Here is a 49,331-nt window from a genome sequence, read left to right as displayed (position 1 = left end):
AGCCAGGATGGTCATCATGATTGCGGACGTAGCTCAGCTGGTAGAGCACCACCTTGCCAAGGTGGATGTCGCGAGTTCGAATCTCGTCGTCCGCTCTCCTTTATTAAGGACCCGGTAACGGGCGATTGGCGCAGCGGTAGCGCGCTTCCCTGACACGGAAGAGGTCACTGGTTCGATCCCAGTATCGCCCACCAAAACAAGGCAACTTGTTTGTTGATGGACACTTTGGCAGCAGCCAGGATGGTCATCATGATTGCGGACGTAGCTCAGCTGGTAGAGCACCACCTTGCCAAGGTGGATGTCGCGAGTTCGAATCTCGTCGTCCGCTCCATTCAAAAAAGCAGCTCTTCGGAGCTGCTTTTTTTGTGCCCACATTCGGTCCTGCCCTCAAATCATTATCTGAACTAATCGATACCCCTCAGAAGAATTCGCTTTATCTAATGTGATAAGGCTCGCATAATGTACTGCGAGCTCATTACCGTTCCACGCCACCGGCAGGAGTACCCCCATGAATCAACAGACGGCTTCCCAATCCGTCCTGCGGCGCAAGCCCATCGACGACATCGAAGAAGAAAGCAAGCACAGCGGCCTTTTCAAGAGCCTCGGCCTCTGGCAACTGACGGCCATCGGCGTCGGCGGCATCATCGGCGTCGGCATCTTCTCGCTCGCCGGCCTGGTTGCCCACGGCGACGCCAGCAACCCCGGCGTCGGGCCCGCTGTGCTCATCTCATTCCTGGTGGCGGGCCTTGCCTCCGGCGCCGCGGCCCTCTCCTACGCAGAATTCGCCGGAATGATTCCGCGCGCCGGCTCGGCGTACACCTATGGTTACGTTGCCTTGGGCGAGATCATCGGCTGGTTCATCGGCTGGGACCTCCTGCTTGAGTACATCGCGATCGTGGCCGTAGTGGCCATCGGTATCTCCGGCTACTTCGACGCCTTCCTTTCGGGCATAGGCATCCACATGCCCACGTGGATGACGTCCACGGCGGACGAGGGCAAGGGCGGCATTATCAACCTCCCGGCGATCCTGGTCTGCCTCCTGGTCACCTGGATCCTAAGCCGTGGAACCAAAGCGTTCGGCCGCTTCGAACTGGTGGCAGTAGCCATCAAGGTGGTGCTGATCCTGTTCATCATCGGATTGGGCATCTTCTACATCAACACGGAGAACTACAACCCGTTCATGCCCAGTGGTTTCGGCCCGGTCCTCGCCGGCGCAGCCACCGTCTTCTTCGCTGTTTTCGGCTACGACGCCATGAGCACCGCCGCTGAAGAAGCCAAGGACGGCAAGAAGCACATGCCCAAGGCAATCGTGTTGTCGCTGATCATTGCCATGCTGCTGTACGTCGCCGCAACGCTTGTTCTTACCGGGATGCAGAACTACAAGGACATCGATCCCACGGCAGGCTTCGCGTCTGCATTCACAGGCGTCGGCCTGCCCATCATCGCCACCATCATCTCGGTGTTTGCCGTGCTGTCCATCTTGACTGTGATGCTGACATTCCTCCTCGGCGTCACCCGCGTGTGGTTCTCCATGAGCCGCGACGGGCTGCTTCCCGGCTGGTTCGCCCGGACGGACCGTCATGGCACGCCGCAGCGCGTTACCTGGATTGCCGGCATTGCCTCCGCGTTCCTGGCAGGCGTCTTCCCGATTAAGGAAGTGGCGGACCTGACCAACATCGGAATCCTGGCAGCCTTCGTGGTTGTCTGCATTTCGGTCATCGTCTTCCGTTACACCAAGCCCAACGCGCCGCGTACGTTCCGACTGCCTTGGATGCCCGTGGTTCCTGCCTTCGGCGTCCTGGCGTCGGCATTCCTCATGGTCCAACTGCATTGGGAGACCTGGGTGCGGTTCGGGGTATGGCTGGTAGTCGGCTTGGTGATCTACTTCGCCTACGGCAAGAAGCACTCGCTCATGAACCCCGACAGCCCGCGGCACCTTGAAGAAAGTAAGCCCTTGGCATAGTCCCAACGGAGTTCTTGGCACGCCCAACATCCGGTGTTATGGTCAGTCCCGGAGGAGCGATCTGGCTCCGCGAAGGAAGGGAGGTGCCCGTGGGATTAATTGACGACCTGAAGGGCAAGGCTCAGGAGCTCATCCAGGGCAACGAAGAAGCCATCCAGGATGGCATCGAAAAGGCCGGAGACTTCGTCGACGAAAAGACAGGCGGCAAGTTCGCAGGTCAGGTTGACTCAGTCCAGAGTGCCGCTTCCGACTTCGTGGCCAAGGTTGATGGAGAAGCCGAACAGGCTCCCGCAACGGAGGAGACTCAGCCGCAGCAGTAACTGCCTGAGCCGCCGTACCAGATACGTCAAGGGGGCACCGGTCACGCCGAGAGGCGCCACCGGTGCCCTTGGCGTTTAACCGCGACTCTACGGCCACGAGCACGCGCCGTACCATCCGGTAACGTTGGGAAGCGTGCACGCCTCCCCCACCATCACCGATCCTCCCGTCATAGTCCGGGGAACCCTTGGGCCCCCTATCGCGGCGGGGATTGTCACCGCGCTTGTCGGATTCACCTCTTCCTTCGCCGTTGTCCTGGCCGGTTTGCGGGCTGTAGGCGCCAACCAGGCGCAGGCCTCGAGCGGTCTTCTGGCTTTGACCGTCACTTTTGGGCTCGGCATCCTGTGGTTGTCCTGGCGGTCCAGAATGCCCATCACCCTGGCGTGGTCAACGCCCGGCGCGGCACTGCTCGCGTCGGCGGGAATGGTCGACGGCGGTTGGCCGGCTGCCGTGGGCGCCTTCCTGATGGTGGGGGTGCTGATCGCCCTGACGGGGCTGGTTCCGATTCTCGGCAGGCTCATGGCGAAAATCCCTACAGCCCTGGCCCAGGCGATGTTGGCCGGCGTCCTGCTCCCCCTGTGTCTGGCACCGTTTCAGTCTTTGGGAACCGCACCTCTGCTGGTCGGTCCTGTGGCGCTCTGCTGGTTGATCATGATGAGGTTCGCGACGCGTTGGGCCGTTCCGGCCTCACTGCTCATAGCGTTGGCGGTGATCGGCATCCACATCGTGACCGATGGCGTGCATATTCCTGCCGAAGGCCTCTTGCCCCGGTTCGACTGGACTACGCCGTCGTTCAGTCTCGAAGCTGCGGTCGGACTTGCTCTTCCGCTTTTCATCGTCACCATGGCCTCGCAGAACATTCCCGGCGTCGCCGTCCTGAAGTCCTTCGGCTACACAACGCCTTGGCGGTCCTCGATGATTGTCACGGGCGCCGGAACCATTGCAGGCGCTCCGTTCGGCGGACACGCCATCAACCTCGCGGCGTTGAGCGCAGCGCTGGCCGCCGGCGAGGAAGCGGGTAAGGACCATGGCCGGCGCTGGATCGCCGCCTTCGTCTCAGGTTTCGCCTATCTGGTGCTGGCGGCCGTCTCCGCAGCACTCGTGACGTTGGTTGCAGCGGCCCCTTCGGGACTCCTTGAAGCAGTTGCAGGCCTCGCGCTTCTGGGAACCCTGGCGTCGTCCATCTCGTCCGCACTGGCCGTAGCCCAAGAGCGCATTCCGGCATGCATCACTTTCCTGCTCGCCGCCTCCGGCCTGAGCTTCGCCGGCATCGGCGCCGCCTTCTGGGCGTTGGCCGGTGGCATCCTGGTCCGCTGGATCCTGAAGGTCCGCGAACCCGTGACTTAAGCCCGGCAATGCTACAAACAGGGATATGGGAAAGGCCGGCTGAGCACTGCTCAACCGGCCTTTTGGCTAACCGCGATCAGGCAGGTTCGTGGTTTTGGCCTTCACGAGCCAAGGCCGTCAGCCTGGAAACGGCCCTGAAGTATTTCTTGGTGTAGCCGCCGTGCATCATTTCATCGGTGAAGAGCTTGTCGAAAGCCACTCCACTGGCCAGGATCGGCACGTCCTTGTCGTAGAGCCTGTCTGCCAGGACCACAAAGCGGAGCGCCACAGCCTGCTCGGTGATGGTCTCGACGTCGCGCCAGACCACAGCGTCAATGCCGGAAATGAGCTGGCGGTAGCGGCTTGGGTGGACTCCGGCCAGGTGGTCAACCAGCTGCCGGAAGTCGTCCACGGCAACGGTCTGGCCGTCGAACTCGGCGTGCATGCGATGTTTCAGGTCTTCGGTCTTCAGCGGCGCCGGGGCAGCCGGCAATCCACGGTGCCGGAAGTCCTCGCCGTCGATCCTGACCACGTCAAACTGGTCTGCGAGGACCTGGATCTCCCGCTGGAAGTCGACAGCCGCAAAGCGGCCCTCGCCCAGGGAACCGGGGAGGGTGTTGGAGGTCGCCGCGAGCTTCACGCCGGCGTCGGCCAACTCGCGCATCAAACGGGACATCAGCACGGTGTCGCCGGGATCGTCGAGTTCGAATTCGTCGATGCACACCAGCTTGTAGCTGCTCAGCGCTTCCACAGTTTTACGGAACGAGAGCGCGCCCACCAGGTTGGTGTACTCAACGAACGTGCCAAACGCCTTGGGACCCGGGGACCTGTGCCACAGGGAGGCCAGGAGGTGGGTCTTGCCAACGCCAAAACCACCATCAAGGTAGATGCCGGCCCTTGTAGCTGGGGCCTTTTTGGAAAACAGCTTCTTGAACAGTCCTCCGCCGTCCTCGGAGCCCACACCGTCGGCAAAGGCGGAAAGCAGCTTGACTGCATTGGCCTGGCTGGGTTGCGAAGGATCGGGGCGGTAGCTATCGAACGACACCTCTCCAAATCGCGGAGACGGGTAGAAACCCTTGAGGAGTTCCTCCACGGAGACTGCCGGTGTGCGGGCAGCCAATTGTTCGATCTGTACCACGGTGGTCCGTTCCTTCGGTATTAGGTCCCCAGCAAGAATACCGGCATCGGACCCACCAAGAACCGCCACGTGACCAAGGCCATGTTTCATCATGTGACCGGAGGGGAAGCATTCATCCCGGCCCGTGGTTAGTGTTGGAGCACGCCGGGCTGGCATCTGCATCAGCTTCCATGGCCTGGCCCCGTCCGTTGTCAGTGAAAGGCCATCATCATGTCCTACCCCGTTGAACAGAACGACAAGTTCGCCTCGTATGCGAACCCCGAACGCCTCGTGTCCACAGAATGGCTCGCAGCAGCCCTTGCAGACGGCGCCATTGGCGACGGCAAGCTGGTGGTTGTGGAGTCCGATGAAGACGTCCTCCTGTATGAAACCGGGCATATCCCCGGCGCCGTCAAGATCGACTGGCACACCGACCTCAATGACGAAGTAACCCGCGACTACGTCGACGGCGCCGCTTTCGCCGCCCTCGCCGCCGCAAAGGGCATTTCCCGTGACAGCACCGTGGTGATTTACGGCGACAAGTCCAACTGGTGGGCAGCGTACGCCCTGTGGGTCTTCACCCTCTTCGGCCACGAGGACGTCCGCCTGCTGGACGGTGGCCGTGACAAGTGGATTGCCGAAGGCCGCGAACTGACTACGGATGTGGCGCAGCCGGCCGCCGGCGAATACCCGGAGGTCGAACGCAACGACGCCCCCATCCGCGCGTTCAAGGACGACGTCCTGGCGCACCTGGGGAACCCCCTCATTGACGTCCGTTCGCCGGAGGAATACACCGGCCAGCGCACGCACATGCCCGCCTACCCCGAAGAGGGCGCACTGCGCGGCGGCCACATCCCCACCGCTGCCTCCATTCCGTGGGCCCGCGCAGCAGCCGAAGACGGAACCTACCGGTCCCGCGACGAGCTCGAGGCCCTCTACTTGGGCGAAGCCGGGCTGAAGGCCGGAGACGACGTCGTGGCGTACTGCCGCATCGGTGAGCGGTCCAGCCACACCTGGTTCGCGCTGAAGTACCTGCTGGGCTTCGAAACCGTCCGCAATTACGACGGTTCCTGGACCGAGTGGGGCAATGCTGTGCGCGTACCCATCGTCAAGGGCGCTGACCGCGGTTCTGTTCCGGCCTCCTTGGTTCGCAGCTAGGTCCAGGAGTGTTCGCGGCCCGTAGTGTTCCGGCACACAAGATGCATTCGGTGCCGTTGTGCGTAAGCTGGAAGTGATGAGTACGAACACTTTGCCCGCCGCGCTGGCGGAAATCGTCGATGACTTCCAGGCACTGACGGAGCCTGACCGCCTGCAACTGTTGCTTGAGTTCTCCCGGGGGCTCCCGGATCTTCCGGAGCGCCTCAAGGACCACCCCGAGCTGTTGGAGCAGGTTGTGGAGTGCCAGTCGCCGTTGTTCCTGACGATTGAATCCGAAAGGAACACTGAGGGCGCCCGCGCGTACCGGCTGTTCTTCAAGGCTCCCCAAGAGGCGCCCACCACGCGCGGCTTTGCCGGTGTGTTGCATGAAGGGCTCGACGGGCTTACCGCACAGGAAATCCTTGCCGTCCCGGATGACATGCCGGAACTGCTTGGGCTGACCAGGGCCATCACTCCCCTGCGCATGCGTGGCATGACCGCCATGCTGGGCCGCATCAAGCGGAAGGTGGCTGCAGCAAGCCGCCTGGAACACTGAGAGGTACCGATACACGGTATGGCCAAGAAAATGGCTTCACAGGGAACGCCGGCCACTGCAGCACTTGCTGCGGCCGGCGTTCCTTTTGTTCTGCACCCGTATGCCCATGATCCATCGGCAACGAGTTACGGCATGGAGGCCGCCGAGGTCCTCGGCATCGATCCTGCCCGCGTCTTCAAGACCCTCATGGTGGAGGTGGAGGGAAGGCTTGCGGTAGGGATTGTCCCTGTTGCCGGCACCTTGGATCTCAAATCAGTTGCTGCAGCGCTCGGCTCAAAGAAGGCAGCCATGGCTGACCCGAAGGTGGCCGAGCGCCGGACTGGCTATGTCTTGGGTGGCATCTCGCCTTTGGGTCAACGCCAGTCCTCCCCCACGGTCCTTGACGAGTCCGCCTTTGGCTTCGACACCATCCTGGTCTCCGGGGGCCGGCGAGGCCTGGACATCGAACTCGCTCCGGCGGACCTGGTGAGGCTCACCAAGGCGCTCACGGCTGCCATTGGAGTGACGAAAGGCTAAGCCTCAGCCGGACAGGCCTGGGGTGCCGACGTGTCCCGGGTTGTTCCGCGGTGCCAGCTGCTGCTGGAGCCAGGAATGTACCAAGCGCTCCCATTTTTCGGGATCCACGTTCCACTCTTTTGTATGCCGCGCACCATGGAACGGCTCAAACGTGACCATGTCCGGGTTTTTCCCGGCCAGGCTGGCCGATGGTTCGTAGGGGACATAGTCGTCATCAACGCTGTGAATCACCAGTGTGGGGGTCCGCAGCTCAACGGCCCTGGCTTCCCAGTCCATCGCCTTCAAGTCCACGGGTGCGGACAATCCGGTAAGCCTGCGGCCCAGCGGATGGCCAAGCATCAGCTGACCATACTTGCCCACGTTGTAGGGAATCCTGTTCATCTCCGCGTGGTGTGCCATGACATTGACCCAATTGATCACCGGAGCATCCAGCACCAAGGCGCGAATCAGGTGGCGGTGCTTGGACAGGTCCGCGGTTTGCAGGCTGATGGCACCTCCCATCGACCAGCCGAACAACACAACTTCCTGTGCGCCGTGCGCAATGGCATACTCCATGGCGGCGTCGACGTCGCGCCATTCAGTGGAGCCCAGCCCATAACGCCCATCCAGGGCCGACGGCGCCAGGCCATCGTTGCGGTACGAGATCAACAGGCTGTCCAGTCCGAGATCGCGCGCAGTCCGCACAGCCCTGAGTCCTTCGAGTCGGGTTGCTCCCCGCCCGTGGACCATGATCGCCCAGACGGGAGCCGGAGCTGCAGCATTGGCCCGGATCAGCCACGCAGGCGCCTGGCCGCCGTCGACGTCGATCTCCACGTCCTCCGCGGCGAGGCCAATGGCAGCAGGGTCCGGGTAGGTCGCTCCGCTCCACCAGCCGCGCCGGGCGTCGGCAATATTGCCGCTGTAGACTTCCTCGACTTCGCGCAGGACCGTTTGTTCAGCCGGGGAATAGGACACGATCCGGCCAATCCTGGCGTGGCCCTTGCCGCCTTCGAAGAACAGGCTGAAGACGCCGTCGATCGTGGTGTCCGGTGTTGCCGCCAGGATGACTTGAAGGCCGGCGTCGCCACGGATGACTGCCAGGACTTCCTGGTCTTGGTGCCGAGCGGCGGGAGTGATCACCCTGCGTGCGAAATAGACGGCGAGCGCAGAGGAGCCGGCACCAACAAGTCCTGCAAGGGTCGCGCCTGCCAGGATCCCGGCTATGGCCCACTTTGCCCCGAGGGATAGTTTGTTCTCTGCCGCGTCGCTCACTGTCCGGGTATTCGATGCCATGGATCCATTCTCTCTGCTCTCGGATCGATGACAGCGCACCCTTGGGCGCGCCGTGGACCGGCGGCGCAGATTTGGCGTGCAAAACCCTCCGGAGTCCGGTCCGCGGGTCTACGCTGTAGCCATGAGCGATCCCATCGTCATCCTGACCGAAGAGCCCCTGGGCCCCGATGACCGTGTCAACATTGCAAAGCTGCTCGACGGCGGCGACGCACCTGTAGTTGTCCTGGTCCCGGCAAATACCGAGCGACATCTCCTGATTGATTTCCTGGAGAACCTCTCGCTGCTGGATATCGCCAAGGCGTTCCGTGAACTGTTATCCCAGGCCCCCGATCCTGATGTCGAACGGGCAGAGGCTTCGGAGACGTTGGCTACGTCCTTGGCCGCCCTCGCCGGACTGGGCGGCGGGGTCACCGGAGAGATCGTCGACGGCGGTGCCGTGGCCGGCTTGGTGGCCAAGGTCAAGGCTCTCGATGCCGCCCAGGCCGTAGTGGTGACGCGTCCGCATGCCATCGCCGATACGTTCCATACTGACTGGGCGAACAAGGCTCAGGACCAGCTGGGCCTGCCGGTCCTCCATTTGTACGCGGGTTCGGGATTTATCGGTGACTCCTGAGCGTTGCATATGGCATGAACACTCCTGACAACGCCAGCAAGACAGACCACGCAACGGTGGAGAAAAGCGATGCCCAGTGGCGTGAGGAGCTGACGCCCGAGGAATTCCGTGTCCTCCGGCAGGCGGGTACCGAACGTGCGTACACCGGTGAATACTGGGACACCCACACTGAGGGTGTCTACCAGTGCCGGGCCTGCGGGAGCCAACTGTTCACGAGTCGGGAGAAATTCGATTCCCATTGCGGGTGGCCGTCGTTCTGGGCACCACTGGCCGAGGGCACCGTGCGTTACCTCCACGACAAGACATTGGGCATGGAACGGGTGGAAGTCCGCTGCGCGACTTGCGATTCCCATCTGGGTCATGTGTTCGACGGCGAAGGCTACGACACCCCAACGGATCAGCGTTTCTGCATCAACTCCATTTCGCTACGACTGGTTGAAGCGGACGGTAACGAATCAGCTTCCACCGAAGCCAAAGCCACGGACAGCTGAAGGGCTCCGGACGGACCGCTGGAGGGTGGTCCGTCCGGCTCAACCACTGATGTGGCTGGATCTTGAAACGGTGAAACCACGCCATGAACAAGAGTTGCTTATGCTCAACCCCTTTTTGGATTAGGGAAACTTTCCGCTTGCTACGCTCGCCTCAGTAGCAAATCAGTACTTCGGAAAGGGCCAATCACTATGACCACCATCGCCACCGCAGCACTCCCCGTCGTCACCGCCGATAACGAGGACTGGACTGCGCTGAAGGCAGCCGCAACGGCGCTCCAGGCCCACCAGCAGCAGGACGGCTCCATCGCAGACCCGTCCCTTCATGGCGAAGCCGCTTCACTCGTTTCCACCATCACGGATGCCGTCGCCAAGCTGGCCCGGCACTTCCCTCACGATGCCCGCTATCTGGAGTTGTTGGTGGAAGACTTTGGCCGCTGGGCCCAAGGCGGCTTCGGCGTTCCGGACTTCCTTGATTCCCTCCAGGCCTTCCAACCGCAGGAGCAGCGCATCGATGGGCTCCAGCATCTGGTGGTCTTCCCCATGTACACCCAGAACGGCAGCACCAACCGGTATGTTGAAGCCGTCCTGATTGAGGTCATCTGGCCGGAGTTCATCGGCGGGCTGGAATCCGGCGACTACTCCAACAAGCTGTTTGTCCCTATCCGCTTCATTGATTTCACGCCGGGATACGACACCAACTCCGCTGTCCTCTTCCCCGAAAGCGTCGCTGTCCGCCAAACGCCCACCTTCACGTGGGGGGCCATCTTCGCCGACCGGGAGGCGGCGCGCTTCCGTCGCGTCCTGAGGGCAGCGGCCGAGACAACTTCCCTCGAGCTGCCCGCAGACGCCGCAGAGCTGCTCGAAGACCAGGAACTCACGCAGCGCACTTTCGTCATGTGGGACCTGATCCACGACCGCACGCACATGCGCGGGGATCTGCCGTTCGATCCGTTCATGATCAAACAGCGCATGCCGTTCTTCCTGTACTCACTGGAGGAACTCCGGTGCGACCTCACAGCTTTCCGCGAGTCCGTGCAGATTGAGAAGGACGAGAAAGCCGATCCCGATGCTCGAAAGCACGCGAAGCTTGTGCAGTACGCCGTCATCTTCGACCGCATTTTCCGTTTCGCCATCACGGGCAGCCGCGTTCGCAACTACGACGGCTTGGGCGGCCAACTGCTGTTCGCTTGGATGCACCAGCACCACGTACTGCACTGGACGGACACCAAGCTCACCATTGACTGGGACAACGCCGCAGCTGTAGTGGTGGAGCTTGGAGCCAAGATCGAGGAACTCTACTGGCGCTCCATTGACCGCCCGAAGGTAGCCCACTGGCTGGCAGCCTACGAGCTCATTTCCGGCACCGTAACGCCCCACCCGGCCTCGGTTTGGGCGAAGGGTCCGGACGCACTTCCGCTGGACGGTGCGCCGCGTGGACTCACCGACCAGGTCCTCGATGACGAATTCCCGCTCTCGATGTTCTACGAAGCACTGGAGAAGAAGATGCGCACTGTTATCGAATCCACCACCGGCATCACGGGCGCAACGGTAGCCTGATGACCATGCCCACCACCCTTGTAACCGGCGGAAGCAGCGCTTCCGGAATAGCCGTGGCACGGGCTTTGGCCGCCGCGGGTCACGCCGTGTACACCGTCGGTTCGGACGATGTCCGGATCAAGGCGGCGGCGCTGGAAGCTGGTGGGGGCGTTACGCCGCTGGTGTGTGATCTGGCGAGCCTGGACTCTGTCCGCGAGCTCGCAGATACCCTCCGGGACCTGGGCGTGGCGCAGGTGGACGGTGTGATCCATTTGGTGGGCGGCTGGCGCAGTGCACAAGGCGTAGAGGACCAGTCCGACGAGGATTGGGATTCCCTGGAAGAGGGCGCCATCACTACCCTTCGCAACGTGTCCCGGGTTTTCTACGGCCAGCTGGAAGCCTCGCCCCAGGGCCGGCTTGCCATGGTGTCGTCGACGTCGGTCACCTCGCCCACTGCCGGCATAGCCAGCTATGTTGCCGCCAAAGCGGCAGCAGAAGCTTGGACGTTGGCGGTTGCCGACGGCTTCCGCAACGCGCAATCGGCAAACACGGAGAACCCCGTTGAGCAGCACAGCGCCGCGGTCATCTTCGTGGTGAAGTCCTTGGTGGACGAAACATTGCGTCGAGAACATCCAGAGCGGCGATTCCCCGGATACACGGATGTCGAAGAGCTGGCGGCAGCCGCCGTCGGACTCTTTGAAGAACCGGCCGCAAACCTGAACGGCCAGCGGCTCCTACTGGCCAAATAGACTTGAAAGCGTGAATGAACAAGTGACGAGCACAACAGAGGCAGTCCACAGCGCCACCGGCGCATCGGAAACCAGCCAATTGCACGATCCCTCGATCCGCGGGTTTGCCTCGGACAACTACTCCGGGGTTCACCCGGAGGTCCTGGCAGCGCTGGCTGCGGCCAATGGCGGCCACCAGGTCTCCTATGGCGAGGATGTCTACACAGAACGGCTCCAGGAGGTCTTGGAGCAGCAGTTCGGGCCGGGCATTGAGTCCTTCCCGGTGTTCAACGGCACCGGCGCCAACGTCTTGTCGCTGCAGTCCCTCCTGCCCCGCTGGGGCGCGGTGATCTGCGCGTCAACGGCCCACATCAATATGGACGAGAATGGCGCGCCCGAGCGCATCGGCGGTATCAAGCTCCTCCAGGTTCCCACCGACGACGGGAAGCTCACTCCGGAGCTGATTGACCGCGAGGCGTGGGGCTGGGGCGACGAGCACCGGGCGCAGCCTTTGGCAGTCTCCATCACCCAGACCACCGAGCTCGGCACGTGCTACACGCCGGAGGAAGTCCGCGCCATCGCCGACCACGCCCACTCCAAGGGCATGAAACTGCACATGGACGGCGCGCGGTTGGCCAACGCCGCTGCGTACCTGGGCGTTCCTCTGCGCGCGTTCACCCGCGACGCCGGCGTTGACATCTTGTCCTTCGGCGGCACCAAGAACGGCCTCCTGTTCGGCGAAGTTGTGGTGGCGCTGAACCCGGAAGCCGCACATGGGCTGAAGTTCCTGCGCAAGATGAACATGCAGCTTGCCTCCAAAATGCGCTTCATTTCGGCCCAGTTCATCGCCTTGCTGGAGGACGGACTGTGGCTGCGTTCGGCCGCCCACGCCAACGCCATGGCCGCGCGCCTTCGTTTGGCGGTCGAAGGGATCGACGGCGTCGAACCCACCCAGGACACCCAGTCCAACGGCGTCTTCGCTGTGCTCCCGGCCGGCGTCGCTGACAGGCTTCGCTCCTCGTTTGCGTTCTACGACTGGGACGCTGCACGTCGCGAAGTCCGGTGGATGTGTTCCTTCGATACCACTGAGGAAGACATCGATACCTTCGTTGCCGCCATCAAGCGGGAGCTGGCCACCGGATAACCCGGTGCCTTCCGGGGCGGCGTGCCTGCACAGAATCGCCGCCCCGGACGCATAATCTGCGATGGTGAACGACCTCGCCCAGGTTCCCTCCGATTTTCTTTACGCGTTGGGAACGCTACGAAAAGCTCAATGCCGCAGCGAACTGCGGCTGGACGAAATTCCTGCCCCGTCCCGCCTGGCCCCCTTCGCCGTCGCACTTGGAGCGGAAGTGTTCAGCCCCACGGCAGCAACCCGCCAAGTGCCTTTGCACGGACCTGCCGCCAAGGCTTTTACGCAAAACCATGCCAACAGCCCGTCGAGCGAGGAAGACGACGAACTGGCCACAGGCCGGTTCATCCTCCTCCATGATCCCAACGGCTCTGCAGTATGGGACGGCGAGTTTCGGATTGTCACCTACATCCGTGCCCAAATGGACGCCGAAATGGGCAACGACTCCATGTTGGGCTCTGTTGCTTGGACGTGGCTTGTTGACTCCCTTGAAAGCCACTCGGCGCAGTACCGGGCTGCAGGTGGAACAGCCACCCGGATCCTGTCCGAGAGCTACGGCACCCTGTCCGACCGCCCCGACACCATCGACATCGAACTGCGGGCTTCCTGGACTCCGGCCACCCCCAATGTGCAGGCCCATCTGGAGGCCTGGTCCGACATGGTGTGTACGTTTGCGGGGCTGCCGCCTCTGCCTCCGGGCGTCACCCCACTGCCCAACAGGAGGCTCAATTGACGGTCCCGAACCACGTGACCCAAGCCCGATACGTCCGGCCAAAAGCCCTTCCGGGCCGGAATCGGTAAGCTTAAGCCATCATGACCCCTGAAAACCTGGAAAAAACCACGGCCGGCGATCCGGTTGCTGATCCCACCACCCACATCAAGGTTGAAGGCTTCGACAGCCACATCCCTGAAGTCATCGATCTGGATTCCCCACGCGAAGGCGTGCCCCTGGTCATCGATACCCCGGCCGGACTTGAACGTTGCGCCGCCGCGATCGCTGCAGGCACCGGACCAGCCGGCGTGGACGCCGAGCGTGCATCCGGTTTCCGATACGGCCAACGTGCCTTCCTGGTGCAGATTCGTCGCGAAGGAGCCGGAACCTGGCTGATCGACCCCGAGCCATTCGACAGTCTGGAGATCCTCAACGACGCCCTGCGCGGGGTTGAGTGGATCCTCCATGCCGCCACCCAGGACCTGCCCTGCTTGTCCGAGTTGGGCATGTGGCCGGACAAACTCTTTGACACCGAGCTCGCCGCCCGCCTTGCAGGGCTTCCCCGCGTCGGGCTGGCCGCTGTCATAGAGCAGCTCCTTGGCTTCGGCCTTGCCAAGGAACACTCGGCGGCCGATTGGTCCACGCGCCCCCTTCCTGAGCCTTGGCTGCGCTACGCAGCTCTCGACGTCGAGGTCCTGGCCGAACTCCGCGAGGAACTCATCGAGCTCCTGGAGGCAGACGGCAAGCTCGACTTCGCCGAACAGGAGTTCGCCGGCATTCTTGCTTCCGGCATCGCGCCGCCGCGTGTGGATCCATGGCGCAAAACCTCGGGCCTCCACCAGATCCGTGACCGCCGCCAGCTGGCGGCCGTCCGCGAACTCTGGCTGGAACGCGACCAGCTCGCCCGCAAGCGTGACGTCGCTCCTGGCCGGCTGATCCCTGATTCCGCCCTCGTCGCCGCCGCAAAGGCCCTTCCTACCACCGTCCCGCAACTGCTTGCTACCAAGGGCTTCCATGGCAGGTCAGCCCAACGGGAGGCACCACGCTGGCTGCGCTGCATTACGGCGGCCCGGACACTCACGGACCTGCCGCCGTTGCACTTGCCCACCAATGCTCCCCCGCCGCCACGCGTCTGGGTTGACCGCGATCCCGAAGCCGCGGCGAGACTGGCTACAGCCAGGCCGGCCTTGCAAGCAAAGGCCGATGAACTCAAGCTGCCGGTCGAAAATCTGCTGACGCCGGACTTCCTGCGGCGGATAGTCTGGCGTCCGCCGGCTGATCCGTCCTTGGACACGATCTCGGCTGAGCTGCGCGCGCTCGGTGCCCGCGAATGGCAGATCTCCTTCGCGGCCCCGATCCTTACCGAAGCTTGCTTGAATCCGCAGCCACTGCCGCCCAAAGAGGCCAAGTCGAAGGATGCCCAGCAAGCCAGGGACTCCGGCTGATCCGCCGTATTTTCTTCAGGCCCGTCGCCCGAACTCCGGTTCGCGGTGGCGGGCCTTTTGCGTCCCGGCTGATGCCGGGACGCACGGCGCTCAACCTTGCACGCAAAGTTACTCGCGAGTAACATAGCATCAACGCCAGCCGGATAGCCCGCCACACGGGAACCGGCACCCATGTCTCAACGAGGAGTTACACATGAGTCCAACACGCAATAGCCAGAGGAACGTCCGCGACGTCGTGTTCGTAGACGGTGTGCGTACGCCCTTCGGTAAAGCAGGCGAAAAGGGCATCTACGCCGGCACCCGCGCCGACGACCTCGTGGTCAAGTGCATCCGGGAACTGATGCGGCGCAACCCATCACTGCCAGCGGAGCGGATTGACGAGGTCGCCATCGCCGCCACCACCCAAACCGGGGATCAGGGCCTCACCATCGGCCGAACCGCCGCACTTCTGGCCGGACTGCCCCGAACCGTTCCAGGTTTCGCGATCGACCGCATGTGTGCGGGCGCCATGACAGCAGTAACGACGACGGCGAGCGGTATTGGCTTTGGCGCCTACGATGTCGTCATCGCAGGCGGCGTCGAACATATGGGCAACCACCCCATGGGCGCCGGCGCCGATCCCAACCCGCGCTTCATGTCGGAACGGCTGGTCGATCCTGCGGCTTTGAACATGGGCAACACTGCAGAGAACCTCCACGACCGCTTCCCCGCCATCACCAAGGAGCGCACGGACACGTACGCCGCGGTATCCCAGGCCAAGCTCGCGGCTGCCTACGCCAACACCCAAATCCAGCCCGACCTCGTCCCCGTCGCCACCATGAAGCCGGAACAGGGCTGGACGCTTAACACAGTGGATGAACCGCCGCGCCCGGGCACCACTGTGGCCGACCTCGCCGAGCTTCGGACACCATTCCGTTCCCATGGTCGGGTGACAGCCGGAAACGCGGCCGGCCTGAACGATGGCGCCACAGCCGCCGTCCTGGCTTCTGCGGAGGCCGCTGAAGAACTCGGCCTGAGCGTCAAGATGCGCCTGGTGTCCTACGCCTTCGCCGGCGTCGAGCCTGAAGTCATGGGCATCGGCCCCGTCCCGGCCACGGAGAAGGCCTTGAAGAATGCCGGGCTGGGCATTGAGGACATCGGACTGTTCGAAATCAACGAGGCCTTCGCGGTGCAGGTCCTGAGCTTCCTGGACCATTTCGGCATTGCCGACGACGACCCCCGGGTCAACCGCTACGGTGGGGCCATCGCCGTCGGACACCCGCTGGCTTCCTCCGGCGTCCGGCTCATGAACCAGCTGGCGCGCCAATTCGAGGAAGACCCCTCCGTGCGGTACGGAATCACCACCATGTGCATTGGTTTGGGCATGGGGGCCACCGTCATCTGGGAGAACCCCCACCACGCCGATTACGAAGCCTCCGCCACAGCGGAGCAGACCACCGAAGGAGCCGCCGCATGAGCGCCGCCGATTTCCAGAAGCTTGCAGCCCTCTTCCCCGACGAAGTAGTGACGCACTCCTACGTGCAGGACATCGAGCTCCCCGGAGGCGCTGGGACCTTTGCCCTGATCACGCTGGACAACGGCCTCGACCACTCCAAACCGACAACGCTCGGCCCCAACACTCTCGTTGAGCTTGGCGGTGTCTTGGAGTCACTCAAGGACCGCGCCGCCAAGGGTGAGATCGTCGGCGTCGGCGTGACCGGCAAGCCGTACTTCCTGGTGGCCGGGGCCGACCTTTCCGCCGTGAAAACCCTGAAGGAACGCGAGCACGGTCTCTGGATGGCCCAGCTCGGCCACGCCGTGTATTCCACGCTGGCAAACCTCGGAGTCCCCAGCTTCGCGTTCATCAACGGCCTGGCCCTGGGCGGCGGACTCGAGATCGCACTGCAATCCACCTACCGGACGGTTTCCACCGGCGCCGGAGCGCTGGCCCTGCCTGAGGCGTTCATCGGCTTGGTACCTGGCTGGGGCGGCGTGTATATCCTCCCGCGCTTGATCGGTCCCGAGAACGCCGTGAAGGTGATGATCGAGAACCCGCTCAGCAACAACCGGACGCTGACCGGCCCGCAGGCATTCCAACTGGGCGTGGCGGATGAAATCTTCGAACCTGCCGATTTCCTGGAGCAGTCCCTGGCATGGGCTGCCAAGGTCATCGCCGGGGATATCGTGCCGTCAAGGAACAACAGCGTTGATCCGGCGGATCCCGAGGTCAGCGCGCGCTGGGCGGGCGCAGTGGCGGCCGGGCGCGCGTTCGTGGAGGCCAAGACGTCCAACGCATCGCCCGCTCCCGCAAAGGTCCTGGACATTATGGAAGCGAACAGGACCATCAGCCAGGCCGAGTCGGCAGAGCTCGAGTGCGAGACCCTGGCCGGACTCATGCAGACGGACGAGTTCCGCTCCACCGTGTACGCCTTCCTGGACCTTGTCCAGAAGCGCTCCAAGCGCCCTGCAGGTGCCCCGGACCGCAAGTTGGCCCGTCCGGTCACGAAGATCGGTGTGGTGGGCGCAGGGCTCATGGCCAGCCAACTCGCTTTGCTCTTTGCCCGGCAACTGAAAGTGCCCGTGGTCATGACGGACATCGATCAAGCCCGGGTGGACAAGGGCGTGGCGTACGTTCATGCGGAAGTCGACAAGATGCTCGAAAAGAAGCGCATCAAGGCCGACGCCGCCAACCGCACCAAGGCACTCGTCACCGGCTCAGTGTCGAAGGAAGCCTTCGCCGACGCCGACTTCGTGATTGAGGCGGTCTTCGAAGAACTGCACATCAAGAAACAGGTTTTCGCGGAGGTCGAGGCAATTGTCTCCCCGGACTGCATCCTTGCCACGAACACGTCGTCATTGTCAGTCACGGCCATGGCCGAAGACCTGCAGCACCCGGAACGGCTGGTGGGCTTCCACTTCTTCAACCCCGTGGCCGTCATGCCATTGCTGGAGATCGTGCGGGCCCCCAAGACCGACGACGCCGTCCTGGCCACTGCTTTCGAACTGGCCAAGGGTTTGAAGAAGACCGGCGTGCTGGTCAAGGATGCCGCTGCCTTCGTGGTGAACCGCATTCTCCTGCGGCTCATGGGCGAAGTCATTGCTGCATTCGACGAAGGCACGCCTGCCGAGGTCGCAGACAGCGCGCTCCGGCCCATGGGCTTGCCCATGAGCCCGTTCACCCTGAGCGCCATGGTGGGGCTGCCTGTAGCCCAACACGTCCAGGAGTCCCTGCACAACGCGTTTGGTGACCGATTCCCGGTGTCCCAGAACCTGCAGAAGCTGATCGACAACGGCGTGAAATCCCTCTGGGTGCCCGGACCCGACGGAAAGCCGGTCATCCCCGCCGAGACCTTGGCCATCATGTCCTTCGGGAACTCGCCCTCCACAGGGGAACAGGTCCTGCGCCGGACACAGGACGCCCTGGCCGAGGAAATTGGCTTGATGCTTGCTGAGGGCGTCGTCGCCGGGCCCGAGGACATCGACTTGTGCGTCATCCTGGGTGCCGGCTGGCCCATGTTCCTGGGCGGGATCACCCCTTACCTGGATCGCGTAGGCGCCTCCGAACGGGTCAACGGCAAGAGGTTCCTGGCTCCCGGTATCGCGTCCGCGCCTGCCTAGGCCCCCAGGCCCAAGGCTTACAGTGCCGGGCTGACACTGCCGGGCTGACACTGCCGGGCACCAGGGTCGGACAGCGGGTTCGTTGCAAAAGGGCCGTGGGGGGGGGGGGGGGGGCCCCCCCCCCCCCCCCCCCGGGGGGGGGGGGGGGGGGGGGTGGGTGGGGGGGGGGGGGGGGGGCCCCCCCCCCCCCCCCCACGGCCCTTTTTGGGCGCCTGGCGATAATCCGGGCGCTTAGAAGAGTGCCACCTTGGGTGCCCGCGGGAAGATGTCATCGAGTTCCTCGCGATCTTCCTGCGTTGGGACCCAGCACACTGCCTCGGCGTTCTCACGGATCTGCTCAGGACGTGTGGCTCCGGCAATGACGCTCGTGACGCCGGGCTGCGCAGCCAGCCACGAGAAAGCAAGTTGCAGCTCGGTGATCCCGCGTTCCTTGGCGAACTGGCTGAACCGGCCCAGCTGCTCCCAGTCGGCGTCGTGCACAAGGTGGGTGCGGGTGTGGCTGAGTCGCGATCCCTCGGGAGCCTTGCCCGAGGAGTACTTTCCGGTCAGCAGGCCATTGGCCAGCGGGAAGTAAGGAAGCACGCCAAGGGAGAAGGCGCCGGCGGCCGGAAGGACTTCGAGTTCTGCCCTGCGGTCCAGCAGATTGTAGTGGTTCTGCGTCGAGATGAAACGCGATCCGCCCAGCTGGCGGCCAACGTATTCGGCTTCGGCGATCTGCCAACCCGCGAAATTGGAGTGTCCGATGTAGCGGACCTTACCGCTTGTCACCAAGTCATCGAGCGCCGAAAGCGTTTCCTCAATGGGCGTCTGCGGGTCCGGAGTGTGGAACTGGTAGAGGTCGATCCAGTCCGTCCCCAACCGGCGCAGGGACGCTTCGACGGCCTGGACGATGTACCGGCGCGAACCACGTGCACCGAAGTCCTTGCCGTTGGCCCCGTGCATGTCCATGCCGAATTTGGTTCCAACAACAACATCGTCCCGGCGCCCTTGAAGGGCCTTGCCCAGCATCGTCTCGCTGAGTCCCGGTTCACGGCCGTAGACATCGGCGACGTCGAAGAACGTCACCCCGGCGTCAATTGCGGCATGGACCACCGCGTCCGTGCCTTCCTGGGATTCGGTGGGAGTGTTGGCGCGACCCAGGTTGTTGCAGCCCAGCCCTACAGCTGAGACGGTCAGTCCGGAGTGGCCGAGGCGTCGATATTCAGTCATGGAAATCAGCCTAGCGCCGGCCGAATGAAATCCCCGATTCCTCCATGGCGTCCTCGATCTGGGCCAAGGCCACTGGCCCCATGCCATGCAGCTTGACGGCTTGCTCCTGGCCGAACTCAGCCAACTGCTCCAGGGTTTCTATGCCCTCGTGGGCAAGGGCCCGCTTGACCGGCGCGGCCAACCCTTTCGGGAGAGGCGTGTGTCCAGGCCAATTGCTTTTAGCCGACATGGCAGGTCCTCCTGGTGCGTTGGGTCTTACTTAGAGAGTAAAGCCAGCTCCCTGCTTGGGCGAGTGCTTCAGGCGGAATGCTGTTGGATCCGTGTGCGGTGCCGCACCGATGCTGAGCTTGGTGAAGTCAAGATCTTCACCGCGGACGCAGATCTTGATCGCATTGACAGCTTTGTTCACATCCGGGCACAGGCAGAAAATGTTCAGATGGGAATTGCCCATTTCCGAGCGGTCCACAATCCCCAGGCCCCGCCAGGCCAGTTCACCGGTCAACGCTGCCTTGGCTTTGCGCTCGAGGTAGCGATCGCGTTCTGTGCCGTCCTTCGTCTTCAGGGCAAACTGGGCTACCACCCAGAATTGCTCGGACTCCGGAATTTCGGCGTAGCCGTCTTCTTCGCACTGCGCGGCGAAGGCCGTCATCAGGCCATCGACGGCTGCTTCGTCTTCGACGTCGGTCTCGTCAGTCTTGCTCTGGTGGCCTACAACGCCGTGGTTGATCACGAGCTGCTGGTCTTCCTCGTCGTACCAGGCCTCCCGGAAGTGGAGTATTCCCTCGTCGTCGCGCTTGTATGTCCGGATAATGCCGCTCATGCCCGTCCTTTCCTGAACCACTCGGCGCAGGTGCTGTTGGCACCAATGCCATCAAATGGTGCTGTCTTCAATCGCACTGCTTCGAACAGTGCCGCACATTCCTCACGCATCGACTCCACGGTCTCTGCCGGATAGCCCATATCCACCCGGTGCTCATCGAACTCGTCTTCATCGTCCACAAAGACGCCATGGGTTACGGAACGAATGACGTCCAGATCCATGTCGATCATGTGAAACTCGGTGACGCCGGGCCGGATGGTGTTCCAGCCGTGTTTGGTGGCGAGGTCAACATAAATCCTGAAGTCACCGGGATAGGTGTCGTCATAGAAAGTCGCCACGAATTCGCCCGTCCGCGGAACCAGCAACACGGCATCCGAGGCCGTATAGAAAGCTGCCCCGGGACGGGAACAGAACTCTCCGGCCCCTTGGAAGATCCACCATCCGTGGATGTCTTCGCCCAAGTAGCGGCCCGGCACCACCCAGTGGGCTTTGCCGTTCCATTTCCTGTTTCTCGCCACCACGAGGTCACCGGGCTGCAGTGCGCCTGGCTCGCGATGGGTACTCACAACTTGGGCAAACTGCCGGTGGTGGGGTGTTCCTGGCCGGGGAGCGGCCGCGCAAACGGAACCTTTGTCCCCAAGACCTGGGCCACGACGTCGTGGGCTATTTTCTGGGCGGTGAGTCCCACGCGTTCGAGCACTTGGCTGCGTGAGCCATGCACCAGGAACTCAACCGGCAAGCCAACCTCGTTGAGTGCAGTATCAACGCCCGCGGCGCGCATCTCTTGCCGGATGCGGGACCCTACGCCACCTGCGCGGACGCCGTCCTCGATGCAGATCACCAGGCGATGGCGTGCGGCCAGGGCAATGATGGACTTGCGGACAGGAAGGACCCAACGGGGGTCCGCCACCGTTGAGCTGATCCCCTGGGCACCCAGGCGTGACGCTACGTCCAGGGCGAGTTCGGACATGGCGCCGACGCTGACAATGAGCACGTCATTTTCGGTGGAGCCTTCCGGGCGCCGGGCCAGGATATCCACACCGTCGTGCAGGCGCTCAATCGCTTCGACTTCCGAGCCGACGCTGCCCTTGGAGAATCGAACCACGGTAGGGGCGTCGCCGATGGCGACGGCCTCGCGCAGTTCTTCGCGAAGCCTCGTGGCGTCGCGCGGTGCGGCCAAGTGCAGTCCGGGGACGATCTGGACCATCGCCATGTCCCACATACCGTGGTGGCTGGGGCCGTCCGGGCCGGTCACTCCTGCCCTGTCCAGGACAATGGTGACACCCGCTTTGTGCAGTGCCACGTCCATGAGGAGCTGGTCAAACGCACGATTCAGGAACGTGGCGTAGACGGCCACCACGGGGTGCAGACCACCGAACGCCATGCCCGCAGCAGAAGTCAGTGCGTGCTGTTCAGCAATGCCGACGTCGATGACGCGCTCAGGGTGGCGCTCGGAAAACTTGTGCAGGCCCACCGGGATCAGCATCGCACCGGTGATCCCTACAATGTCGGGCCGCTCATCTGCAATGTCCGCGATTTCTTCGGCGAACACCGACGTCCAGGATCTTGCCCCAGGAGATTCCGTCGGCTCGCCGGTCTCGGGATCGATGATGCCCACCGCATGGAATTGGTCTGCCTCGTTGGCGAGGGCCGGCGCGTAGCCGTGACCCTTCTCGGTCATGGCGTGAACGATCACGGGCCCGCCGTAAGCCTTGGCAGTGGTGAGTGCGTGTTCCATGGCCTGCAGGTTGTGTCCATCCACCGGGCCGATGTACTTCATGCCCAGGTCCTCGAACATGCCCTGGGGTGCCCACCAGTCTTTGATGCCCTTTTTCATGGCATGCAGGCTCTTGTAGGTGAACTGCCCAACAGGGCCGCCATTCTGGAGCTTCTTCTTCCACCAATCCAGCATGCCCTCATAGGCCGGCGCGGTGCGCAAGGAATCGATCGTGGGGCGCAGGGACGCGAGATAGTCCGCAAAACCGCCAACCGTAGGCGCGTAGGAGCGCCCATTGTCGTTGACCACAATGACCACGCGGCGCCGCTTGTCGGCAGCGATGTTGTTGATCGCTTCCCACGTCATTCCGCCGGTCAGCGCACCGTCACCGACGACAGCGACGACGAACCGGTCGCCTTCGCCGGTCAGCTGCCGGGCACGGGAAATGCCGTCCGCCCACGACAACGACGAAGACGCATGGGAGCTTTCCACGATGTCGTGCTCCGACTCGGCCCGTTCCGGGTAACCGGACAGGCCGCCCTGCTGGCGCAGCGTGCTGAAATCCTGGCGGCCGGTCAGCAGCTTGTGGACATACGACTGGTGGCCGGTATCAAAAACGATGCTGTCCCGCGGCGATTCGAAGATCCGGTGAACAGCAAGCGTCAGTTCAACAACCCCCAGGTTGGGACCAAGGTGGCCGCCCGTCTGGGCAACGTTGGTGATCAGGAATTCCCTGATCTCGCCGGCCAGCTGTTCGAGCTCTTCGCCGGACAGTTTGGCCAGGTCCTGCGGGTCCTTGATTGTTTCCAAGAGTCCCAACGGCCCCTCCTTAGGGTGAATGACGTGCCTGTTAACTTTAGCGCGTTGCCGAGCGCCCGCATTTCCGCCACGGAAGCACTCGGCGGAAAGCCTCGTGCAAGGTGAACAAACGCCAGCAGCTCCGGCTGGTCACAGACCAGCCGGAGCTGCTTGGAGTCACCTCCGCTTAAGCCTCAACGGCTCCTAGGCGGAGATCTGACGCAAAACGTACTGCAGGATGCCACCGTTGCGGTAGTAGTCCGCTTCACCCGGGGTGTCGATGCGCAGAACCGCGTCGAAGGACTTGGCGCTGCCGTCCTCGGCCGTTGCCGTGACCTTCAACGTCTTCGGCGTGGTGCCGTTGTTCAGCTCGGTGACGCCTTCCACGGCAAACGTTTCCGTACCGGTCAGGCCCAGCGTTGCGGCGGACTCACCAGCGGGGAACTGCAGCGGGAGGACGCCCATGCCGATCAGGTTGGAGCGGTGGATGCGCTCGTAGCTCTCGGCGACGACGGCCTTGACACCAAGAAGCGCGGTGCCCTTGGCTGCCCAGTCACGGGAAGAGCCGGAACCGTATTCCTTGCCTGCCAGGACAACCAGCGGCGTTCCCGCAGCCTGGTAGTTCTGGGCGGCGTCGTAAACGTAGGCCTGCGGCGCACCTTCCTGGCTGAAGTCGCGGGTGAAGCCACCCTCGACGCCGTCCAGGAGCTGGTTCTTGATGCGGATGTTGGCGAACGTGCCGCGGATCATGACTTCGTGATTACCACGGCGTGAACCGTAGGAGTTGAAGTCCTTGCGCTCCACTCCGTTGGCCAGCAGGTACTGGCCTGCCGGGGTGTCCGACTTGAAGGAGCCGGCCGGGGAGATGTGGTCCGTGGTGACGGAATCGCCAAGCTTCAGGAGCACCCGGGCACCTGCGATGTCCTTGACGGGATCCGGCTGCGCCTTCATGCCTTCGAAGTATGGGGGCTTCCGCACGTAGGTGGAGTCCTCGGCCCAGGCAAAGGTGTCGCCTGCCGGGGTGTCGAGTGCCTTCCAACGGTCATCGCCGTCGAAGACGCCTTCGTAGCCCTTGGCAAACATGGCCTCGTCGATCGAAGAGTCGATGACTTCCTGCACCTCGGTGGGGTTCGGCCAGATGTCCTTCAGGAAGACCTCGTTGCCGTCCGAGTCGGTACCGAGGGAATCGGTGTCGAAGTCGAAGTCCATGGAACCGGCCAGGGCGTAAGCGATGACCAGCGGCGGGGAGGCCAGGTAGTTCATCTTGACGTCCGGGTTGATGCGGCCTTCGAAGTTGCGGTTACCCGAGAGGACAGCCGTCACTGAGAGGTCGTTGGCCTGGATGGCTTCGGAGATCTCGGGCTCCAACGGACCGGAGTTACCGATGCAGGTGGCGCAACCGTAGCCCACGATGTAGAAGCCAAGCTTCTCCAAGTAGGGGGTCAGGCCGGACTTCTCGTAGTAGTCCGTGACAACCTTTGAGCCTGGTGCGACCGAGGTCTTGACCCACGGCTTGGAGGTAAGGCCCTTGTCCACGGCGTTGCGGGCGAGAAGCGCAGCTGCCAGCATGACCGAAGGGTTGGACGTGTTGGTGCACGACGTGATCGAAGCGATCGACACAGCACCGTGGTCCAGCTCGAACTCGCGGCCATCGGCGGTCTTCACGTGCACCGGCGAGGACGGGCGGCCGTGCGCACCGTTGGCGGCGGACACAACGCGTGCCGTCTCCGTCGTGTGCGAATCGGCGTGCGTGAACGACGGTGAATCGGAAGCCGGGAAGGACTCGTCCAGGGATTCGTCCACGCTGCCGTCTTCAATGGAGACGTAGTTGTGGATGTCCTTGCGGAACTGCTCCTTGGCATCCGTGAGCTCGATGCGGTCCTGGGGACGCTTCGGGCCGGAGATGGACGGAACGACGGTGGACAGGTCCAGCTCGAGGAACTCGGAGAAGCGCAGTTCGCGGGAGGGATCGTGCCAGAGGCCCTGTTCCTTGGAGTACGCCTCCACAAGTGCGACGTTCTCTTCCGAGCGACCGGTGAGGCGCAGGTATTCCAGAGTGACGTCGTCGATCGGGAACATGGCAGCCGTGGAACCGAATTCCGGGCTCATGTTGCCGATGGTGGCGCGGTTGGCCAGCGGCACTGCGGCAACGCCTTCACCGTAGAACTCTACGAACTTGCCCACAACACCGTGCTTGCGCAGCATTTCGGTGATGGTCAAGACGACGTCGGTAGCGGTAGCGCCGGCCGGGATGCTGCCGTTGAGCTTGAAGCCAACAACGCGGGGAATCAGCATGGAGACGGGCTGGCCGAGCATGGCTGCCTCGGCTTCGATGCCACCAACGCCCCAGCCCAGGATGCCCAGGCCGTTGACCATGGTGGTGTGCGAGTCGGTACCGACGCAAGTGTCAGGGTAAGCGCGAACAACGCCGTTGACCTCACGGGTCATAACGGTGCGGGCCAAGTACTCAATGTTGACCTGGTGGACGATGCCGGTTCCAGGAGGAACAACCTTGAAGTCGTCGAACGCAGTCTGTCCCCAACGCAGGAACTGGTAGCGCTCACCATTGCGCTGGTATTCGATCTCCATGTTGCGCTCCAGTGCGCCGGAGTTACCGAAGGCGTCGATCTGGACGGAGTGGTCGATGACCATTTCGGCGGGTGCCAGCGGGTTGACGCGCTTGGGGTCACCGCCGAGTTCCTTGACGGCTTCGCGCATGGTGGCGAGGTCGACGACGCAGGGCACGCCGGTGAAGTCCTGCATGATGACTCGGGCCGGGGTGAACTGGATTTCCGTGTCGGGCTCCGCATTGGGGTCCCAACCGGCCAGGGCGCGGACGTGGTCAGCCGTTATATTGGCGCCATCCTCAGTCCGCAGGAGGTTTTCAAGCAATACCTTGAGGCTGAACGGAAGGCTGTCTGCGCCCTCTACGGAGTTCAACCGGAAAATTTCATAATCGGTGCCGGCTACATTCAGTACGCCTTTGGAACCGAAGCTGTCCACAGTGCTCATGGCAGGACTCCTCTCGCAACAGTTTCATCTTTGTCGCGTGGTTGGCCGCTAGCCAGTTAGGCGCACCTTACTTAGCCGGGCGGCACATCTCTTGTGATCATCCCGGCGCGCGACGCAGGAGTACGCGAAGCGGGACTACTAGCCCCATCGTAGTGGCATACATCTCCAATGGGGCATAGCAGCGGCATCATGCCGGCGCCGCCCGCCGCGCCACGACTGGGCGGGCGGCACGTCCCCTAGGCTGCGGGGACGATCAGGCCCACCGTTTCCAGATGGTGCGTATTCGGGTAGAGGTCGAAGGCCCGCAAGGATTCAAGACGCCAGCCACCTTGGTGAAAGTAACCCAGATCACGCGCAAACGACGCCGGATCGCAGGACACATAAGCGATCGCACGCGGCCCGGAAGCCATCAACTGCTTCACTACGGCCTTGCCGGCCCCGGCGCGTGGAGGATCCAGCACTACGGAATCGAAGTTCCGCTCACGCTGATGCAAGACGCGTTCCACCCGTCCTTGCACGATTTCCACCTGCGCTTCACCGTGCAGGTTCTTGCGGGCATCCCGGCTGGTTCCAGGCGCACCCTCAACGGACAGAACGGATCCTGTGACGCCCACGGCATCCGCCAAGGGCGCAGTAAACAGTCCTGCGCCAGCGTACAAATCAGCGACGACGGCACCCGGCTGCAGGTATCCGCCGCCGGCGAGGTAGCCGGTCACTGCGTTCACCAAAGTGTCAGGGGCATCTTTGTGGATCTGCCAGAAACCCTCGCCCGTGACGCGATACTCGTGGCCGGCCGCCGACTCCTGCACCCACGTACGGCCCCGCAACTGCAGGACTTCGCCCTTGGTGGGATCGAAGCTGGCAACGGAGACCTCATGCGGCAGCTGGGACAGGATGCTGTGCAGCCGCTTGGGACTGGTGGATTCTTCCGGAGCGAGAAGTACCAAAGGTCGTGAACCGTTGGCGGGGACAGCCACCTCCACCCTGGCGATGCCGCCGAGGTCAATGTCCCACAGCTTGAGTTCGTTGATTCCCGGAAGCGCCAGCGGCATCTCCTTCACGGGAATCACGACGTCGGAGCGGTGCGCGTGCATGCCCAGCCGCCCTTTGTCCGACACAGCAAAACTGGCGCGTGTCCGCCAGCCCAGCCCGTCGCCGTCGTGATCTCCTACCGGCTCAACTTCTGTGGTGAGGTCCAGACCGGCAAGCCGCTTCAGCTGCTCCGCAAGGACCTCTGCCTTCAGCGCGCGCTGGCGCCGCAGCGAGATGTGGCCCAGTTCGGCGCCGCCTACCGGCGGACCGCCATGGCGCCAGGAAGCGAGCGAGTCGGCAAGCTTCCAGAAGTGCGGCACCCGGTCGGGAGAAGCTTCCAGGACTTCGACGACGTCGGCACGCCAGAAGCGCGACGACTCGCCGGAGTCGGTCAATCGGACGCGGACCTTCTCCCCCGGGATGCCATGCCGGACGAAAATAACGCGGCCTTCATGCCGGGCGACGAAGTGCCCGCCGTGGGCGATCGGACCAATGTCAACGACCACTTCAGTACCCGGCGAACCGTGGCCTCCGTTGTGCTCAGTGTGGGGGGAAATGCTGTTGGAGGTCATTGAGTATCCTGCAGTGCCTTTGCTTCTTCGGACGACTTCAGCTGCCATGGGACGCTGGCAACCATGACTCCAGGTTCGAAGTGGAGCCGAGTCTTGATTCTGAGTGCGGTCTGGTTGTGGACGAGTTGTTCCCACCACTTCCCCACGACGTACTCGGGGATATAGACCACGATGAGGTCACGCGGAGAGTCGCGCCGCATGTTCTTGACGTACTCCATGATCGGCGTGACCGTTTCGCGGTAAGGACTGGCCAAAACCGTCAGTGGAACGGGAATTTCCAGCTTTTCCCAGTCCCGGACGGTGTGTTCGGTCTCTTCGGAGTTGATGTCCACGGTAATCGCATCCAAGCGGGATGGCCGTGACGCGCGTGCGTACGCCAGCGCGCGGAGGACCGGCTTGCGGACGTGGGAAACCAGCAGAACAGCGTGGACGCGGGTGGGCAAGGCGCGCGGGGACGAGTCTTCATCCACTGCCAGTTCCTTGGCCACATTGTCGTAGTGCGCCCGAATGCTCCACATGATGAGGAACAGGACGAACATGGCCAGGAGGGCAATCCAGGCACCTTGCTCGAACTTGGTGATCAGGACAATGACCAGGACCAGCGCCGTCATTCCGAAGCCCACCATGTTGATGGTGCGGGACTTTATCATCCTGCGGCGAACGGCTTTGTCACGGGCGAGCTTCAGTTCACGGCCCCAGTGCCGCACCATGCCGAGCTGGCTGGCCGTAAAGGAAATAAAGACGCCCACGATGTACAGCTGGATCAGCTTGGTGACGTCCGCGTTGAAAGACAGGATCAGGACGAGGGCCCCGGCTGCCAGAGCCAGAACGCCGTTGCTGAAGGCGAGCCGGTCGCCTCGGGTCCGCAACTGGCGGGGAAGGTAGCCGTCCTGCGCCAGGATCGAACCAAGAACCGGGAAACCATTGAAGGCCGTGTTGGAAGCGAACACCAGGATGACGCCGGTTGCGGCCACCACGATGTAGAACGGAATGGAGCCTGCACCGAAGATCGTGTCAGCGATCTGGCTGATGGCCGGGTTCTGGATGTAGTCCTCCGGCAATGGCTTGCCGTCCACGAGGAATTCCCTGGCCGGATCCAGGACGATGTGCACCTTGGTGGCGTTGGCCAGGTAGAGGATGCCAGCCAGCATCGCGGCTGCGATGGCACCGAGAAGGAGCAGCGTTGTGGCCGCGTTCTTGCTCTTGGGCTTCTGGAAGTTGGGGACGCCATTGCTAATGGCTTCGACACCGGTCAAAGCCGCAGCGCCTGAGGAAAAGGCACGCAAGAGGAGGAAAGCCCCAGCGAGCCCCACCAGGCCCTCGTCAAAGCCTTCCTCGGGCACGATCGTAAAGTTGGCGGACGGGGCCTCCCCCAACTGCCCGGTGATGGCCTGGAAAATTCCGACGGCCGTCATGCCCAGGATCGAGGCCATAAAGATGTACGTGGGCACAGCAAAGACCGAGCCGGCTTCCTTGATCCCGCGAAGGTTGACCAAGGCAAGAATGACCACCCCTACCGTGGCGATCAGCGCTTGTTGCCCGTGAAGGGACGGAATGGCTGTGGTGACGTAGGCGGCGGCCGACGACATCGAGACGGCCACGGTCAGAACGTAGTCCACCAACAGGGCAGAGGCCACGGTCAAGCCTGCATATTTGCCGAGATTGACGTTGGCAATCTCGTAATCTCCGCCTCCCGAGGGGTAGGCGTGGACGTTTTGGCGGTAGGAGGCCACTACTGTGAGCAACACCACCATGACGGCAAGGCCAACAAGTGGGGAGAACGCCACGGCGCTGACGCCGGCCAAAGCCAGTGTGAGCAGGATTTCATCCGGCGCGTACGCCACGGAGGACAACGCGTCCGAGGCGAAAATCGGCAAGGCGATGCGTTTGGGCAGCAGGGTATGGGACAAACGGTCGTTCCGGACCGGCCGGCCCACCAACACGCGCTTCGCGGCATTCAGAATGGTCAACACTCCGCAAAACTACTCTGATTCCCCAGCGATGTCATGACGGCGGTCCACACCATGTACCGAACGCCCCGGTAAAGTCATACGGAGCGGCAATGACAAAGACTATTGAGGAGACACGGTGGCTCACTTCGTGATCATGGGTTGCGGCCGTGTGGGCGCAACCCTGGCACACACTTTGGAAGATGCCGGCCACTCAGTGGCCATCATCGATCAGGACGAGCGGGCCTTCCGCCGTTTGCGCAACACGTTCACCGGGCGCAAGGTTACCGGCGTCGGCTTCGACCGGGACACCCTCAAGCAGGCCGGCGTCGAAGAAGCATATGCCTTCGCTGCGGTTTCCAGTGGTGACAATTCGAACATCCTCGCCACCCGCGTGGCACGCGAAACGTTCCACGTGGCCCACGTCGTGGCGCGCATCTATGACCCGGGCCGGGCGGAAATCTACCAACGCCTCGGCATCCCCACAGTTGCGGCTGTCCGTTGGAGCGCCGACCAGGTCCTGCGACGAATCCTTCCCGAGCAGCACCTGGCGGGCGACTACAGGGAGCCGTCGGGTCGTCTGATACTGGCGGAAGTCGACCTCCACGACGGCTGGATTGGACGCCCCCTCACCTCCATTGAAACCGCTGCGGGAATCCGTATTGCCTTTCTGACGCGGTTTGGCGAAGGCCTGTTGCCCACGGCAGGAACCGCCTACCAGGAAGGCGACACCGTCCACGCCATGTTGAGCCTGGACCGTACCTCCGAGATCACCCGTGCTCTCGCAAAAGCACCCGCCAAGGAGTCGTAGTGAAAGTTGTGATTGTTGGCGCAGGCAGCGTCGGCTCGTCCATTGCGCGTGAGCTCTTGGCCCACAACCACCAGATCCTGCTCATTGACCTCAAGCCGGAAGTCATTGGGCGCAGTGGTCTTCGTGGCGCCCGCTGGTTGGTGGGTGACGCGTGCGAACTCAGCACCCTGCAGGACGCCAAACTTGAGGATGCCGACGTCGTGGTCTCTGCCACAGGCGACGACAAAGTCAACCTGGTGGTGTCGCTCCTCGCCAAGACTGAATTCGGCGTTGGTCGGACAGTGGGGCGCGTCAACAACCCCAAGAATGACTGGATGTTCAACGATTCCTGGGGCGTCGACGTCGCGGTCAACACGCCGCAGCTCATGACGGCATTGGTCGAGGAAGCTGTGGAAATCGGCGACATCGTGAGGCTGTTGACGCTTCAGACCGGTGTGGCCTCGATCGTGGAATTCACGGTCCCCCACGACTCGCACGTCATCGGGAGCACTGTTGGCGGGATCGAGTGGCCGGAGGACGCCACCCTGGTAGCCATCCTGCGCGACCAGGCGCCCATTACGCCCAGCCGGGACGATGTCCTCGACGGCGGCGATGAACTCTTCTTCGTCACAACGATCGCCGCCGAAGACGGCTTGCGCGCCCTGCTGTCTCCCGCGTCAATGGCCGGTCAAGGCCCGCGCGGAGGTACGGAGATGGCCGATCAGGCCGCCGACGACGACGGCTTCGACGGCTGATCCTCGGAACCGGTCCGTGGGGCCGGCTTGGTCAAAAGCCACGCCACCCACAGACCCAGGATGTACAGCGGGGCCCCCATCAGGAGCCGGGTGGTGGCCAACGCTGTCAGCCCGGACTCGCCCATGAAGTAGAGCGGCACCTGCACCACGAGCCGCAGCGCCAACACGGCAACTACAACCCAGGTGCCCAGTTTGTACGCCCGCAACCGCTCCGGATCCTTGCGCCAGTCGAGTCCTTCATTGCGGACAAAACCGAACAACAGGCCCGCGATCGGCCATTTGAGGACGATCGAAAGCACCATTCCTGCGATATACGCGAGGTTGGTAAAGAAGCCGAGCACATAGAAGTCCTCTGCCTTACCGGTAGTGTTCGCCAGCCAAGCAGAGATCCCCACGCCCACAATGCCGGCAAGGGCCTGGGTGAGTGGTCGTCGCTGCACCAAACGCGCCACGGTAAAGATGGCCGCGGCAGCGAGGGCAGCAACCAACGAAACCGTCAGGTCCCGCACGATCGTGAAGGCCACCAGGAACACCAGGCCGGGCAGGATGCTCTCGGCAATGCCCTGGACACCTCCGGCCGATTTGAGAATGTCCACGTGGCCCGCGCTGTTCCGGTGAAGCCCAGCCTTTTCGGCGTAACCCGAGGCAAAATCCGAGATGCGCGGCCCCTGCGGTCCATTCTCTGAGGGGTCGGACTTTGCGGGGTCGGTCATAGGTGCTCCTGACGGGAAAGAATTTCGTAGCGTGGATTGAACATGGCCGGCATGCCGTTGAGCTGCGTGACCATTCCCTTGAGTTGAAGCTCCACGCCCGCTTCGATCCCGGGAACCCGGTCCCGGCCCAGCCAGATAACGCGAAGGCGCTCAGTTGGCTTACGGGCTCCCCCAACAGCCACCGTGCTGTGCATCAAGGCGTCCACTACCACGGCAGAGAAGAATGGCTGCTCGCTGGGCGGCTGGTGCGTGACGGACTCAATGAACCCCGTGCACGTTGCCCTCCCGCGGGCAGGGAGATCACGAACCCCCTGCCGGGCGGGCGGCTGCTGGCCTGGAGCTTGGCGACCGCCGGAAACTTCAGCCAATCTGGGTGATCTCCGGACCGCGCTCCGGCTGGTGCAGCGCCGGCCCGCCTTGCGGTGCACCCTCCGGCGCGGTTTGCGGTGCGCCACCATGGCCAGGAGCTGCAGCGTCCTTGGGCAGTCGCAACTGAAGCAGCTCGCGCGGCGGCATGGGGTTGTCGCCGCGCACCACCACGACGCGCCGGAAGAGATCCTCCAGGCCGGCCGCGGCATCGCGGTCAAGGGCTGCTTCGCCACCGAGGACACCACGGAGGAACCACCGTGGTCCGTCGACGCCCATGAAGCGGGCAGCACGGTAGCCGCGGCTGCCATCTGCCGCTTCCGCGGGTAGCTTGGCGACGAGTTCCTTACCGAACGTTCCGGAAATTTCCTCAGTTTCACCGCCCTGGCTGGCCACGGACTGGCCAATTTGCTCGCGGATCTCGTCCCACAAGCCTTCCGAGCGCGGCGCGGCAAAGGCCTGGAGTTGCAGGCTGGAACCGGCGAGGTCCATGGTCACCGCGACAACGCGCTGCGTGGCTTCTTCGACTTCGAGGCGCAACTGCAGGCCCTCGGTCGGGGCGATCAGCAACGCGCCGAGATCGACGTAGCCGTCGCGGTTGTCGATTTCATCTACGTCCCACGGACCCTTGCCGAGTCGGAAGTCGCCCTTGATCCCGGTCTCGCCGGATTCCGGGTTTCGCGCCTCGGCATCGTCTGTTTCTTCGACGGTGCGGGCGGTTTCCGACCGCTCGGCCTTGGACTTCTTGCCGCGCCCAAAAAGCATTGGGTTTTCTCCTTAGTAGTGGTCTATCCCCAAGTAAACCGCAACCACGCTTAACAACTGGAATGCTGCAGACCCGCGGTCCGTGCTGCACCCTGTGGTGTGTGGATTGTCTAGGCTACCGGTGCGTTGAAGCCCCCGGTGGAACCGAAGCCCCCGGTCCCACGGACGGAATCGGACAGCTCATCGACGGCGACGAAGCTGGCGTACTCGACCCGCTGAATCACCATTTGGGCAATTCTATCGCCGCGCTTGAGCTCGATGGCGTCGTTCCGGTCAGTGTTCAGCAAGGTGACGGCGATTTCCCCGCGATAGCCTGCGTCCACTGTTCCGGGGGCGTTGACCACCGTGAGGCCATGCTTGGTGGCCAGGCCGGAACGCGGGTGGATCAATGCCACGAAGCCATCAGGCAGCGCGATGGAAACGCCGGTCGGGACGAGTTTGCGTTCGCCCGGGGCCAGGTACACATCCTCGCGGGCCCGCAGGTCCGCTCCGGCGTCACCAGGGTGCGCGTAGGACGGCGCCTCCAGCCCGGCGTCGAGCATTTTCAGCTGCACTTCCAAAGTAGGGGCGCCGTACTCTGCGGTGGATTCTGCCGTCGTGGCGGCATTGGAATTGATGACTGCGGTCTCGTTGCTCACAGTCGTCCATTCTACGTGGCCGTGCGCATCGGACGCCTGCGTTCGGCGGATAAGCTGGACCCATGCCTACGCCTGACCAGTCCGCACCTGTGCCTGCCCCGAACAATCCTTCCTCGTCCGAGGTTCTCTTCTCAGAGAAACTGTGGCCCACGGTATGGATCTGGGTTGTGGTGGTGGGCTTGTCAGCAGCCGGCATCCTGATGTTCTCGCCGATCAGTCCGACGGCCGGAATTATTGCCGCCCTGGTGCTGCTGGCGATCATGACAGTGCTGCTGATGACGTCAACGCCCACCATCACGGTGACGCAGGAGACACTGCAGGTGGGGCGGGCAACCATCGATCGCAAATTCGTCGGCACAGTGGAGGCGTTCCGCAAGGAGGAGGCCACCGCAGAGCGTGGCCCCCGCCTGAACGGACTGGCTTACATGTGCTTCCGTGGTTGGATCGATCCTGTCGTCAAGATCCAGATCACTGATCCTGCAGACCGCACCCCCTACTGGCTGGCGTCTTCCCGCAGGCCGGAAGAGCTGGTAGCTGCACTGACGTCGCGGTAGTTCCCGTCCGACTCAGCTCTCACACTCTGTGCAGTACAAATGGCCATCCTTTTCCCTGGCAATCTGGGACCGGTGTTTGACCAGGAAGCAGTTGTAGCAGGTGAACTCATCAGCTTGGGCCGGCATCACCTGAATGAGGAGTTCCTCGCCGGAGAGGTCCGCTCCGGGCAGCTCGAAGCCGTCCGCAAGGTCTGTTTCATCAACATCCACCGCCGAGGATTGCTTCCCTGACTGGCGCGTCTTGAGTTCCTCGAGCGAGTCCTCACTGACGTCTTCCTCGGTCTTTCGTGGGGCATCATAATCCGTGGCCATGGTCCCTCGTTGTCCTCCCATTCACTTCGGGTTGGATCCGGGCCTGGCGGGAATGCACCCGCCTCCGGTGTAAGGGTGTAACGCCGAACGCCCCGGATTTGTGCCCGATATCGGCCAGATTGTCCTCCCCCGGCGGGCAAAAGTCCAGAGCCGCCGCTTGGGTCGTTTGGACCCCGGATCCGGCCACTTTCGGCGGAATATCACGGCACGCCCTTTGTCCTAGTAGGAAAAGGCCACCGCGGGTGGCAGAGTTTCGAATGTCAGTTATGCCATGTGGTGGAGGGTGTTATGCAGGATCTACGACTGGTAGGCGTCCACGACGACGGCGGCCATCTCCTCTTGAGTGGTCCCGGCGGTGCGATGTTCCAGCTCCCGATCGACGAAGCCCTTCGCGCTGCCGCCAGCCGGACCCCGGCCCAAGTGGCGGCGCGCGCGTCCATCACGCCTGTTGCCATGTCCCCCAGGGACATCCAATCCCGGATCCGCAGCGGTTCGACGGCGGCTGACGTCGCCGAACTCTCTGGGCTCCCCTTGGCCAATGTTCAAAGGTACGAAGGCCCGGTCCTGGCTGAGCGCGAGTACGTGGCACAGCAGGCCCGGAACATTGAGGTTGCCGCGCCGGCTCCGGGACACGACATCTATCGCTCAGTTTTTGGCGATAACCCGGCCACCCTGGGCGAAATGGTCAGACACCGGTTGTCCGCCCACGGCATTGATGCTTCCACGGTTGAATGGGACTCATGGCGTCGGCCGGACGGTTCCTGGACCGTCGTCGCCCGCTTTGAAACGGTTCCGGGCGCGCACGGGAGCATCGGCGAAGAGCCACCCGCCATGTGGACGTTCAGTCCGCAGCGGAAGTCTTTGCAGAATGCCAACCGTTGGGCCCAGCAGCTCAGTGAGCTCGAACCGTTGGATGGTCCTGTGCCGGCGCGCCGCCTCGCGGCAGTCTCCGACCGGCCGTTCGATTTTGAGACCGATGCCGAGACGGCTGCCCGGGCTTCGGCCAAGGAATCGGACAGCCTCCTTGAGATGTTGCGGTCCCGCCGGGGCCAGCGCCTCGGAGTCGACGAGGACGGCGATGACGCCCTGGCAGTCCTGCTCAGCAATGGCGTCCCTGCCGCCCACCCGCGGCCCACGGAAGAAGAGTCCGGGGCCACAGCGGAAGCCGATGATGCCGACGACGCATCGGAAGCGAACGTCCCTCTGGCGGCCGAACCCGCCCGCAAGGATGGACGCCCTTCCATGTTGTCGCGGTTGACCCTTGCGCCGCGACACTTCGAGACCCACGACGACGGCGACGATTCCCTCAAGCTTCACGACGGCGTCAGCACCGAGACCCGCGAGATTACCGTGGTGGCCAGTCCTTTGCGTCCCGTCACCTCCCTGCATGAACGCAAGCCCGCAGCGTCGGATAACCAGGACGAGGCAGCTCCCAGGGACACCTCCGACGGCCAGCATCACGTCCAGCGGGCTGGACTGGACGAACTACTGGGCGGTGCACTACGGCACGAAACGCCCTCCGGTAACGATCACGGCGGCAGCGGGCGCCACGGCGCAGACCACGAGGGAAGCGTTGAAAACGACGGCCAGGGCCGGGACGGACAGAAGGACGCTGACGTTCCAGTGGAGCGCCAGCCGTCCCGCCCCAAGCGCTCCAGCATTCCCAGTTGGGACGAGATCGTCTTCGGGGCACGCGGCGACTAGCGGCGCAACTCCCCGGCGCCTGGCCAGAGGCACGCATCAACGTCGAATGGCAACGGCTGATCTGTTCCTGCCATGAGATGCGCCCCGTGCGCGGTGACTCGCCGCATGTAATGACGCCGGCACAACGTTTCGTAGCCAATCTCGCCGGTCACGCGGCCATGGTGGTCCGAAGAACGCCCGACGTCGTCCATCGCTACGTCTCCGACCATCACCTGTTCGCCTTCCACCACCATGATGCCGTCCACTGTGCGGGCATTCTGGGTGGCCCGGCGGCCACACCAGCACAGAGCCTCGACCTGCAGAACCTGCACCCTGTCCGCCAACTCAATGAGTCGTTGCGAGCCGGGAAACAAGCGAGTACGGAAATCGGACGTGATGCCGAACGCGAAAACATCCACGTCCATCTCATCCACGACCCTGGCCAACTGCTCCACCTGTGACGCCGAGTAGAACTGGGCTTCGTCGCAAATGAGGTAATCCACGCGCAGCCCACTGGTACGCCGGACCACTACTTCATCCCAGAAGTCCGTCGCGTCGCCAACTTCCACTGCGTCAGTCTGGAGCCCCAGCCGGCTGGAGATGGTTGAATCTCCGGCGCGGTCGTTGCAGCTGAAGCGCACTCCACCCCGGCCGCGTGCACGGTGGTTGTGGTCCATTTGAAGGGCGAGGGTGGACTTCCCACAGTCCATGGTGCCCGAGAAGAAGACCAGTTCAGCCACGTTTGCCCTTCTTGCCTGCGGCGGGGAAGCACACCAAGGGGACCTCACGTTCGGCCTTGGTCAGGGAACCGTGCTGGCCCACCACTTCCAGTGCCGTGGGACGGACCCTACGGGTGTCGTACAGGGCAAGGGTGTCGCGCGCGGCGATCATGACGTCGCCAATGCGGGGTGCCGCCTCGGCACGCACGTCACCGAAGAGCCCGTGGTCAGTCGCCTGTTCGCGTGTGAAGACCCAGATGCGTTCTCCAAACCGGCTGCGCCAGGCGGCCATGAGCGACTCTCGGTGTTCTGCTCCGGCGTCGGGTTCCATGTACAGGTGAACCATGCGCGGTTCTCCGGCAGTGTGCCTGACTCCGGCAATGAGGGACTCGTCGATTGAGTAGTCGATGCGCTGTGACTCCGGCACGTCCAGCATGCCGTGGTCACCTGTCACCAGGATGGTGGTTCCGGCAGGAAGAGTTGCAGACAGCCGCTTAACCGTGGAATCGAGTTCTTCGAGCTGGTGCTCCCAACGATCCGACTGGCATCCGTAGCGGTGACCAGCCTTATCAAGTTCGTTGACGTAGAAGTACATGAGGGACCGCCCACCCCCGGACATGGCCTCCGCTGCGGCCGCTGTGCGGGCATGCAGCGTGGTACCACCCACAAAGCGGCTACCACGCAGGGCTGCCTGCGTCATCGGCGAATTGCCGAACTGCGGCAGGCTCACAGTCACGACATCAAGCTCCGCCGCCGTGCGTTCAAAGACGGTGGCATACGGCTGCCACTGAACGGGATCCACGCGGGCGTCCCAGTTACCCAGGAGGTTGACCACCTTGTCCTGCGCGGGGTCGAGGACGTCATAGCCCACCATGCCGTGCTGGCCGGCGGAGAGGCCTGTACCCAGGCTGGCGAGCGAGGCTGCCGTAGTGCTGGGGAAGGCAGCGTCGATCCACGTGGGGACCTGCCCCTGGCTTCCGGACATCACGGAACGGAGGAACGGTGTATGCGAGGCCTTCTGCTTGAGGAGGCCACGGCCCAGGCCATCGGCAAGGACAACGCAGATTCGCTGGGTCGCCGGAAGGTTGAGGTGGTTGGTGAAACCGGAAACGCCGAGACTCGCAGCGGCGCTCGTGAAAACCTCCGCAATCGACTTGCTGCCGAACAGCGGCGGCGACGGGAGATCGGCTGCGGGGGCGGTGTCCATCTGGTCCTGTACTGGCAAGCTCAACGCTGGTGTCCGCGGCTGAGGCGGTTGCTGAACACTCCGGACCGGGGCCTGGGCGCGGGGATGCTCGTGTGCTGGACGGGTGTCGGGTTGCCCGTGTTGACGGCGCGCAATGCGCGGGCGAACACTTTGGCGTCCTGGACAGCCTGGAGCCCGTCAGCTTCCGCGCTGATGCGCAGCACAATGTCTTCCTGGGCGATGGTGCCGCTGTAGCCATGATCGGCTTCGCATTGTGGGTCGCCGCAACTGGCGGGGCCCATATCCAGGCGCTGGCCGCCGGACCACGCGATGGATACTGTGAGCTCACGCACGGGATCGGACGGCTTGTAGTCCTGGGGCTGCGAGTACATGTAGCTCAGGACGACGGAACGGATCTGCGCAACCGGCACGGATTCCGTGGAAATCTGCGCAACGATCTGCTCGCCGGCCTCGTCCAGTTGCTGGTCGTCGACGTGCGTGATGACCAGCATGTCCTCGGTCAGCACCAGAACAGTGATGTGCCTGCGGACCTCGGCGCGGTCAAAGTGTGTTTCCAGGTGCACCAGGTGGGAAAGGCAGTCACGGCCGTCCAAGGCGTCGTCCACAACATCCGCCACCAGCCGGGGGTAGAAACCAGCTTGCTGCAGCGCCTGGTCCAGGCTCTGTCCCTGCGAGCTGTGGTTGTGCGCGGTGTGATGCCCGGTGTTGGACGGACGGGACTGAGGCGTCGGGGACTGGGTAGTCATTCCCCCATTTTCACAGATCGGGTGAGGACTTCCTAACCGCGACCGAAGGCACGAGGGCTAGCTGCGCATCGCCCGGCGGGCACTGTCTGTGCGCTGTGCTGCATTGCCAATCCACACCTCAGCGCCGAGCGTGATGGCACCGGCAGGACCGGCAAGGACAGGGTTGAACTCCACCAAAGCGATCCCAGGGTGGTCGTCTTTCAGCTTCGCCAAGCGGGCAGCGATATCTTCGAGGGCACTGACGTCCACGGCCGGCAAGCCTTGGTAGCCAAACAGTTTTCGGGCGGCCTTGGGCGAACGGATGATGTCGTGCAGGTCGGCGCCGGACAGGGGTGGCACGCGATGGGCCCAGTCATCCAAGAGGTTCACCGCGTCACCCGCCAGTCCAAAGGACACCACCGGACCCAGCAACGGATCCTCGATCGCGCGGAAAGTGCACGCCTGGCCCACAGGCGCCATGGCTTGGATTTCCAGCGACGGCGAACCGAAAGGCTCAAGTGCGCGCCTCATCTGGGCAATGTTCTGCCGCAGCGAATCCGCGTCCTGAATGTCCAGCCGCACTCCACCCAGATCCAAACGGTGCCTCAGCGCAGGATCGGTGGTTTTGAGTACCACTGGCCAGCCGAGACCTTCGGCGGCCTCCACGGCCTGGTCAGCAGTTTCGAAGCCGACCGTTGGCATGACAGTGATTCCGTACCGTGCCAACAAAGCCGCGGCCGATCCGGCGTCGAGCTTCACCAGTTTCTCGCCGGTCACGGCGGCAAGTATTGAGTGCAGGGCCTCCCGGGTCCCGTCGACGTCGCAGGCTTCGGGCTCGACGAACAGCCCTTGGTCCCGATCGCGCCACTGGGCATAGCGGACGATCGCGGCCAGCGCGGCCACTGCGGCACCGGCATTGGAGAAGCATGGCAATGAAGGTTTGCCAGGCTCCCCCACGAGTCCTTCCACATGCACGGAGGGATCCAGGATGCCGGCAAACGCCGCCACGACAGGCTTGCCCGCTTCTGCTGCGCACTCCGCCAGGACCGCGGCGAGTGCATCCGGTGTCAGGCCTCGAGCCGGAAGCATCGCCGCCACGACTGCGTGGACGGCGTCGTCTGCAAGGCTTGCCTGCAGGCTGGCGCGCAGGGCCGGAAGCGCGACTGACATGCCGGCGTCGAGGTCCACGTCCGTCACGATCCGGTTCACATCCAGCCCCAAGGGACCGGCGCTGTCTGCCACAACATTGCCCAGCGCCACCGAGTTCGAGTACACCGCCACGCCCGGGCCTGCAGGCAGTGCCTGCGTGGACACGATCTGCGCGATGTCCATGAGCTGCTCGATGGTTTCCACGCGGATAACGCCGGATTGGCGCATCATGGCATCCACCGCGGCAGACGGCGCCTGGGTGGTGCGCACCTCGTGGCCAGGGGGCAAGCGCAGGCCAGTGACATCGGACTTTGCAACGATCACCGGCTTGCTTCGCGACAGCCTTCGGGCCAGGCGCGAGAATTTTCGGGGATTTCCGATCGATTCAAGGTAGAGGCCCACGGCGGAGGTATCCGCGTCGTCCTCCCAGTACTGCATGGCATCGTTGCCCGAGACATCGGCGCGGTTACCGGCAGAAAGGAACGAAGAGAGGCCCAATCGGCGTCGGCTCGCTGCCGCGTATACCGCTACACCAACAGCCGCGGATTGGCTGAACAGTCCCAGTCCGCCGCGGACCGGCATGCTCGGAGCCATGGAAGCGTTCAGGGAGACCGCGGGATGGGTATTGAGGATGCCCAGCGACTCCGGGCCAATGACGCGCATGCCGTTTGCCCTGGCGCGCCGCACCAGTTCGTGTTGCCGCGCCAGTCCACGCTCACCGTCGTCGGCGAAACCGGCGGTGGCCACCACAATGCCCTTGACTCCGGCGGCAGCGCAGTCGTCCACCACCTTGGAAACTTCCTCATAGGGCACGGCGACAATGGCGAGTTGGACGGGACCGGGAATCTCCGACAACCGCGCAAAAGAAATCATCCCGGCCAGTTCGAACGCCTCGGGATTCACGGCATAGACAGGCCCCTGGAAGCCGCCTTCGATGATGTGCTCGAGCAGTTGGTAGCCAACCGTTCCCCACTTGCGGCTCGCCCCAATGACGGCGACGGACGACGGCGCCAGCAAGTCGCGCACGCTGCGCGCCTCTGCGCGGTGCTCCCGGGATTCCATCACGGCACGGGATTTTTCCGTGGGGTCGATATTGAACTCGACGCTCACCACGCCGTCGTCGAACTGGCGTTTGAGATCGTACCCGGCGTCCGCGAATACCATGAGCATTTTCCGGTTTTCCGGCAGGACCTCAGCGGTGAAGCGCCGGATTCCGTTCTCCCTTGCGGCGACCGCCAGGTGTTCAAGCAGGATCGAACCGATGCCCCTGCCCTGTTGGGCATCGGAGATATTGAAGGCGACCTCGGCTTCTGCGGGATCATCGAGGCGGTCGTAGCGGCCGACACCCATGATTTCGCCGCCAATGGTTATGACGAAGGCCACGCGATTGATATGGTCCACTTCCGTGAACCGCCGGACTTCCTTACCGGAAAGCTTCGGTTTGAAAGAGAAGAACCGCATGTAGATGGAGGCCTGCGACTGGCCCGCATGGAAGGCCTGAAGGGCATCCGCGTCTTGTGGCCGGATGGGGCGGAGGTGGGCTGTTCCGCCGTCGCGCAGGACGACATCGGCCTCCCAATATTCCGGATAAATGCCGACGTCGGGCTGATCCACCATAGGCTTAGCCTAGCTAAAACATCCGCAGTACAACTTTCAAGGATCCACCGACCCCATGGCCCGCAGCCAAACTCCCGCACGCAAAGGCGAACCGCTCGGCGATTTCACCGAGACGATCGTCGACATCGACGTCACTTCCGAGATGGAGGGCTCCTTCCTGGAGTACGCCTATTCGGTGATCTATTCGCGCGCCCTCCCGGACGCCCGTGATGGTTTGAAGCCTGTACAACGGCGCATTCTCTACATGATGGCTGACATGGGCTTGCGCCCGGACCGCGGCCACGTCAAGAGCGCGCGCGTAGTGGGCGAGGTCATGGGAAAGCTCCACCCCCACGGTGACACCGCCATCTATGACGCCATGGTCCGGATGGCCCAGGACTTTTCCCTGCGCCTGCCACTGATCGATGGCCACGGCAACTTCGGCTCGCTCGACGACGGCCCTGCAGCTCCGCGTTACACCGAGGCCCGCTTGGCGGCGGCAGCTTTGACCATGACCGACCACCTCGATGAAGATGTGGTGGATTTCGTCCCGAACTACGACAACCAGTTGATGCAGCCGGAGGTCCTGCCGGCCGCTTTTCCGAACCTGCTGGTCAACGGCACCACGGGTATCGCGGTTGGCATGGCCACGAACATGGCACCGCACAACCTTGTTGAGGTCATCGCTGCAGCACGGCACTTGATCGCCAACCCGGACGCCACGCTTGAGGACATCATGAGGTTCGTCCCCGGACCGGATCTCCCCACGGGGGGCCGGATTGTGGGCTTGGACGGAATCCGTGATGCCTACGCCACCGGCCGTGGCTCGTTCAAAACACGCGCCAAGGTTGAAGTGGAGCAGCTCTCTGCCCGCCGCACCGGCTTGGTGGTGACCGAACTCCCCTACATGGTGGGTCCGGAAAAGGTCATCGAGAAGATCAAGGACGCCGTCAACGCCAAGAAGCTGACCGGCATCAGCGACGTCGTGGACCTGACCGACCGCAACCATGGCCTACGCCTGGTGATCGAGCTGAAGAACGGCTTCAACCCCAACGCCGTGCTCCAGCAGCTGTACCGCTATTCGCCCATGGAAGATTCGTTCGGCATCAACAACGTCACGCTGGTGGATGGACAGCCGCAGACGCTGGGCCTGCTGCAGCTGCTCCAGGTGTACGTGGGCCACCGCCTGAACGTGGTTCGTCGTCGTACTGCGTACCGCCTCGGCAAGAAGAAAGACCGCCTCCACTTGGTGGAGGGCCTGCTCATCGCGATCGTGGACATCGACGAAGTCATCCAGATCATCCGGTCCTCCGATGAAGCCGCTGCTGCCCGCGAACGGCTCATGTCCATCTATGACCTCACTGAGATCCAGGCCAACTACATCCTGGAACTGCGGTTGCGGCAGCTCACCAAGTACTCACGCCTTGAGCTGGAGAAAGAGCAGGACGAACTCCGTCGCGAAATCGAGGCACTTGAGGCCATCCTGGGATCCGATGAACTGCTCCGGGATCTGGTGTCCGGCGAACTGGCCGAGATCGCCGAAAAGTACGGCACGCCACGCCGGACGGTACTGCTGGAGTCCGAGGCCGTCTCTCCCACCGTTGCTGCCGCACTCGCAGCGGCTGCTCCGGGCCCCAAGGGCAAGACCGCAGCCCTCCCGCTGGAAATCCCGGACGATCCCTGCTGGGCCTTGCTCAGCGCCTCAGGGCAGATTGCCCGGACGTCCAACCAGGAGCCTCTCGCCGAGGCAGGTCCGCGAACCAAGCATGATGTCTTCCGCTCGGTGGTGAAAACCACCGCGCGCGGCGAAATCGGGGCGGTCACGTCTTCGGGTCGAATGCTGCGTCTGCAGGTGATGGACATGCCGACGTTGCCCCCGGTATCAGGGCTTCCCAATCTGGCCGGTGGCGTGCCTGCCAAGGACTTCATCACCCTGCTCAAGGGTGAGGCGTTGATAGCTTTTGTTCCGCTGGATGTGATTCTGGCCGTCGGCACAGTCCAAGGCATCGTCAAACGGGTTCAGCCGGACTATCCGCTGAACCGCGAAGACTGGGAAATCATCGCGCTCAAGGACAAAGACTCTGTGCTGGCCGTGGAGCCCGCGCAGGAGGACGACGTCGACATCGTCTTCCTGACCAAGCAGGCACAGTTGCTCCGGTTCAGTGCGTCCAACGTCCGCCCGCAGGGCCGTACGGCAGGCGGGATGGCCGGTATCAAGCTTGCGGCCGGAGACGAAGTCATCCACTTCGGCACCGTGCGCGCGGACGATCCCGCCGCCGTCGTCGTGACCATCGCCGGAACCATGGGTGCCCTGCCTGGCACAGCGCCCGGAACCGCGAAAGTGACTGCCTTTGAGGAGTATCCGGCCAAGGGCCGGGCCACCGGAGGCGTCCGGGCGCACCGCTTCCTCAAGGGAGAAGACACGCTGCTGTTGGCGTGGGCAGGACATGGTCCAGCGAAAGCGTCGTCAGCCGCGGGCGTTGCACGCGCCCTCCCGCACGAGCACGGCCGCAGGGACGGTTCCGGTGTGCCGCTGTCGCAGCCGGTGGAAGCGATTGGCGCCAGCATGACGTGGGCTGAACCGGCCGCAGTCGACGCTGCAGAGTAGGACATCACAGGAGGGCCGGCGGTTGGAAACCGCCGGCCCTCCTGTTGCCATGGCACTCCTGGGGCCACTTTCCGGCATGGGCTAGCCGGTTTGGTTGAGGCTCAGAATGTTTCCCTCAGTGTCGAGGAACCATGCTGCGGCGGTTCCGTCGGGCATCGTTGCGATCCCGTTCTCGGTCTTCAGCCCGGGGAAATCGTAGTCCTCAAACACAACTCCCTTGTCGCGCAATTCCGCAACTGACGCAGCGATGTCGCTGACCATCCAGCCCATCTGCGTGTTCTTTGCAGTGCCCGCGTTGGGTGTCTGGTACAGGAAGAAACCTGTGCCATCCCCACACTTGTACTGGAGGTTGTCGTCCGCATCCGGATTATCAGGTTCGAGCCCGAGCTTTTCGCTGTAGAACGCGCGGGCCCGGCCTATATCCTGTGCCGGTAGGACGGCACCCACTTGCTGATCCTTTAGCATGTTTTTCTCTTTCCGGCTCTCCCCCCGGAACGAACTTTACTCCTGGACGATCAGGAAGTAATCGGGAAACGGCGGCCTATTTCCCGCACCGGCCGCTGTTCGCTTCCGTGACGCCTTAGACTGGCCGCATGCCGATCATCCCTGACGAAAAAGACTGGACCTGGGTGCTGTCCAGACCGTGCCCCGAATGCGGTTTTGACGCTTCAACGGTGACCCCTTCCACGGTGCCCGGCACCGTGGTGAATATGCTTCCGCGATGGCGTGCCGTTCTTCGTCGCGAGGACGTCGCTGTTCGTCCCAACGAGCACACGTGGTCTGCCCTGGAGTACGCCTGCCACGTCCGGGACGTCTTCAGCCTTTTCGACCAACGGCTAAACCTCATGTTGAGCGAGGACGACGCCGCCTTCGCGAACTGGGACCAGGACCAGGCTGCGATCGACGCCGACTACGGCTCACAGGATCCACGCACCGTGGCTGACGAAGTAGTGGCCGAAGGTGAGCAGATTGCAGAGTCCTTTGCCCGCGTGGTGGAGGATGACTGGCAGCGGACGGGCAAGCGAAGCAACGGTTCAGTCTTCACCGTCCTGACGTTCGCGCAGTATTTCCTGCACGACGTCGTCCATCACCTGCACGATGTGGATGGTTAGAGAAGCTTCTCCCACGTCATGCTGCGGTTTACGGGCTGGTAGCCCATCCCCAGGTACAACGCCAAAGCGCCGGTGGGGTTGGCCGAATCCACGTCGAGCGAGGCAATGTCCATACCCGCGTCCTTGAACCGTCGCATCGCGTCGGCGAGCAATGCTTGGGCGATGCTGCGTCCGCGGAAGGCCCTCCGGACACCCAACAGCTCCGTGTAACCCTCTTTGAAACCCCTGGCTGCGGCGGAATCGGGATCGTAGCTTGCCAGTTGGTAGCCCGCCACTTCGCCTGTTGCCCGGTCAATCGCCACGGCGCTCCAGTCGTGCCTCGCTGAGGGTTCCTCCATGGTGAACCTCCATGCTTCCCTGTCACGCGGTTCGCTCCCCCAGTGATCCCTGAAGGCGTCATTGTGGGCCAGACGAACGGCCTCGTGAAGCGTCGGATCAAGGGGTTTCAGTTCCAAGCCGGGTTCGAGTACGATCTCCGGCGCAGGAACTGTCAGAGGCCGATGCATTTCGTTGAACCAACGCACCGTTTGGTAGCCGTGCGCCTCAAAGAGCGCTGCCTGATGGTGGTGCTGCTCTTCGGTCAGGATCCGCAGACGGGGTGGCGACGTTGTGTGTCCGGCGGCGGTATCGGCATGGAACCGCGCCCGCGCGCTCTCCTCCTGCCACGCCAGCACTGCCGTTCCGATGCCTTTGCGTTGCCAGTCGGGATCCACACACCCCATGCCGGTGGCTTTGTCTCCCGCGGGGTTCTTGACGATCCGCCCGTAGGCGCGTGCCACGCCGTCGGAGTCGATGCCCAACAGCGTGCTCGTCCGGGGATCGTTCTTGGTGGACTCCAGGACGTGGACAAGGTCACCGCGCTTCTCGAACCAGACGGGATGTTCGACGGCGGCAGTCCGGGCGATCAGCCCGGCCCAGTTGTCGAGGTCCCCGGTGGTGGCGGCTCGCCACGTCAGTCCTGTAGCTGTGACATCGGGCAGGGCACGGGGTTGCGGTTCGGCGTCGAAAGGCATGCCAACAGGTTACTGAGGAGTAGCCCGCGTCACCAGTTCCGACGCGCCGACGGTCTGGACACCCGACTCTGACCGCGATGCGGCGGCGCTTGCGGCATAACCAAGGTCGAGTCGGGCATCGCCGGGATCGATGTCCTGGGGATTGTGGGTCACCAGGACCACTGTCACATCCTTGAGCCCTCCCCTAAGCGTCGACATCATCTCCCTGGCCGAGGCCGCGTCCAAGTGCGCGGTTGGTTCATCAAGCAGGAGCACGCTGGCACCGGTCAGGAGCGTGCGGGCCATGGCGAGTCGTTGCCGTTCGCCACCACTGAGAAACGCTCCAGCCGGGCCGATCCTGGAGTCAAGCCCATCTGGCATGGCCGCTACCAGCTGGTCGAGCCCCACGTCGGCCAGGGCCTTGTGCATCGCCGGTTCATCGGGCTTGTTCCCGGCCGGCCGTGCCAGCAGCAGATTGCCGCGGATCGTAGAGTCGAAGAGATGGGCCTCCTGTGGACACCAAGCAGCGGTGCCGGTGAGCCGCACAGCGCCCTTGGTCACAGGAAGGAACCCCAGAAGCACAGAGAGGAGCGTGGATTTTCCGGCACCGGAAGGTCCCGTGACGGCGAGCCAGCGGCCGGGCGTGGCCTCCGCGGAGACTCCTTCGAACACGGAGGGGCCGCCCGGCCACGCAGCGGCGATACCTTGGATCTCCAGCCCCGGCAGTCCTTGACGTTCGGGCCATTGCTGCGTCCCGCCGTCGTTATCTGTGTCCTTGTCCGTCACCGCGGCCTTGCCCAAGGCGCCGGAAGCGCCAACCCTCCCCAAAACGGCTGCGAGCGCCGGGCATTGGCGTACCGCAGACACCACAGCGCCATAAGGCTCCACGAGCGCGAGTTGCATCAAGACGATGACCGCCACCAGGGCGGGCGCTGCGGATCCGTCGTCGACCTGCCCGGCCCCCAGAATTCCTGCCAGCAGCGCAGCAAGCGAACAGCCACCAACCGTCAGGGCCTGGCCGAGGCCTTCAGCCCAAGCCGAGCGTTGGGCGGCGAGGGTCGCAGCGCGGTCCTTTGCGCGAAGGGTCGCGAGAACTGGAGCCGCCACACCGTTCGCGCTCAGCTCGGCGCGGGCGTCAAGGGCGGATGCAACGTCCCGCAGGACCACTGATCGCAGCTCTTGTTCGGCCTTCGCCGCATTGCGGTCGGCGGTAACTGCCACCAGCGGGGCAACGACGAGGCCCAGCACTGCGGCCGCGACCACCCCGGGCACCGCGGCCGGGAGGACAACCGCCGTGGCAATGAGGGCAGCTCCCGCGACACCCACTGCGGTCAGTGGCGGCAGGACCACGCGAGGCAACAGGTCGCGGAGTGTGTCGACGTCGTCCACGATTGTCCCCAGGACGTTGCCGCCCTGCAGGAGGCGCCGGAGGGACAGCGCGCGACGGCTCAGCGTCGACCACAACGAGCCACGAAGTCTGGTCATGGCGGCAAAGACGGCGTCGTGGGTCAGGAGCCGCTCACAGTATCGGAGCACGGCCCGGCCGATGCCAAAGAAGCGTACGCCTACGATCGCACCGAGCAGGTACAGGATGGGTGGCTGTTCGCTGGCCCTGATGATGAGCCAGCCGGACAGGCCGGAAAGAGCGACTGCGAACAATGCGGCCAGAACTCCCACCACGGCTGCGGCACCGAACTTTCCGCGGACAGGTTTAAGGACAGCGGCGAGGCCGCGAAGGGTTTGTCCTGTTGGCACGCTTTCCAGCGAAGGAGGGCCCGCAAGGGTGGTGCCAGGGTAAACGTCAGCCGTTGATACGTTAGTAACGCTGTGCGCCGGAGGGCTGGTTGCTGCGCCGCTGAGGTGGCCTCCATGGCACGGGCTGCCGATGGGCACTATACGGTCTGCGAGCGCCCGGGTGTCGGCGTCGTGGGCTACCAGGATCACCGTGGCCGTGCCACGCAAGGATTCAATGGCCGAACGGACAGCTGCAGCGGAGGCCTGGTCCAAGTGGGCCGTCGGCTCGTCCAGCAGCAAGAGTGAGGCTCCTGACTCCAGACGGGCGAGTCCCCTGGCAAGGGCTACGCGGCGCAGTTCTCCGGGGCTCAACTCCGCCGGGTGTTTCTGTGCAAGGTGCACCGCTGAAGCCCGGCGAAGGACGTTGGCAACGGTTTCGCCAGTGCTCTCCTCGCTGCCGCCGAGGTAGAGCTCGATCTCCTCTTGCACTGTTCCGGCAACCATGGCGGGGTGTTGCGGTACCCATGCTACGGATTCTGCGTTAACGCCTGTCACGCTGCCCGTAACGGTCGCGTCTGGCCCTTCACCGAGGAGTCCTGCAAGAACGCGAAGGACTGTGCTCTTGCCGGCACCACTGTTGCCGTCAAGGGCCGTGACGGTTCCTGCCGGCGCGGTGAAGTGGAGGGGCCCGACGGCGGCTGCCGCCCTGCCGGTGTAGGTCACCGACAGGCCGGTCACCACGATGTCAGTGGGTCCGGGTTCCCGTGCCTGCTCACGGGAGCCAGGGCCACGGTCTGCTGCTGCAGGGGACGCAGCTGTCAGTCTCGCCTGTTCAGGTGCAGCCAGCACCTCGTTGGTGGTTTCCAGGGCTGCCCGGCCGTCGTCGCTGGCGTGGTGGGCGGTGCCGAGCTCACGCAGCGGCAGGTAGCAGTCAGGGGCGAGGATCAGTGCCAGCAACCCCGCTTCCAGGCCCATGTCCCCCGCCACCAGACGCACGCCGATGAACACCGCCACGACGGCCACGGAGATCGTGGCGATAAGTTCCAGCGCCAGGGCAGACAGAAAAGCCGTGCGAAGCGTGCCCATGGTGCGGCTGCGGTACTGCTCGGATATGTCTTCCAAGGCGGCACGCTGATCGCTCGCACGTCCCAGTCCCACCAGCACGGGGAGCCCCTTGGCCAGTTCCAGGAGGTGCCCGGACAGCCTGCGCAGGGTGGTCTGGGCGTCTTTCACGGTGTCTTCGGTGTGCCGGCCAATGAGCACCATGAACAGTGGCACCAAGGGAACGGTCAGGACAATCACCACGGCGCTGACCCAGTCCGCGAACAGGATACGCGCGCCGATC

The 49,331-nt window shown here is 63.5% G+C and carries 43 protein-coding genes and 3 tRNA genes (1 of these 46 cut by a window edge); 24 read left to right on the top strand and 22 right to left on the bottom strand.

Annotated features, from left to right (window positions below):
- Window positions 1–22: 22 nt before the first annotated feature.
- The 6 genes from ACIQC5_RS18785 (at window position 23) to ACIQC5_RS18760 (ending at window position 3,628) form a co-directional block, all read left to right on the top strand.
- Window positions 23–95: transfer RNA gene (locus ACIQC5_RS18785), tRNA-Gly, on the top strand.
- Window positions 96–119: 24 nt separating this feature from the next.
- Window positions 120–194 (top strand) — tRNA-Val (locus ACIQC5_RS18780).
- 61 nt (window positions 195–255) lie between these two features.
- Window positions 256–331, top strand: a tRNA-Gly gene (locus ACIQC5_RS18775).
- Window positions 332–508: 177 nt separating this feature from the next.
- Window positions 509–1,963: an amino acid permease gene (locus ACIQC5_RS18770; protein WP_400285805.1), complete on the top strand. Its 1,455-nt coding sequence runs from the start codon at window positions 509–511 to the stop codon at window positions 1,961–1,963.
- Between the two features lie 83 nt (window positions 1,964–2,046).
- Window positions 2,047–2,283, top strand: coding sequence for an antitoxin (locus ACIQC5_RS18765; RefSeq protein ID WP_400285803.1), 237 nt, complete (start codon window positions 2,047–2,049; stop codon window positions 2,281–2,283).
- Window positions 2,284–2,416: 133 nt separating this feature from the next.
- A complete protein-coding gene (locus ACIQC5_RS18760; protein WP_400285801.1) occupies window positions 2,417–3,628 on the top strand; it encodes a benzoate/H(+) symporter BenE family transporter in 1,212 nt (403 codons plus the stop codon).
- A 76-nt stretch (window positions 3,629–3,704) separates the two neighbouring features.
- Here the strand turns inward: ACIQC5_RS18760 and zapE are convergent, their stop codons facing one another.
- Window positions 3,705–4,745, bottom strand: coding sequence for a cell division protein ZapE (gene zapE, locus ACIQC5_RS18755; protein WP_400285799.1), 1,041 nt, complete (start codon window positions 4,743–4,745; stop codon window positions 3,705–3,707).
- A 210-nt stretch (window positions 4,746–4,955) separates the two neighbouring features.
- Between zapE and ACIQC5_RS18750 the strand changes: the two genes are divergently transcribed.
- The 3 genes from ACIQC5_RS18750 to ybaK all read left to right on the top strand — a co-directional run bounded on the left by ACIQC5_RS18750 (window position 4,956) and on the right by ybaK (window position 6,933).
- Complete coding sequence (locus tag ACIQC5_RS18750) at window positions 4,956–5,882, top strand: sulfurtransferase (protein WP_400285797.1); 927 nt, start codon at window positions 4,956–4,958, stop codon at window positions 5,880–5,882.
- A gap of 76 nt (window positions 5,883–5,958) precedes the next feature.
- Window positions 5,959–6,417 carry a SufE family protein gene (locus ACIQC5_RS18745; protein ID WP_400285795.1) on the top strand — a complete coding sequence of 153 codons (459 nt, stop codon included), beginning with the start codon at window positions 5,959–5,961 and terminating at the stop codon, window positions 6,415–6,417.
- 18 nt (window positions 6,418–6,435) lie between these two features.
- Window positions 6,436–6,933 (top strand): Cys-tRNA(Pro) deacylase, encoded by a 498-nt coding sequence (gene ybaK / locus ACIQC5_RS18740; RefSeq protein ID WP_400285793.1) that lies wholly within the window; start codon window positions 6,436–6,438, stop codon window positions 6,931–6,933.
- Window positions 6,934–6,936: 3 nt separating this feature from the next.
- On the opposite strand, the gene ACIQC5_RS18735 is transcribed toward ybaK, so the two are convergent.
- A complete protein-coding gene (locus ACIQC5_RS18735; RefSeq protein WP_400285791.1) occupies window positions 6,937–8,205 on the bottom strand; it encodes an alpha/beta hydrolase family protein in 1,269 nt (422 codons plus the stop codon).
- Between the two features lie 121 nt (window positions 8,206–8,326).
- On the opposite strand from ACIQC5_RS18735, the gene ACIQC5_RS18730 reads away from it, so the two are divergent.
- The 9 genes from ACIQC5_RS18730 to ACIQC5_RS18690 all read left to right on the top strand — a co-directional run bounded on the left by ACIQC5_RS18730 (window position 8,327) and on the right by ACIQC5_RS18690 (window position 18,459).
- On the top strand, window positions 8,327–8,818 hold the full coding sequence (locus ACIQC5_RS18730) for a hypothetical protein (RefSeq protein ID WP_400285789.1): 492 nt from the start codon (window positions 8,327–8,329) through the stop codon (window positions 8,816–8,818).
- Between the two features lie 14 nt (window positions 8,819–8,832).
- The gene (msrB, locus tag ACIQC5_RS18725; RefSeq protein WP_400285787.1) at window positions 8,833–9,309 is read left to right on the top strand and encodes a peptide-methionine (R)-S-oxide reductase MsrB; all 477 of its coding nucleotides are present in this window, start codon (window positions 8,833–8,835) and stop codon (window positions 9,307–9,309) included.
- A 189-nt stretch (window positions 9,310–9,498) separates the two neighbouring features.
- The gene (locus ACIQC5_RS18720; protein ID WP_400285785.1) at window positions 9,499–10,866 is read left to right on the top strand and encodes a DUF6421 family protein; all 1,368 of its coding nucleotides are present in this window, start codon (window positions 9,499–9,501) and stop codon (window positions 10,864–10,866) included.
- Window positions 10,866–11,594: an SDR family NAD(P)-dependent oxidoreductase gene (locus tag ACIQC5_RS18715; RefSeq protein ID WP_400285783.1), complete on the top strand. Its 729-nt coding sequence runs from the start codon at window positions 10,866–10,868 to the stop codon at window positions 11,592–11,594. The genes ACIQC5_RS18720 and ACIQC5_RS18715 overlap by 1 nt, the downstream gene beginning before the upstream one ends.
- A 22-nt stretch (window positions 11,595–11,616) precedes the next feature.
- On the top strand, window positions 11,617–12,717 hold the full coding sequence (locus tag ACIQC5_RS18710) for a threonine aldolase family protein (RefSeq protein WP_400285844.1): 1,101 nt from the start codon (window positions 11,617–11,619) through the stop codon (window positions 12,715–12,717).
- 61 nt (window positions 12,718–12,778) lie between these two features.
- A complete protein-coding gene (locus ACIQC5_RS18705; RefSeq protein ID WP_400285781.1) occupies window positions 12,779–13,438 on the top strand; it encodes a DUF3000 domain-containing protein in 660 nt (219 codons plus the stop codon).
- Between the two features lie 80 nt (window positions 13,439–13,518).
- The gene (locus ACIQC5_RS18700) at window positions 13,519–14,862 is read left to right on the top strand and encodes an HRDC domain-containing protein (RefSeq protein WP_400285779.1); all 1,344 of its coding nucleotides are present in this window, start codon (window positions 13,519–13,521) and stop codon (window positions 14,860–14,862) included.
- A gap of 193 nt (window positions 14,863–15,055) precedes the next feature.
- A complete protein-coding gene (locus ACIQC5_RS18695; protein WP_400285777.1) occupies window positions 15,056–16,318 on the top strand; it encodes a thiolase family protein in 1,263 nt (420 codons plus the stop codon).
- The gene (locus ACIQC5_RS18690; protein WP_400285775.1) at window positions 16,315–18,459 is read left to right on the top strand and encodes a 3-hydroxyacyl-CoA dehydrogenase NAD-binding domain-containing protein; all 2,145 of its coding nucleotides are present in this window, start codon (window positions 16,315–16,317) and stop codon (window positions 18,457–18,459) included. Before ACIQC5_RS18695 ends, ACIQC5_RS18690 begins: the two co-directional genes overlap by 4 nt.
- A 231-nt stretch (window positions 18,460–18,690) precedes the next feature.
- Here ACIQC5_RS18690 and ACIQC5_RS18685 read toward each other — a convergent pair whose 3' ends face one another.
- The 8 genes from ACIQC5_RS18685 to ACIQC5_RS18650 form a co-directional block, all read right to left on the bottom strand.
- Window positions 18,691–19,668: an aldo/keto reductase gene (locus ACIQC5_RS18685; RefSeq protein ID WP_400285773.1), complete on the bottom strand. Its 978-nt coding sequence runs from the start codon at window positions 19,666–19,668 to the stop codon at window positions 18,691–18,693.
- A gap of 10 nt (window positions 19,669–19,678) precedes the next feature.
- A complete protein-coding gene (locus tag ACIQC5_RS18680; protein ID WP_400285771.1) occupies window positions 19,679–19,897 on the bottom strand; it encodes a hypothetical protein in 219 nt (72 codons plus the stop codon).
- Between the two features lie 30 nt (window positions 19,898–19,927).
- A complete protein-coding gene (locus tag ACIQC5_RS18675; protein WP_400285768.1) occupies window positions 19,928–20,488 on the bottom strand; it encodes a hypothetical protein in 561 nt (186 codons plus the stop codon).
- The gene (locus tag ACIQC5_RS18670; RefSeq protein WP_400285765.1) at window positions 20,485–21,054 is read right to left on the bottom strand and encodes a DUF402 domain-containing protein; all 570 of its coding nucleotides are present in this window, start codon (window positions 21,052–21,054) and stop codon (window positions 20,485–20,487) included. The genes ACIQC5_RS18675 and ACIQC5_RS18670 overlap by 4 nt, the downstream gene beginning before the upstream one ends.
- Complete coding sequence (gene dxs / locus ACIQC5_RS18665; protein ID WP_400285762.1) at window positions 21,051–23,024, bottom strand: 1-deoxy-D-xylulose-5-phosphate synthase; 1,974 nt, start codon at window positions 23,022–23,024, stop codon at window positions 21,051–21,053. Before dxs ends, ACIQC5_RS18670 begins: the two co-directional genes overlap by 4 nt.
- Window positions 23,025–23,207: 183 nt before the next feature.
- Window positions 23,208–26,015, bottom strand: coding sequence for an aconitate hydratase AcnA (acnA, locus tag ACIQC5_RS18660; RefSeq protein ID WP_400285759.1), 2,808 nt, complete (start codon window positions 26,013–26,015; stop codon window positions 23,208–23,210).
- A gap of 236 nt (window positions 26,016–26,251) precedes the next feature.
- Window positions 26,252–27,619, bottom strand: a complete 1,368-nt coding sequence (locus tag ACIQC5_RS18655) for a class I SAM-dependent RNA methyltransferase (protein ID WP_400285756.1) — start codon at window positions 27,617–27,619, stop codon at window positions 26,252–26,254.
- On the bottom strand, window positions 27,616–29,592 hold the full coding sequence (locus ACIQC5_RS18650) for an APC family permease (RefSeq protein WP_400285753.1): 1,977 nt from the start codon (window positions 29,590–29,592) through the stop codon (window positions 27,616–27,618). Before ACIQC5_RS18650 ends, ACIQC5_RS18655 begins: the two co-directional genes overlap by 4 nt.
- Window positions 29,593–29,707: 115 nt before the next feature.
- Here ACIQC5_RS18650 and ACIQC5_RS18645 point away from each other — a divergent pair, with 115 nt between their 5' ends.
- The gene (locus tag ACIQC5_RS18645; RefSeq protein WP_400285751.1) at window positions 29,708–30,379 is read left to right on the top strand and encodes a potassium channel family protein; all 672 of its coding nucleotides are present in this window, start codon (window positions 29,708–29,710) and stop codon (window positions 30,377–30,379) included.
- Window positions 30,379–31,113 carry a potassium channel family protein gene (locus tag ACIQC5_RS18640; protein WP_400285748.1) on the top strand — a complete coding sequence of 245 codons (735 nt, stop codon included), beginning with the start codon at window positions 30,379–30,381 and terminating at the stop codon, window positions 31,111–31,113. The genes ACIQC5_RS18645 and ACIQC5_RS18640 overlap by 1 nt, the downstream gene beginning before the upstream one ends.
- Here ACIQC5_RS18640 and ACIQC5_RS18635 read toward each other — a convergent pair.
- The 4 genes from ACIQC5_RS18635 to dut form a co-directional block, all read right to left on the bottom strand.
- A complete protein-coding gene (locus tag ACIQC5_RS18635; protein WP_400285745.1) occupies window positions 31,080–31,826 on the bottom strand; it encodes a DUF3159 domain-containing protein in 747 nt (248 codons plus the stop codon). The genes ACIQC5_RS18640 and ACIQC5_RS18635 overlap by 34 nt on opposite strands.
- Complete coding sequence (locus tag ACIQC5_RS18630; protein ID WP_400285742.1) at window positions 31,823–32,194, bottom strand: hypothetical protein; 372 nt, start codon at window positions 32,192–32,194, stop codon at window positions 31,823–31,825. The genes ACIQC5_RS18635 and ACIQC5_RS18630 overlap by 4 nt, the downstream gene beginning before the upstream one ends.
- Window positions 32,187–32,957: a DUF3710 domain-containing protein gene (locus ACIQC5_RS18625; protein WP_400285739.1), complete on the bottom strand. Its 771-nt coding sequence runs from the start codon at window positions 32,955–32,957 to the stop codon at window positions 32,187–32,189. Before ACIQC5_RS18625 ends, ACIQC5_RS18630 begins: the two co-directional genes overlap by 8 nt.
- Window positions 32,958–33,067: 110 nt before the next feature.
- Entirely contained in the window at window positions 33,068–33,595 is a 528-nt protein-coding gene (gene dut, locus ACIQC5_RS18620) for a dUTP diphosphatase (RefSeq protein WP_400285737.1), read from the bottom strand.
- Window positions 33,596–33,657: 62 nt separating this feature from the next.
- Between dut and ACIQC5_RS18615 the strand changes: the two genes are divergently transcribed.
- Window positions 33,658–34,149, top strand: a complete 492-nt coding sequence (locus ACIQC5_RS18615) for a DUF3093 domain-containing protein (protein WP_400285734.1) — start codon at window positions 33,658–33,660, stop codon at window positions 34,147–34,149.
- 12 nt (window positions 34,150–34,161) lie between these two features.
- Here ACIQC5_RS18615 and ACIQC5_RS18610 read toward each other — a convergent pair whose 3' ends face one another.
- Window positions 34,162–34,461, bottom strand: a complete 300-nt coding sequence (locus ACIQC5_RS18610) for a DUF4193 domain-containing protein (protein ID WP_400285731.1) — start codon at window positions 34,459–34,461, stop codon at window positions 34,162–34,164.
- Between the two features lie 288 nt (window positions 34,462–34,749).
- Between ACIQC5_RS18610 and sepH the strand changes: the two genes are divergently transcribed.
- Complete coding sequence (sepH, locus tag ACIQC5_RS18605; protein WP_400285728.1) at window positions 34,750–36,165, top strand: septation protein SepH; 1,416 nt, start codon at window positions 34,750–34,752, stop codon at window positions 36,163–36,165.
- On the opposite strand, the gene ACIQC5_RS18600 is transcribed toward sepH, so the two are convergent.
- From ACIQC5_RS18600 to ACIQC5_RS18585, 4 genes are read right to left on the bottom strand one after another with little or no spacing between them, the layout of a single operon-like run.
- Window positions 36,162–36,884: a thymidine kinase gene (locus tag ACIQC5_RS18600; RefSeq protein ID WP_400285725.1), complete on the bottom strand. Its 723-nt coding sequence runs from the start codon at window positions 36,882–36,884 to the stop codon at window positions 36,162–36,164. The two genes, sepH and ACIQC5_RS18600, sit on opposite strands and share 4 nt — an antisense overlap.
- Window positions 36,877–38,070: an alkaline phosphatase family protein gene (locus ACIQC5_RS18595; protein WP_400285722.1), complete on the bottom strand. Its 1,194-nt coding sequence runs from the start codon at window positions 38,068–38,070 to the stop codon at window positions 36,877–36,879. The genes ACIQC5_RS18600 and ACIQC5_RS18595 overlap by 8 nt, the downstream gene beginning before the upstream one ends.
- 20 nt (window positions 38,071–38,090) lie before the next feature.
- Window positions 38,091–38,816, bottom strand: coding sequence for a DUF5998 family protein (locus ACIQC5_RS18590; RefSeq protein ID WP_400285719.1), 726 nt, complete (start codon window positions 38,814–38,816; stop codon window positions 38,091–38,093).
- A gap of 57 nt (window positions 38,817–38,873) precedes the next feature.
- The gene (locus ACIQC5_RS18585; protein ID WP_400285716.1) at window positions 38,874–41,561 is read right to left on the bottom strand and encodes a GNAT family N-acetyltransferase; all 2,688 of its coding nucleotides are present in this window, start codon (window positions 41,559–41,561) and stop codon (window positions 38,874–38,876) included.
- 55 nt (window positions 41,562–41,616) lie between these two features.
- On the opposite strand from ACIQC5_RS18585, the gene ACIQC5_RS18580 reads away from it, so the two are divergent.
- Window positions 41,617–44,148: a DNA topoisomerase (ATP-hydrolyzing) subunit A gene (locus ACIQC5_RS18580; protein WP_400285713.1), complete on the top strand. Its 2,532-nt coding sequence runs from the start codon at window positions 41,617–41,619 to the stop codon at window positions 44,146–44,148.
- A gap of 81 nt (window positions 44,149–44,229) precedes the next feature.
- Here ACIQC5_RS18580 and ACIQC5_RS18575 read toward each other — a convergent pair whose 3' ends face one another.
- A complete protein-coding gene (locus tag ACIQC5_RS18575) occupies window positions 44,230–44,613 on the bottom strand; it encodes a VOC family protein (protein WP_400285710.1) in 384 nt (127 codons plus the stop codon).
- Window positions 44,614–44,741: 128 nt separating this feature from the next.
- Here ACIQC5_RS18575 and ACIQC5_RS18570 point away from each other — a divergent pair, with 128 nt between their 5' ends.
- The gene (locus tag ACIQC5_RS18570) at window positions 44,742–45,260 is read left to right on the top strand and encodes a DinB family protein (protein ID WP_400285707.1); all 519 of its coding nucleotides are present in this window, start codon (window positions 44,742–44,744) and stop codon (window positions 45,258–45,260) included.
- Here ACIQC5_RS18570 and ACIQC5_RS18565 read toward each other — a convergent pair.
- Together ACIQC5_RS18565 and cydD are read right to left on the bottom strand one after the other, a co-directional pair.
- Window positions 45,257–46,273: a GNAT family N-acetyltransferase gene (locus ACIQC5_RS18565; RefSeq protein WP_400285705.1), complete on the bottom strand. Its 1,017-nt coding sequence runs from the start codon at window positions 46,271–46,273 to the stop codon at window positions 45,257–45,259. The two genes, ACIQC5_RS18570 and ACIQC5_RS18565, sit on opposite strands and share 4 nt — an antisense overlap.
- A gap of 9 nt (window positions 46,274–46,282) precedes the next feature.
- A protein-coding gene (gene cydD / locus ACIQC5_RS18560) for a thiol reductant ABC exporter subunit CydD (RefSeq protein WP_400285702.1) crosses the window boundary here: on the bottom strand, window positions 46,283–49,331 show its 3' portion. The gene runs 425 nt beyond the window's last position; the window shows 3,049 of its 3,474 coding nt (coding positions 426–3,474); its start codon lies off the right edge, out of view — the gene reads right to left on this strand; the stop codon is at window positions 46,283–46,285.

This window comes from Paenarthrobacter sp. NPDC092416, assembly GCF_044755025.1.
In the GTDB taxonomy this organism is placed as follows: Bacteria; Actinomycetota; Actinomycetes; order Actinomycetales; family Micrococcaceae; genus Arthrobacter.
The sequence above is the reverse complement of the archived record's forward strand: the minus strand, read 5'-3'. Positions and strand labels throughout refer to the sequence as shown.

What these genes read in the sequence shown, in the direction of transcription:
- ACIQC5_RS18720 (WP_400285785.1), top strand. Translation starts at nt 9,499, where the DNA reads ATGACCACCATCGCCACCGCAGCACTCCCCGTCGTCACCGCCGATAAC.
- ACIQC5_RS18635 (WP_400285745.1), bottom strand. Translation starts at nt 31,826, where the DNA reads ATGACCGACCCCGCAAAGTCCGACCCCTCAGAGAATGGACCGCAGGGG.
- ACIQC5_RS18735 (WP_400285791.1), bottom strand. Translation starts at nt 8,205, where the DNA reads ATGGCATCGAATACCCGGACAGTGAGCGACGCGGCAGAGAACAAACTA.
- ACIQC5_RS18625 (WP_400285739.1), bottom strand. Translation starts at nt 32,957, where the DNA reads ATGCTTTTTGGGCGCGGCAAGAAGTCCAAGGCCGAGCGGTCGGAAACC.
- ACIQC5_RS18680 (WP_400285771.1), bottom strand. Translation starts at nt 19,897, where the DNA reads ATGTCGGCTAAAAGCAATTGGCCTGGACACACGCCTCTCCCGAAAGGG.
- ACIQC5_RS18750 (WP_400285797.1), top strand. Translation starts at nt 4,956, where the DNA reads ATGTCCTACCCCGTTGAACAGAACGACAAGTTCGCCTCGTATGCGAAC.
- ACIQC5_RS18655 (WP_400285756.1), bottom strand. Translation starts at nt 27,619, where the DNA reads ATGACCTCCAACAGCATTTCCCCCCACACTGAGCACAACGGAGGCCAC.
- ACIQC5_RS18690 (WP_400285775.1), top strand. Translation starts at nt 16,315, where the DNA reads ATGAGCGCCGCCGATTTCCAGAAGCTTGCAGCCCTCTTCCCCGACGAA.
- ACIQC5_RS18585 (WP_400285716.1), bottom strand. Translation starts at nt 41,561, where the DNA reads ATGGTGGATCAGCCCGACGTCGGCATTTATCCGGAATATTGGGAGGCC.
- ACIQC5_RS18730 (WP_400285789.1), top strand. Translation starts at nt 8,327, where the DNA reads ATGAGCGATCCCATCGTCATCCTGACCGAAGAGCCCCTGGGCCCCGAT.
- ACIQC5_RS18705 (WP_400285781.1), top strand. Translation starts at nt 12,779, where the DNA reads ATGGTGAACGACCTCGCCCAGGTTCCCTCCGATTTTCTTTACGCGTTG.
- ybaK (WP_400285793.1), top strand. Translation starts at nt 6,436, where the DNA reads ATGGCCAAGAAAATGGCTTCACAGGGAACGCCGGCCACTGCAGCACTT.
- ACIQC5_RS18615 (WP_400285734.1), top strand. Translation starts at nt 33,658, where the DNA reads ATGCCTACGCCTGACCAGTCCGCACCTGTGCCTGCCCCGAACAATCCT.
- acnA (WP_400285759.1), bottom strand. Translation starts at nt 26,015, where the DNA reads ATGAGCACTGTGGACAGCTTCGGTTCCAAAGGCGTACTGAATGTAGCC.
- ACIQC5_RS18570 (WP_400285707.1), top strand. Translation starts at nt 44,742, where the DNA reads ATGCCGATCATCCCTGACGAAAAAGACTGGACCTGGGTGCTGTCCAGA.
- ACIQC5_RS18610 (WP_400285731.1), bottom strand. Translation starts at nt 34,461, where the DNA reads ATGGCCACGGATTATGATGCCCCACGAAAGACCGAGGAAGACGTCAGT.
- ACIQC5_RS18685 (WP_400285773.1), bottom strand. Translation starts at nt 19,668, where the DNA reads ATGACTGAATATCGACGCCTCGGCCACTCCGGACTGACCGTCTCAGCT.
- ACIQC5_RS18580 (WP_400285713.1), top strand. Translation starts at nt 41,617, where the DNA reads ATGGCCCGCAGCCAAACTCCCGCACGCAAAGGCGAACCGCTCGGCGAT.
- ACIQC5_RS18565 (WP_400285705.1), bottom strand. Translation starts at nt 46,273, where the DNA reads ATGCCTTTCGACGCCGAACCGCAACCCCGTGCCCTGCCCGATGTCACA.
- ACIQC5_RS18590 (WP_400285719.1), bottom strand. Translation starts at nt 38,816, where the DNA reads ATGACTACCCAGTCCCCGACGCCTCAGTCCCGTCCGTCCAACACCGGG.
- msrB (WP_400285787.1), top strand. Translation starts at nt 8,833, where the DNA reads ATGAACACTCCTGACAACGCCAGCAAGACAGACCACGCAACGGTGGAG.
- ACIQC5_RS18715 (WP_400285783.1), top strand. Translation starts at nt 10,866, where the DNA reads ATGACCATGCCCACCACCCTTGTAACCGGCGGAAGCAGCGCTTCCGGA.
- ACIQC5_RS18770 (WP_400285805.1), top strand. Translation starts at nt 509, where the DNA reads ATGAATCAACAGACGGCTTCCCAATCCGTCCTGCGGCGCAAGCCCATC.
- ACIQC5_RS18745 (WP_400285795.1), top strand. Translation starts at nt 5,959, where the DNA reads ATGAGTACGAACACTTTGCCCGCCGCGCTGGCGGAAATCGTCGATGAC.
- ACIQC5_RS18575 (WP_400285710.1), bottom strand. Translation starts at nt 44,613, where the DNA reads ATGCTAAAGGATCAGCAAGTGGGTGCCGTCCTACCGGCACAGGATATA.
- ACIQC5_RS18675 (WP_400285768.1), bottom strand. Translation starts at nt 20,488, where the DNA reads ATGAGCGGCATTATCCGGACATACAAGCGCGACGACGAGGGAATACTC.
- sepH (WP_400285728.1), top strand. Translation starts at nt 34,750, where the DNA reads ATGCAGGATCTACGACTGGTAGGCGTCCACGACGACGGCGGCCATCTC.
- ACIQC5_RS18695 (WP_400285777.1), top strand. Translation starts at nt 15,056, where the DNA reads ATGAGTCCAACACGCAATAGCCAGAGGAACGTCCGCGACGTCGTGTTC.
- ACIQC5_RS18700 (WP_400285779.1), top strand. Translation starts at nt 13,519, where the DNA reads ATGACCCCTGAAAACCTGGAAAAAACCACGGCCGGCGATCCGGTTGCT.
- ACIQC5_RS18595 (WP_400285722.1), bottom strand. Translation starts at nt 38,070, where the DNA reads ATGGACACCGCCCCCGCAGCCGATCTCCCGTCGCCGCCGCTGTTCGGC.